Source organism: Nocardioidaceae bacterium SCSIO 66511 (assembly GCA_023100825.1).
Taxonomy (GTDB): Bacteria; Actinomycetota; Actinomycetes; order Propionibacteriales; family Nocardioidaceae; genus Solicola.
Genome location: CP095846.1, coordinates 4,257,702 through 4,315,372 on the forward strand (window position 1 = coordinate 4,257,702; position 57,671 = coordinate 4,315,372).

At 67.4% G+C, this 57,671-nt stretch carries 47 protein-coding genes, 1 pseudogene and 2 riboswitches (2 of these 50 cut by a window edge); of the genes and pseudogenes, 17 read left to right on the top strand and 31 right to left on the bottom strand.

The annotated features are described in order from the left end of the window. The 8 genes from MU582_20240 to MU582_20275 all read right to left on the bottom strand — a co-directional run. Positions 1 to 1,325, bottom strand: partial view of an HNH endonuclease gene (locus MU582_20240; GenBank protein UPK74737.1) — the 5' portion only. The gene continues 112 nt to the left of window position 1, outside the view; the window shows 1,325 of its 1,437 coding nt (coding positions 1–1,325); its start codon is at positions 1,323 to 1,325; its stop codon lies beyond the left edge, outside the window. Positions 1,326 to 1,556: 231 nt separating this feature from the next. Beyond that, the gene (locus MU582_20245; GenBank protein ID UPK74738.1) at positions 1,557 to 2,405 is read right to left on the bottom strand and encodes an ECF transporter S component; all 849 of its coding nucleotides are present in this window, start codon (positions 2,403 to 2,405) and stop codon (positions 1,557 to 1,559) included. Continuing rightward, positions 2,398 to 4,017, bottom strand: a complete 1,620-nt coding sequence (locus MU582_20250; protein ID UPK74739.1) for an ATP-binding cassette domain-containing protein — start codon at positions 4,015 to 4,017, stop codon at positions 2,398 to 2,400. The genes MU582_20245 and MU582_20250 overlap by 8 nt, the downstream gene beginning before the upstream one ends. Next, the gene (locus tag MU582_20255) at positions 4,014 to 5,144 is read right to left on the bottom strand and encodes an energy-coupling factor transporter transmembrane protein EcfT (GenBank protein UPK74740.1); all 1,131 of its coding nucleotides are present in this window, start codon (positions 5,142 to 5,144) and stop codon (positions 4,014 to 4,016) included. The genes MU582_20250 and MU582_20255 overlap by 4 nt, the downstream gene beginning before the upstream one ends. Before the next feature lies 1 nt (position 5,145). Continuing rightward, positions 5,146 to 6,045 (bottom strand): hypothetical protein, encoded by a 900-nt coding sequence (locus MU582_20260; GenBank protein ID UPK74741.1) that lies wholly within the window; start codon positions 6,043 to 6,045, stop codon positions 5,146 to 5,148. Then, complete coding sequence (locus MU582_20265) at positions 6,042 to 8,549, bottom strand: hypothetical protein (GenBank protein ID UPK74742.1); 2,508 nt, start codon at positions 8,547 to 8,549, stop codon at positions 6,042 to 6,044. The genes MU582_20260 and MU582_20265 overlap by 4 nt, the downstream gene beginning before the upstream one ends. A 29-nt stretch (positions 8,550 to 8,578) precedes the next feature. After that, the gene (locus tag MU582_20270) at positions 8,579 to 10,474 is read right to left on the bottom strand and encodes a terpene cyclase/mutase family protein (GenBank protein UPK74743.1); all 1,896 of its coding nucleotides are present in this window, start codon (positions 10,472 to 10,474) and stop codon (positions 8,579 to 8,581) included. A 100-nt stretch (positions 10,475 to 10,574) separates the two neighbouring features. Next, positions 10,575 to 10,637: riboswitch (cobalamin riboswitch) on the bottom strand. A 613-nt stretch (positions 10,638 to 11,250) separates the two neighbouring features. Continuing rightward, complete coding sequence (locus MU582_20275) at positions 11,251 to 12,306, bottom strand: lipoate--protein ligase family protein (protein ID UPK74744.1); 1,056 nt, start codon at positions 12,304 to 12,306, stop codon at positions 11,251 to 11,253. An 82-nt stretch (positions 12,307 to 12,388) separates the two neighbouring features. Between MU582_20275 and MU582_20280 the strand changes: the two genes are divergently transcribed. Next, a complete protein-coding gene (locus MU582_20280) occupies positions 12,389 to 12,955 on the top strand; it encodes a TetR family transcriptional regulator (GenBank protein UPK74745.1) in 567 nt (188 codons plus the stop codon). Here the strand turns inward: MU582_20280 and MU582_20285 are convergent. Continuing rightward, the gene (locus MU582_20285; protein ID UPK74746.1) at positions 12,941 to 13,774 is read right to left on the bottom strand and encodes an NAD-dependent protein deacetylase; all 834 of its coding nucleotides are present in this window, start codon (positions 13,772 to 13,774) and stop codon (positions 12,941 to 12,943) included. The genes MU582_20280 and MU582_20285 overlap by 15 nt on opposite strands. 37 nt (positions 13,775 to 13,811) lie before the next feature. After that, on the bottom strand, positions 13,812 to 15,119 hold the full coding sequence (locus MU582_20290) for an NAD(P)/FAD-dependent oxidoreductase (GenBank protein ID UPK74747.1): 1,308 nt from the start codon (positions 15,117 to 15,119) through the stop codon (positions 13,812 to 13,814). 208 nt (positions 15,120 to 15,327) lie between these two features. Between MU582_20290 and MU582_20295 the strand changes: the two genes are divergently transcribed. Further along, positions 15,328 to 15,951 carry a hypothetical protein gene (locus MU582_20295; GenBank protein UPK74748.1) on the top strand — a complete coding sequence of 208 codons (624 nt, stop codon included), beginning with the start codon at positions 15,328 to 15,330 and terminating at the stop codon, positions 15,949 to 15,951. A 16-nt stretch (positions 15,952 to 15,967) separates the two neighbouring features. On the opposite strand, the gene purU is transcribed toward MU582_20295, so the two are convergent. From purU to clpB, 3 genes are read right to left on the bottom strand one after another with little or no spacing between them, the layout of a single operon-like run. Beyond that, the gene (gene purU / locus MU582_20300) at positions 15,968 to 16,840 is read right to left on the bottom strand and encodes a formyltetrahydrofolate deformylase (protein UPK74749.1); all 873 of its coding nucleotides are present in this window, start codon (positions 16,838 to 16,840) and stop codon (positions 15,968 to 15,970) included. Further along, positions 16,837 to 17,952: a hypothetical protein gene (locus tag MU582_20305; protein UPK74750.1), complete on the bottom strand. Its 1,116-nt coding sequence runs from the start codon at positions 17,950 to 17,952 to the stop codon at positions 16,837 to 16,839. Before MU582_20305 ends, purU begins: the two co-directional genes overlap by 4 nt. 34 nt (positions 17,953 to 17,986) lie before the next feature. After that, positions 17,987 to 20,578: an ATP-dependent chaperone ClpB gene (clpB, locus tag MU582_20310; GenBank protein UPK74751.1), complete on the bottom strand. Its 2,592-nt coding sequence runs from the start codon at positions 20,576 to 20,578 to the stop codon at positions 17,987 to 17,989. A 217-nt stretch (positions 20,579 to 20,795) separates the two neighbouring features. Here clpB and MU582_20315 point away from each other — a divergent pair, with 217 nt between their 5' ends. Then, complete coding sequence (locus MU582_20315) at positions 20,796 to 22,139, top strand: FAD-dependent oxidoreductase (protein ID UPK74752.1); 1,344 nt, start codon at positions 20,796 to 20,798, stop codon at positions 22,137 to 22,139. Positions 22,140 to 22,221: 82 nt separating this feature from the next. Beyond that, positions 22,222 to 23,748: an AMP-binding protein gene (locus MU582_20320; GenBank protein UPK74753.1), complete on the top strand. Its 1,527-nt coding sequence runs from the start codon at positions 22,222 to 22,224 to the stop codon at positions 23,746 to 23,748. Positions 23,749 to 23,833: 85 nt separating this feature from the next. Here MU582_20320 and MU582_20325 read toward each other — a convergent pair whose 3' ends face one another. The 6 genes and pseudogenes from MU582_20325 to MU582_20350 all read right to left on the bottom strand — a co-directional run bounded on the left by MU582_20325 (position 23,834) and on the right by MU582_20350 (position 29,172). Beyond that, complete coding sequence (locus MU582_20325; GenBank protein UPK74754.1) at positions 23,834 to 24,268, bottom strand: hypothetical protein; 435 nt, start codon at positions 24,266 to 24,268, stop codon at positions 23,834 to 23,836. Between the two features lie 205 nt (positions 24,269 to 24,473). After that, positions 24,474 to 24,716, bottom strand: a pseudogene (locus MU582_20330) (MerR family transcriptional regulator). Between the two features lie 2 nt (positions 24,717 to 24,718). Continuing rightward, positions 24,719 to 25,864, bottom strand: coding sequence for a molecular chaperone DnaJ (gene dnaJ, locus MU582_20335; protein UPK74755.1), 1,146 nt, complete (start codon positions 25,862 to 25,864; stop codon positions 24,719 to 24,721). 203 nt (positions 25,865 to 26,067) lie between these two features. Continuing rightward, the gene (gene grpE / locus MU582_20340) at positions 26,068 to 26,649 is read right to left on the bottom strand and encodes a nucleotide exchange factor GrpE (GenBank protein ID UPK74756.1); all 582 of its coding nucleotides are present in this window, start codon (positions 26,647 to 26,649) and stop codon (positions 26,068 to 26,070) included. Further along, positions 26,646 to 28,511, bottom strand: a complete 1,866-nt coding sequence (dnaK, locus tag MU582_20345) for a molecular chaperone DnaK (protein ID UPK74757.1) — start codon at positions 28,509 to 28,511, stop codon at positions 26,646 to 26,648. The genes grpE and dnaK overlap by 4 nt, the downstream gene beginning before the upstream one ends. A 175-nt stretch (positions 28,512 to 28,686) precedes the next feature. Continuing rightward, entirely contained in the window at positions 28,687 to 29,172 is a 486-nt protein-coding gene (locus tag MU582_20350; GenBank protein UPK74758.1) for a carboxymuconolactone decarboxylase family protein, read from the bottom strand. Positions 29,173 to 29,338: 166 nt separating this feature from the next. Here MU582_20350 and MU582_20355 point away from each other — a divergent pair, with 166 nt between their 5' ends. From MU582_20355 to MU582_20365, 3 genes are read left to right on the top strand one after another with little or no spacing between them, the layout of a single operon-like run. Beyond that, entirely contained in the window at positions 29,339 to 30,244 is a 906-nt protein-coding gene (locus tag MU582_20355) for an RNA polymerase sigma-70 factor (protein UPK74759.1), read from the top strand. A gap of 43 nt (positions 30,245 to 30,287) precedes the next feature. Continuing rightward, a complete protein-coding gene (locus MU582_20360) occupies positions 30,288 to 30,764 on the top strand; it encodes a hypothetical protein (protein ID UPK74760.1) in 477 nt (158 codons plus the stop codon). Continuing rightward, positions 30,761 to 32,305: a multicopper oxidase family protein gene (locus tag MU582_20365; GenBank protein UPK74761.1), complete on the top strand. Its 1,545-nt coding sequence runs from the start codon at positions 30,761 to 30,763 to the stop codon at positions 32,303 to 32,305. Before MU582_20360 ends, MU582_20365 begins: the two co-directional genes overlap by 4 nt. A 19-nt stretch (positions 32,306 to 32,324) precedes the next feature. Here the strand turns inward: MU582_20365 and MU582_20370 are convergent, their stop codons facing one another. The 3 genes from MU582_20370 to MU582_20380 all read right to left on the bottom strand — a co-directional run bounded on the left by MU582_20370 (position 32,325) and on the right by MU582_20380 (position 35,111). After that, entirely contained in the window at positions 32,325 to 33,026 is a 702-nt protein-coding gene (locus tag MU582_20370; protein ID UPK74762.1) for an energy-coupling factor transporter transmembrane protein EcfT, read from the bottom strand. Then, the gene (locus MU582_20375) at positions 33,023 to 34,477 is read right to left on the bottom strand and encodes an ATP-binding cassette domain-containing protein (GenBank protein ID UPK74763.1); all 1,455 of its coding nucleotides are present in this window, start codon (positions 34,475 to 34,477) and stop codon (positions 33,023 to 33,025) included. Before MU582_20375 ends, MU582_20370 begins: the two co-directional genes overlap by 4 nt. Positions 34,478 to 34,484: 7 nt before the next feature. Continuing rightward, the gene (locus MU582_20380; protein UPK74764.1) at positions 34,485 to 35,111 is read right to left on the bottom strand and encodes an ECF transporter S component; all 627 of its coding nucleotides are present in this window, start codon (positions 35,109 to 35,111) and stop codon (positions 34,485 to 34,487) included. Continuing rightward, positions 35,103 to 35,210: riboswitch (TPP riboswitch) on the bottom strand. Its footprint overlaps the gene before it by 9 nt. A gap of 150 nt (positions 35,211 to 35,360) precedes the next feature. Between MU582_20380 and MU582_20385 the strand changes: the two genes are divergently transcribed. Then, on the top strand, positions 35,361 to 36,620 hold the full coding sequence (locus tag MU582_20385) for a hypothetical protein (GenBank protein UPK74765.1): 1,260 nt from the start codon (positions 35,361 to 35,363) through the stop codon (positions 36,618 to 36,620). Continuing rightward, the gene (locus MU582_20390; GenBank protein UPK74766.1) at positions 36,617 to 37,885 is read left to right on the top strand and encodes a hypothetical protein; all 1,269 of its coding nucleotides are present in this window, start codon (positions 36,617 to 36,619) and stop codon (positions 37,883 to 37,885) included. The genes MU582_20385 and MU582_20390 overlap by 4 nt, the downstream gene beginning before the upstream one ends. A 1-nt stretch (position 37,886) precedes the next feature. Here MU582_20390 and hutI read toward each other — a convergent pair whose 3' ends face one another. Genes hutI through MU582_20405 form a run of 3 tightly spaced genes read right to left on the bottom strand, consistent with a single transcriptional unit; the run spans position 37,887 to position 41,465 of the window. Next, positions 37,887 to 39,053, bottom strand: a complete 1,167-nt coding sequence (gene hutI / locus MU582_20395) for an imidazolonepropionase (protein UPK74767.1) — start codon at positions 39,051 to 39,053, stop codon at positions 37,887 to 37,889. Between the two features lie 16 nt (positions 39,054 to 39,069). Then, positions 39,070 to 40,254 carry a formimidoylglutamate deiminase gene (locus MU582_20400; protein UPK77210.1) on the bottom strand — a complete coding sequence of 395 codons (1,185 nt, stop codon included), beginning with the start codon at positions 40,252 to 40,254 and terminating at the stop codon, positions 39,070 to 39,072. Positions 40,255 to 40,259: 5 nt separating this feature from the next. Further along, a complete protein-coding gene (locus tag MU582_20405) occupies positions 40,260 to 41,465 on the bottom strand; it encodes an allantoate amidohydrolase (GenBank protein ID UPK74768.1) in 1,206 nt (401 codons plus the stop codon). An 87-nt stretch (positions 41,466 to 41,552) separates the two neighbouring features. Between MU582_20405 and MU582_20410 the strand changes: the two genes are divergently transcribed. After that, positions 41,553 to 42,158, top strand: a complete 606-nt coding sequence (locus MU582_20410) for a nitroreductase family protein (GenBank protein ID UPK74769.1) — start codon at positions 41,553 to 41,555, stop codon at positions 42,156 to 42,158. A gap of 36 nt (positions 42,159 to 42,194) precedes the next feature. Here the strand turns inward: MU582_20410 and MU582_20415 are convergent, their stop codons facing one another. Beyond that, complete coding sequence (locus MU582_20415) at positions 42,195 to 42,755, bottom strand: NUDIX hydrolase family protein (GenBank protein ID UPK74770.1); 561 nt, start codon at positions 42,753 to 42,755, stop codon at positions 42,195 to 42,197. Positions 42,756 to 43,028: 273 nt separating this feature from the next. Between MU582_20415 and MU582_20420 the strand changes: the two genes are divergently transcribed. Next, positions 43,029 to 43,232, top strand: coding sequence for a cold-shock protein (locus MU582_20420; GenBank protein UPK74771.1), 204 nt, complete (start codon positions 43,029 to 43,031; stop codon positions 43,230 to 43,232). 62 nt (positions 43,233 to 43,294) lie between these two features. On the opposite strand, the gene MU582_20425 is transcribed toward MU582_20420, so the two are convergent. Both MU582_20425 and hutH read right to left on the bottom strand, forming a co-directional pair. Then, positions 43,295 to 44,947 carry a urocanate hydratase gene (locus tag MU582_20425; protein UPK74772.1) on the bottom strand — a complete coding sequence of 551 codons (1,653 nt, stop codon included), beginning with the start codon at positions 44,945 to 44,947 and terminating at the stop codon, positions 43,295 to 43,297. After that, on the bottom strand, positions 44,944 to 46,485 hold the full coding sequence (gene hutH, locus MU582_20430; GenBank protein UPK74773.1) for a histidine ammonia-lyase: 1,542 nt from the start codon (positions 46,483 to 46,485) through the stop codon (positions 44,944 to 44,946). The genes MU582_20425 and hutH overlap by 4 nt, the downstream gene beginning before the upstream one ends. Positions 46,486 to 46,715: 230 nt before the next feature. Between hutH and MU582_20435 the strand changes: the two genes are divergently transcribed. The 5 genes from MU582_20435 to MU582_20455 all read left to right on the top strand — a co-directional run bounded on the left by MU582_20435 (position 46,716) and on the right by MU582_20455 (position 54,706). Continuing rightward, the gene (locus tag MU582_20435) at positions 46,716 to 47,072 is read left to right on the top strand and encodes a YciI family protein (GenBank protein UPK74774.1); all 357 of its coding nucleotides are present in this window, start codon (positions 46,716 to 46,718) and stop codon (positions 47,070 to 47,072) included. A gap of 54 nt (positions 47,073 to 47,126) precedes the next feature. Then, a complete protein-coding gene (locus tag MU582_20440; protein ID UPK74775.1) occupies positions 47,127 to 48,353 on the top strand; it encodes an RNA polymerase sigma factor in 1,227 nt (408 codons plus the stop codon). A gap of 132 nt (positions 48,354 to 48,485) precedes the next feature. Beyond that, positions 48,486 to 51,431, top strand: coding sequence for a M36 family metallopeptidase (locus tag MU582_20445; GenBank protein UPK74776.1), 2,946 nt, complete (start codon positions 48,486 to 48,488; stop codon positions 51,429 to 51,431). Between the two features lie 105 nt (positions 51,432 to 51,536). After that, the gene (locus MU582_20450) at positions 51,537 to 52,322 is read left to right on the top strand and encodes an IclR family transcriptional regulator (protein ID UPK74777.1); all 786 of its coding nucleotides are present in this window, start codon (positions 51,537 to 51,539) and stop codon (positions 52,320 to 52,322) included. Positions 52,323 to 52,528: 206 nt separating this feature from the next. After that, entirely contained in the window at positions 52,529 to 54,706 is a 2,178-nt protein-coding gene (locus tag MU582_20455; GenBank protein UPK74778.1) for a (Fe-S)-binding protein, read from the top strand. A gap of 98 nt (positions 54,707 to 54,804) precedes the next feature. Here the strand turns inward: MU582_20455 and MU582_20460 are convergent, their stop codons facing one another. Next, a complete protein-coding gene (locus MU582_20460; GenBank protein UPK74779.1) occupies positions 54,805 to 55,131 on the bottom strand; it encodes a hypothetical protein in 327 nt (108 codons plus the stop codon). 97 nt (positions 55,132 to 55,228) lie between these two features. On the opposite strand from MU582_20460, the gene MU582_20465 reads away from it, so the two are divergent. After that, complete coding sequence (locus MU582_20465; protein UPK74780.1) at positions 55,229 to 55,996, top strand: GntR family transcriptional regulator; 768 nt, start codon at positions 55,229 to 55,231, stop codon at positions 55,994 to 55,996. Positions 55,997 to 56,078: 82 nt separating this feature from the next. Here MU582_20465 and MU582_20470 read toward each other — a convergent pair whose 3' ends face one another. Both MU582_20470 and MU582_20475 read right to left on the bottom strand, forming a co-directional pair. Then, the gene (locus tag MU582_20470; GenBank protein UPK74781.1) at positions 56,079 to 56,894 is read right to left on the bottom strand and encodes an ABC transporter permease; all 816 of its coding nucleotides are present in this window, start codon (positions 56,892 to 56,894) and stop codon (positions 56,079 to 56,081) included. Continuing rightward, positions 56,891 to 57,671 carry the 3' portion of an ABC transporter ATP-binding protein gene (locus MU582_20475; protein ID UPK74782.1) on the bottom strand. Its footprint extends 134 nt past the window's final position, so the window shows 781 of its 915 coding nt (coding positions 135–915); the start codon falls outside the window, past its right edge — the gene reads right to left on this strand; the stop codon is at positions 56,891 to 56,893. The genes MU582_20470 and MU582_20475 overlap by 4 nt, the downstream gene beginning before the upstream one ends.

Genomic DNA, 57,671 nt, shown 5'->3' on the forward strand with positions numbered 1-57,671 from the left:
AACCAGATGCCGGGTGCCGGTGTGGTGACGGTCCAGGCGGTGAACGTCTTCGCCCGATGATGGAACCGACACAACCGGTGGCCATTTCTGGAATCCGTCGGGCCGCCGTCGGCATAGTTACGGATGTGGTCATTGTCGCCGAGCTTCGCCGGCCGGTTGCAGTACGGGAACGTGCACGTCAGCGCATTCATCAGCGCCGTCTGCTCCCGCAACCGTGGCGGTGCGACGTAGCCGGTGGTCGAGATCGTCGTCTCCAGATCGATGACCGGCTTCACCACGATCCGCGACGATTTGCCGAGGATCTGTTCGGCCTCGGTACGGGTGATCGCGCCGACGTCGTCGAGTGACCAGGTGCCCCAGCACCGGTCGTAGTGGAGGTAGAGCACGGTCTCGCGCAGCCCACGACGACGACGCCTACGAGAGGGCTTCGGCTCAGACTTGGCCTCGGATTCGGGCTCGGGCTCGGGCTGCGATTCTGGTTCGGCGGGTACATCCGCTTCGGTGTCGTCGGTGTCGCCGTCGGTTTTGTCGGCGACGAGGGTGTAGAGGTCGTCGAGGCTGTCGGGTTCGTGGACCATGCCCATCGCGACCGACCGGAGGATGTGGTCGGGGCGGGTGTCGCCGAGGAACCGCATCGACTCCACCAACTGATCCAACCGCTGGTCGAGTCGTTGGCCGTCGTCGACCGACAGGGTGCCTGAAATGTGGGCGACGCCGTCTTCGAACCAGATCGTCACACCCCGCCGCCTGCGTGCCTCACGTCGCTTCTTCTCGGCACCGTCGGGGTCGTCGACGAACCGGATCTGATCCAGCACCAGCTGCAGCCGCGGCATGGTGATCCGCCCAATCAGCGGGGTCCCGTCGACATTCGCCGCCGACAGCCGCCGGTCGGCATCGGAGGCTTGGGCGATGGTGAACTCCCGCGTCGCACGCGCGACTTTACGGATCCGCCACCCATCCACCCTTCCCTCGTGCAGACACGCGTACAGCCGCGGCAGCCGATACGCCAAATCCAGTGCATCCGCGATCAGCGAACGGGCGCCATTCGCAGACAGGCCGAGGACGGGGCCGACTTCAGCGACCGCATACTCCGACACCGACGGCGTCCCCGAGCCGCCGTAACGGGTCCACTCATTCACCCCACCCGCCCGTGCGAGCGGCTCGACGGCGATCTGCCGCAGATACGCCAACACCGCATCAAACTGCGCGGCCTCGGTGCGGGCGAGCTGAGCACGAGCGGCCGCCGCGATATCGAGACCGTCAGTGGTCTCGACATCGTCGATCAGGTTCGCCGTCCTCATAACCCACATCATGCCACCCGCCACTGACAGGAAGGGTCCTCAGAAGTCCTTATCCACAAGGGAAAACGAAGATTCTTGACGAAACTTTTCGGACGGTCACGTGAGTCAGACGGGCAACCGGGGAAACCGGCGGATCGGGTCAGCCGACAAACAACCCGGGCCCACTGCGGCGAGATCCTCGTCGCCGCCATACGGCCTGCACCAAAGCGCACGGGAATCGATGAAGGACACCAGCCGACGCAAGCCCGCAGCCAGTCACCGAGCGCGGACGGTGCCCCCGCCAGGCGGAGGCGAAAAGGTCACCTCAGCCGCAAATGACGCCCGCCTCGACGCCCGCCGCAGCACGGCGAGCACCGTGGGTCCGAGCACCAGGATCGCGACTGTGTTGGCGATTGCCCGGCCGGTGTCCCAGCCGAAGGTAGAGGTGAGCAGTGTGTAGGTGACGAAGCGGTGCAGGTTCTCGAGTACCGGATCACCGGGTACGTACGACACGCCACCGTCGGCGCCGGGCACATCGATGCCGATCGCGAACGGCCAGAACCACAGGTTCATCAGGAAGCCGAAGGCGTACGCGACCACGATCCCGTACGCCACCAGCATCGCGATCTCCCATTTGCCGGTGACGCGGCGCGGCAACAGACCGGCGCCCATGCCGATCCACGCGGAGCACATCATCTGGAACGGCAGCCAGGGTCCGACACCGCCGGTGAGCAGCGCCGAGGCGAACATCGAGGCGCAGCCGAGTACGAAACCGAAACCGGCGCCGTACACGCGTCCGGCCAGCACCAGCAGGAAGAAGACGGTTTCTATGCCGGCTACTCCGGCGCCGAGGGGACGGAGAGCGGCGTCGACCGCGGCCAGTACGCCGAGGATGGCTAGGGCCTTGGAGTCCATGCCACCCTCGGACAGCTCGACGAGCACAACGACGATCACGACCGGCAGAATCGCGATGAAGACGAATGGTGCGTCTACGCTGTGCTGCGCACTGTCCGGTCCGACGCGTAACAGCAGCGGCCAGAGGAACATCGTCAAGCCCGCGAGCGATGCCGCGGTCAGGGTGATCGCCGAACGCGGACCGATCCGAACGACCCGAGTGTCAGCCATCGCGATCTCCGACCGCCGCAGCAACGTCATCCACTGTCAACCACTGGGGTCCGAGCACCTTCGACACCTGCGGCGCGAACGCCGGTGAAGCCGCCAGCACGTCCACGGCCGGGCCGTCCGAAACGACCTCCCCCTCGGCCATCACGATCGCGCGATCGGCCACCGTTGCAACGAACTCGACGTCGTGCGTCGCCACGACAACGGAGCGGCCGTCGGCAGCGAGCGAGCGGATGACCGCAGCGAACGCGTCCTTGGCGGCGTAGTCGAGGCCGCGCGTCGGCTCGTCGAGGAGCAGTACGTCGGGGGCAGCCGTCAGCTGGATTGCGAGCACGAGCGCGAGGCGTTGACCCTCCGAAAGATCCCGCGGATGTGTCTCCGGCGCAATGCCCGGCGAGAGTCGATCGAGCAGCGCTCGGCAGGTGCCGGACGCGGCGCCGGACTCCCGGTCCCCCGTGGCACATTCCTCGGCGACGGACTCGAGATACAGCAGGTCGGTCGCGGTCTGCGGTACGAGCCCGACGAGCCTTCGCGCAGCCGCGCTCGACATGCGCGACGGGTCATGCGGACCGTCGTTCGTCTCGACCGCGACCGAGCCCCCGTCTCGCGGCCCCGAACCTTGCAGCGCCCAGAGCAAGGACGACTTGCCAGATCCATTCCGGCCCATCAGCGCGGTCACCTCACCCGCATGCAGGTCGAGGTCGGCTCCGCGGACGGCGATCTTCGAGCCGTATCGCACGACAACGTCCTTGCCACGTAGCCGTGCCTCGGTCGGCGTCGGGCGACTGACGTGTCCGGCGTGGTCACTCAGGTCGTCGCGCAGACTGCGCGCTGCCCGCCGCGCATCGCGTACCGACAACGGCAACGGACTCCAACCTGCAAGCCGCCCGAGGCGTACGACGGGCGGAGCGACCGGAATGTCCAGCAACAGCGCACGGGGATCGTCACACACGACCGTGCCGTCTCCAGCAACGTAAGCGAGCCGGTCGGCAAACGGCACCACCCGCTCCATGCGGTGTTCGGCCAGTACGACGGTCGTGCCCAGGTCGTGCACCAGACGCGCCAGTGTTGCGAGCACCTCCTCGGCCGCGGTCGGGTCGAGCGCGGACGTCGGCTCGTCGAGCACCAGCACCTTCGGATGCGGAGTCAGCACCGACCCGATAGCCACGCGCTGTTGCTGGCCGCCTGAAAGGGTACGAAGCGCACGCCGCCTCAAACCCGCGATCCCCAGCAGGTCAAGGGTTTCCTCGACTCGACGCCGCATCACCTGCGGCTCGACGCCGAGCTGCTCCATACCGTAGGCGAGCTCCTCCTCGACTGTGTCCGTCACGAAGCCCGCGAGCGGATCCTGACCGACGAAGCCGACCAGGTGCGCGAGCTCGCGCGGCGGCCGCTCCTGCGTCGTCTCACCCGCTACGGTCACTCGGCCAGCGAGCCGACCGCCGGTGAAGTGCGGGACGAGCCCGTTCAAGGTGCCCAGCAAGGTCGACTTGCCTGCACCGGTGCGCCCAACCACGAGTACCAGCTCGGCTTCGTCGATCCGCAAGTCGACATCTCGAAGCGATGGCTCGAGTGCACCGTCGTACGTGAACGTCACCTGGTCGAGAGTGATCACGCGGTCACCCGTTCGGTCGCTCGCAGCGTCGACGTCTCGTCGGCGTCGTCATACGGTGACTCAGGAGCCGGAGTGAGCCAGGCGGGCAGCATGCCGATCAACACCACGCACAGCGGCGCCCAGCTCAACGCCGGCCAACCACCGGTGACTACGCTCATGCCGACCGGGTCGTACGTCGCAGTGGCCCAGAACCCAACTACCACGGCGATTCCGGAACCAGCGGTCACGAGCTCAGCCGTACGCCAGCGGTCGGGTCGATAGCGCGTACGACGAGCCGTACGGCCGGCAAGCGCGATGCCGCCGAACGCGAGCAGGCACCCCGCCGCAAGCGCACCGAATGCGACGCCTCTGGTCATCGTGAGGTCCTGCGAGGCGTACGCACCTACGCAGATGCCGGAAAGGCCGCCGATCAAGAGACTCCCGCTCGCGAGACGCTGCCGGCGGCCGGCTGCTCCGGTACGCCCGTAGCCGCGCGCATCCATCGCGGCAGCCAGCCGAAGCGAGCGGTCGAGTGCGTCTTCGAGTACGGGCACGGCGACCGTGCGTACGAGATCGAGCCGTCGGGAGTCTCGGCCGCGAAGCTTGCGCGCCCGGCGTACCCGCAGGACGCTCTCGGCGAGCTGCGGAAACACCGATAACGCAACGACGACAGCGGTACCGACCTCGTACAACGCCGGAGGCATTGCCTTCAACAACCTCTTCGGGTTGGCGAGGGCGTTGGCCGCGCCGAGACAGATGATCATCGTCGCAAGACGGAGACCGTCGTACAGGGCGCCGAGAACTGACTCCAGCGAGACGTCTCCGAGCAGCTGGACTCCGGCGGCCCAGTCGGGCAATGGGATCTCGGGCAAGCCGAGCACGAGCGTATCGCCTCCGCCACCGCCGAACAGGATCCGAAAGACCACCCGGAGCACGACGACGAACAGGCCAAGATAGAGGTACATCCGAAAGGCAAGTGCCCAAGGCGCCTCCGATCTACGGGCGACCACCACGTACGACGCAACCGCGATGATCGTCAGCAGCAGCCAGGGGTTGATGGTTCGACTCGCCGCGACGGCAAGGCCGATCGCCCAGATCCACCAGGCGCCGGGATGCAGATCACGAGGTACGAAGTACGCGGCGGTCATCTCACCTCAACCGTTGCGATGCGCGCCGGCGTACCACCGTAACGGCAATGAGTACGCCGATCCCGGCGATCACACCGGCAGCTGCCCACGGTGCGGCCGATGAGGACTCGGGGTCGACGTCCGCACTAGCGGCTGACTCGGTGTCTTCGCCACCCGTCCACTTGACACCGTCTTGCGCCCCCTCCGTCGGAGCGGAACCGACGTCGCGCTTCTTCGGCATCGGCAGCCCGGCACCGGAATCGCCGGTGGAGTCGGTGGAGTCGTCGGATGCCCCGCCGTCGGTCTGCCCGTCATCGCTCTTCGAGCCCTGGTCCGATTCGTCGGTCGTCGCGCCCTCGGAGCTCTCAGCCCCGTCGGAGTCGCCAGTGTCGTCGTCGGGGCGCACCGGATCGATGCGTGGCGCCGACGGCGAGGAGCGCGTCTCGTTCAACGCGAACGACCAGCCCTCGAACCCGCCGACGATCGCCTCGCGGTTCTGCAGCCCGCGCTGGCTGTACGCCCAATCGCCGCCGTTCTCGGCGCCCCAGTAGCTCCAGTACGCCGACGAGGGCGGCATGTCGACACACGCCTCGCGGTATCCGTCGTCGCCGTCGACCGCGAGGGACTCGCCCGCGCCGGGGCGACCTTCGATGCGACACACGGCGCCGGCGCCGAACCGGCTCGTGCCGTCGACAAGGAATCCGGCATCGCGCAGTGCGTCCAGCCCATCGCGCTGCTGGGAGCCAGGAGCGCATCGGACGACCACGTCGCCGCCGATCGAGCCGAAGTCGACGACGACAGTGACACCGTCGCCGTCAGGGCAGAATCCGGGTGTCCCTTTGGAGTCGTCGATCGCCGACGCCGGCGCAGCACCGGCCACCACCGCTGCGACGGCGACGAGGAACATCGCCAGTCTTCTCATGAGCGATCTCCCCTGGGGCTTTGTACGATCCGCTGCGCGAGTACGACCGCCGCCAGCAACAAGACAACTGCGAGCAGCCCGGCAAGCGCGTACACCATCCAACCGGGAAGCAGCGGGTCATCGGCCGCGTCGGATGAAGGCGCGGCCTGCTCGGTGGAATCAACGCCGACGGGTACGCGCACTGCAGGTGTGAGGGCGGACCCCTTCGCGCTCAGCAGTGAGCGACCGGCGACCGCCGGAGCAGCGCCGATGCTTGCCTCGACCTCACTCGGAGCTCGATCGGCGGCCTTCGTACCCGACGGACCGGCAACTCCGCCGTCGTTGCGCAAGAGCTGCCCCATACGATCCGCGAGGTAGGTCGCGTCGAGCCCGAGAGCCTGCTTTCCGGCGGCGACGGCCGCGAGCGTCGACCACTGCTGGTTGCCGGTCGAAGCCGGTCGTACGTCGGGCACCGACCCGTAGTCGTACAGGTACGACGCGGCGCGTACGAGGGGATCAGAACCGTCGGGCGCGTGTGCCTCTGTCGCGCTGGCCGGCGCGTATGCCGCACTGGCGCTTTCGCGAGTCGCGTTGAGCGCCTGCACCGCCATCGCGGTCGACGCCACCTCGCCCGCTGCACAGTCGGTCTGGGTCAAGTCGGTTCCGAACGCACCGTCGTCGCATTGCACTTCCCGGATCGGCTCCAACGCCGCGTCGCTGTCTGCGTCGCGCCCGGCTGCACGAAGCGCAAGCGCCGACCACGATTGGCGTTCGGTCGACCTGCCCACATCGGCTTGCTCGCCGGTGTCGTCGAACCCGCCGTCGTCGTTCTGCAGCCGTGCCAACTCGTCGGCGTACGAGCTCGTCGCCCTCGTCGCTCGCTTGGTCGGCAGCCAGCCGGCGATCAGCGACAGCTTTGCGAGTGGTTCGGCATACGCGGCACCCTTGCTCTCATACGGTTTGCCGTATGCGTACGCGTCGACGGACTCGGTAGACAGCAGGAACTCGGACGCGCTCCGGGCAGCATCGGGTCGCTCTCCGAGGACGCGCAGGGCGAGCACCGCGTCGGCGGTCAGGTCGTAGTCGACGTACAGCTTCCCTCGGTCGCGTACCTCGATATGCGTACCGTCGACGAGTTGGTCGGCGATGAAGGACGCGAGTCGTGCCGTCGGGCGGGTTGGTTGCGTCGGCTTTTGCTGCTCACCGCCGGGCTCATCGGCGTCGTCCTCAGACTCACGGTCCGGCTCATCGGTCGGTTCGTCGTCGGGCGGATCCGTGGTCGAGTCGTCCTCCGGCGGGCCGGTCTGCTGGTCATCGTCGGGCGGCTCGGTCTCGTCGTTGCCGTCGTCATTGCCGTCGTCGGTCGGGCCAGACGCGTTCAGCACCCGCGGATCCCCCTTCGGCGGGGTGTCGCCGAGCGTCGCGAACGACACCGGAGAGAACGCGAAGACCGCTTGCACGGTGCTCCGGCGCCACTCGTCTCGCCCATTGTCGTCGATGCCCGACCTACGTGCCTTCGCGAGCGAGGCCGGGTCATACGCGATGGCGCCGACCTCCTTGCTCACTTGAGTTCTCGCCGCGCGTACGGGTGACACCTGGCGCTCGGCAACCCAGTCTCGCGCCCGTTCGTACGCACCCGTGGCGCCCGTCGCGTGCAGGCTCTGTGCAGCGAGCCCAGTGGAGTTGGCATTGGGCGGCTCGCTGGTGCCGACTCCCCCGAACGACCCGTCCGGGCGTTGCACCCGGCGTAGCCAGCCGCTCGCCCTCGCGATCGCGCCGTCGAGGCCGTCCGTGCCATTGGCGCGCGCGGTGAGCATCGCCTGAACAGCAATCGCCGTGCCGTCGATGTCCGGCACACCGCGTGCGGCATTGCACGATTTGCCGTCGTTGTAGGTCATCCGGAAGTACCCGGCTGCGCACTGTTGACTGCGAAGGAACGTCAACGCTGCTTCGTGATCACCACCCGACCGCGCCAGCCCGATGACGGCGAGCGACTGCCCGAACAGATTGGTGCTGTCTCGCCCGGTGCCACGGTCGCGGAGTCGACCCGGTTGCTTCGAGCCCGACGGCGCCACCAGGTCGAGCACTTCCTGGCGCATGTCGTACGTACCTCGGCCGGTATAGCGACCACGACCGAACGCGTGCGGGTCGCTCCCGGTGACGACGGCGACGTTGAGCAGAGCCGCCGCCGAACCCGCGATACGCGCCCGCTTGTCTCGATAGAGGTCCGGGCCGAGGAACTCACCGGCGTGTGCAGCCAGTGACCCGGTCATTCGCTTGGCTGCCGTCTCACCTACTCCGCTGGCGTACAGCGCGAACAAGGCGGACGCCGTGAGCCCCCAGTCATAGCGCGTCGCCGGGCCAGGTAGCGAACCGTCGACGGCCTCGCGAGCGATCCACGCACCGGTGGTCTCTGCGCGATTGAGCTCCGCCGGTGCCGTACGCGCAACTGAGGGCACCTGGCCGGGGACCAGCAGGGCCCCGACCAGACCCGCAATAGTCGCAGCGATCAACGGCCTTCGCATCGACGTACCTCGATCCTTGCTCTGGCGAATCAGCGGCGCGGCTTGACCCGCGGCTTGGGCAGATCGGCGCGTTTGGCATTCAACGCGAACGCCCATCCTTCGAACCCGCCGGGCGTCGCGTATCGACTCGCCGGGCCGGACTTCGCGAAGCGCCAGCCTCCGCGTTTGCCGGTCGCGTGCCAGGATGCCCAGAACGCGTTGCTCGGCGGTGTGGTGACGCACTTCTCGTGGTACTTCGGACTGCCCTTGACCGGCAGCTTCTCGGCTCGCGCGGGCCGCCCGTCGAGGCGACACACGAAGGCTTTGCCCTGCATCCGGGTGCCCTTGACCGAGATGCCCGCCTGCTTGAGCACCTGCAAGCCGGTGCGCTTCTTCACCTTGCCGGTCTTCGTGAACTTCGCGGGCGCACAACGAACGATGGTCTTGCCCTTGTGCTTGCGGAACTTCCCGAGCTTGCGGAAGTCGACAACCGCGGTGACCCCCTTGCGGCCCTTACGCGTCTTGCGCTTGCACTTGCCTGCGTAACCCTTACGGGCAGCGCCCGGCCGCACGCGCGACAGTCCGGTCGACGACGTACGCGGACGCACTCGGATGCGCGCCTTGCCGGATCGCGCGGCGACGGCCCCGCGTACTGCCACCACCCGCTTGCCCGGCCTCGTCGCCAGCGGCACTCGCACGCGAACGCTGACCTTGCCCTTCGCATTCGCCTTGCCGTACCTGCGCACCTTGCCCGCGACCGCGATGTCGTAACGCTCCCCCGGGACAAGCCCCGCGGCACGGACCAGCACCTTGGCACCCACGCGTACGCGATGTCGCGCTGGCCGCACGGCGAATCTCTTCGTCTGGAGCTCGGTCAGGCCGAGTGTCGCCTGGGCAGTGGCCCGACGCCATTGGTCACGCGACTTCTTGGTGATTCCTGTCTTCTTGCCCGACCGCAGCGCCGCATCGTCGAACGCGACCGCGCCGACGTCCTTCACCAGGCCCGTCGAACCGGCGCGGCGCTTGGTCGCCTGCCGGGACGCGATCCAGACCGCTGCTCGCCGGGCAGCCCGCGGATGCCCCGTACGTGCGAGGGCATGGGCTGCGAGCCCTGTGCTGTTCGTATTCGCCGTCGCCGGCTGACCGCTGCGGAATGCTCCGTTGCGCAGCTGCTTGGTACGTAGCCAACGCGTCGCCGAGGCAATTGGCTTCGCGAGTCCGCCGACGCCGTCGGCGCGTGCCGACTGCATCGCGGCAACGGTGATGGCGGTCGCGTCGAGGTCCGGCGTACGGTTCGCGGGCTTCGCCGTGCCGCAACGCAGCTTCGGGTTGGAGGCTGCGTCGTTGTACGCAATGCGGAAGAACCCGCGGGGACACTGCTGTTTGAGCAGGAACTTCTTGACTGACGGCCTCGGCGCCTTGGCTGCCGCGAACCCGCGAAGGGCGTACGCCTGCCCGATCAGGTTCGAGAAGTCACTGCTGCCGCTGTCCTTGAGCCGGCCCTTGTCCGGTCCGTCAGCGTCTACGAGGGAGGTCGCCCGCTTGACCAGATTGACTCCGCCGAAGGCCCGCGGCGTCGCATCGACCGTCGTCGCCGCGGTCAGGAGCTTCGCGACCGAGCCCGCGTACGTACCGCCGGACCCGTCACCGATGTAGGCCTCGACGTTGCGTCGCAGCGCGCGTACGACGGCCTTGCGCTTAGCGGGCTTGACGCGAGCCTCGTCCAGTGCGAGTAGCGAGTCGATCGTCAGACCGTAGTCATCGAACCCGAACTGGTCGTTGTGAATGACGCCGCGGGTCAGCTCACCGGCCTGCCAACGGGCGGCGTCCTTGGCCGGACGCGGGGCATCTCTTGCGACGGCCGACGGCGCGAGCGCCGTACCGGCCAGGCCGAACGCGGTTGCAACGGCGAGCGCACAGCCTCGCCGCCTGATGGATCGGTTCATGGGGTCCTCTCCGCCGCTCAGGGCGGAGGACTCGCCGTCGTACGACGAGGGCTCCACCCTGTTCGTCGCGACAGCGTGTCGAGCGGATTCGCACGGTCGAGGTATCCCGGCTCGCCTTTCGGCTCACGGTTGCGCGACAGCGCCGGATTTGCACCGGCTTCCCCTGCGGCGTGCGGCGTTCCTCTTGCGGAACCCATCGAATCTAACACGCGCCGCATCCGCCGGCGCCCGTTCGGTGGCCGCTCTCACACGGCGCTGACATCGCCGTCGGCGTCACTGTCGGCGTTTCGTACTTCTTCGGCGACTACTCGTCTGCCCGATGCTCGTTCGCTGTCGGCTTTCCCTGCTGCTTCGGCCGGGAAAAGACGCGGCGACGCGCGGCGGCGCCATTCCGGTTCGGTTGCTCGGCGGCTTTCCCGGGACCTTAATATGGGATCGGGGTAACGTTCGGTTTCGGTGTTACACCCGTACCGGTAGCCACGTACGTACCAACGCGCACGGCAACCTGTCACTTTGCACGGTGTCCCTGCCATGCAAAGCGGTACTTCACCATGCTTACTTGGTGAACCACCACCACGACCCCGCTAAAGCCGACCGAAACGGGAAAGCCGGCAAGCAATCCGAGCCACGTAGCTGGCGGCTCCCGCGTCGCCGCGTCTTTTGCCCGGCTGAAGCAGCAGGGAAAGCCGACAGGGAGCCGGAATCGGGCAGACGAGTAGTCGCGCGAACGAAGGCGGGTAGTCGCACCGGATCGAAGCAAGAACGCAGTGCCATCGCTACGGCACTCGGGCGGTCCACTCCTGGGTGCCGAACTTCTCGGCCACCAGTCGTTCGGCCTCGGCCCGCGTCGCATCGTCGACGCCGACCTCGTCGAGACCGTAGCTGGACCGAAAGTGGTCGACCATCGCGGCAATGATCGACTCCCGTGTCATACCGGTCTGCGAGCGCAGTGGATCGACCCGTTTGCGTGCGCTGGTCACGCCCTTGCCGGACAGCTTCTCCCGTCCGATACGCAGGACCTGCAGCATCTTGGTGGCGTCCATGTCGTATGACATCGTGACGTGGTGCAGCACCGCACCGTTGACGAACCGCTTCTGCGCGGCGCCCGCGATCTTGCCCTCGGGTGAGGCGATGTCGTTGATCGGTACGTACGTCGCCTTGATGCCCAGCTCTGCCAGCGCGCCGAGCACCCAGTCGTCGAGGAACGCGTACGAGTCGGAGTACGAGAGACCGTCGACGAGCGAGCCCGGTACGTACAGCGAATAGGTGATGGTGTTGCCCGGCTCGACGAACATCGCGCCCCCGCCGGAGACTCGGCGGACGACAGTCACATCGTGACGCGCGGCACCCTCGAGGTCGACCTCGTTCGAAAGCGACTGGAACGAACCGATGATGACCGCATTCGACGCCCACTCCCAGAATCGCAGTGACGGCTTTCGTACCCCGTCGCCGACCTGGCGGGCGATCACCTCGTCGAGTGCCATCTGCATCGGCGGGTGCTGGGGTCCGGAGTCGACGAGTTCGAAGTCGTGGTCATGCCAGGCGGTGGCGTGTCCGAGTGCGCGACGGACGGCAGTCGCGACCGACTTCGGCTCGAACCCGAGCAGCACTGCCTCGGGACCAACGGCCTCGGCGACGAGGCTCGTGAGGCCGTCGGCCGGGGTGGAGGTCGGCAAACCGATCAGGCTCTTGTCGATACGCTCCAGCGCTTCGTCCGGCTCCAGGAAGAAGTCGCCCGAGATGCGTACGTCGGCGAGTCGCCCGTCGGCAACCTCGACGTCGGCCACGACGAGCTTGCCGCCGGGCACCTTGTACTCACCATGCGCTGTCACTGCGGGCCCCTTCCTCAGGTCTACACCAAGATCAACACCGTGTCGCCGAATGTGTTCCCTCCTGCCGCGAGATGATCTGTGCATGAGTCCCGCTGCGTCGCGGCACCGGCCGCGTGTGCTCACCGCCGCCGTTACCGTGATCGCCGATCGCGGCGCCCGCGCATTGACCCACGGCGCGGTCGACCGCGGCGCTGGTGTGCCGCCGGGTACCACGTCGAACTACTTCCGAACCCGCGACGCGCTCCTCGGGGGCGTACTCGACCATCTCGTGGCAGAAGACGAGCGAAACCTCGCCCGCATAACCGCGGGCCGCATGCCAGAAGATCCCGCAGCGCTGACCGATCTGTTCATTGCTGTCGGCGAAGACCTGCTCGGCCCGGCCCGCACGACCACGATCGCGCGGTACGCGGTGTTCCTGGAAGCGGCGACCCGACCGGAACTCGCCTCTCGGGTCGCCGAGTCTCGGCGTCGGCTCAACCAGCTCGCTGCTGACCTGTTGCAGGGCCTAGGCGCGCAGCACGCCGAGGTCGACGCACAACGCATCATGTTCACACTCGACGGCTACATCCTGGCGAGCACCAGCCACGGCGCAGTCGACGCCACGCTCCGCGAGGTGCTCGAGCCTGTCGTCGCATCAGCGTTCGACTGATTCGGCCTCCAACGCGAGCAGCGTCTCCGACGTGCCGGCGTCGATCCTGACGTCCGCGAGATCGTCGCCGCGGGTCGTACCCCGGTTGACGATGACCACGGGTTTGCCCGCCTTGCTCGCCTGCCGTACGAACCGCAGCCCGGACATCACCTGCAGCGACGATCCGACGACGAGCAGGGACTCCGCGGCATCGACCAGCCGCGTGGCATCCGCAACGCGAGCTCGGGGGACGTTCTCGCCGAAGAACACGACATCGGGTTTCAGTACGCCGCCGCACACCTGGCAGGCGGCGACGACGAAGTCCTCGACGTCTTCGAGCACCGCATCACCGTCGGGGGCGATCTCGACATCGCGCTCGGCGTACCCCGGGTTGAGGTCGGCGAGACGCTGGTGCAGATCGGCACGGCTCGACCTCGTACCGCAATGCAGGCAGATGACGTCGGCGATACGCCCGTGCAAGGCGATCAGCTGCTGCTGCCCGGCGGCCTCGTGCAGTCCGTCGACGTTCTGGGTGATGACGCCGGTGAGCCGTCCCGCTCGCTCCATCCGCCGCAGCGCATGGTGTGCCGCGTTCGGCGACGCTGCCGACATGTGACCCCAGCCGACGTGCGCCCGCGCCCAATAGCGTCGCTGGGCGGCCGGCCCCGAGACGAAGTCCTGGTACGTCATCGGCTTGCGCGGCGGAGAGTCCGGGCCGCGGTAGTCGGGGATGCCCGAGTCGGTGCTGATACCCGCACCCGTCAGGACGGCGACGTGCGCACCGCCGAGGAAGTCATGAGCACGACCCAACGCCTCGGCGGACGCGAGATGTTCGAGCACTCGGCCAGCGTACGTCGACGCGACCAACCGGCAGAGGTCAGTCGAGTGGGCGTTCCTTCGCACCGAACCGGGTCGGCGTTCGCATGATGGTCGGCGGCGTCTCCCCGACGATCGCGTTGTGGTTGCGATGCCAGAACAGGTACCTAGCGCTCAGGTTGATGATCGTCGCTAGCCGGTTGCGGTTGCCCAGCAGGTAGAAGACGTGCAGCACGATCCACGAGACCCAGGCGATGAACCCCTTCAACCGCGGCCCGTGGTTGATCTCCACGACCGCCGAACTACGACCGATCGTGGCCATGGTGCCCTTGTCGCGGTAGACGAAAGCCTTCGCCTGCTTGCCCGCTTCGAGGCGCCGGATGGTCTTCGCCGCATGCTTGCCCCCTTGCAGCGCGGGTTGCGCAAGCTGTGGCAGCGGCGTAGGCGAGAGGGCGATGTCGCCGACTGCGAACACCCGATCGCTTCCGCGCATGCGCTGGTCGTACCCCGTCTCGATGCGCCCGCCGCGGCCCTGAGGTACGTCCCAGTCCTTGACGACCTCGTGCACTGTGATGCCGCTCGCCCACACGACGATGCCGGCGGGAAGGAACTCGCCGTCGTCGAGTACGACGCCGTCCTTGTGCACTTCCTTGACAGAGGTGCCGACGCGCAGGTCGACGCCACGCTTCTCCAGGGACTTACGGGCGTACTTCTGCAGGCTCGGATGGAACGGGCCCAAGACGTGCGGCAACATCTCGACCAGCGTGATGTGCACGCGATCGGTGTCGAGCTCCGGGTAGGTCACGGGCATGTCGTTGTTGCGCAGCTCGGCGAGCGAACCGGCCGTCTCCACGCCGGTCGCACCACCACCGACGACCACGATGCGCAGGTCTTCCTGCTGGCCGTTGATCGCTGAGTCCTCGAGGTTCGCGAACATCCGGTCGCGAACCGCCAGCGCCTGGCTGCGGCGGTAGAGCGGCAACGCGAACTCCTCTGCGCCGGGGACGCCGAAGAAGTTCGTCGTCACTCCGCTCGCGATGATCAGGTAGTCGTACGCGACCGACTGACCGCCGTCCAGCTCGATGGTCTGTGCCTCGTGGTCCATCCGCAGGACGGTGCCCTTGATGAAGTGCACGTTGTCCTGCCGCGACCGGACCGAGCGCAGGAACCACGTGATGTCGCCGGGGTTCAGCGTCGCGGTGGCGACTTGGTACAGCAGCGGCTGAAAGGTGTTGTACGTATGCCGATCGATCAGCGTGACGTCGACGTCTGCACGGCGCAGCTTTCGTACGGCGGCGAGCCCGCCGAAGCCACCCCCCACGACGACGACGTGCGGACGATCGGTGCGTACTGCCTCGTTCTCGTCCATATCACGAACCTACTGCGATCGGAGCCGATATGTCGCCGCCAAATGGCCCGTTGTCTGCGGGATCACGTGTCTGGTCGGTCACCCTCGAGTCGATGTGTCTCATACGACCCAGCCTGCTCGCGAACGCGCGTCGATCCTTCCCCCGCGCGAAGTGGGCCGGCCCCTCGCGGGTGGCAGCACTCACTGCCTACCACTAAGGTCCTTGCTCATGGTCGCGCTTCGGGTTCCGCGTCGGCAGCTGCTCTGGGTAGGTATCGGAGCGCTCATTGTGTTGCTGATCGCCGTGGTCGTGCTGATGCGGCTGTCCAGCCCGTCCTCCGGAAAGGTCGTCGACGGCGATACCGCCCAGTCGATCAGAGTCGAACACAGCTGGCAGGAGAAGCTGCGTTACGCCGATCTGTGCCTGGACGTCGATCTCGCCGGCGATATCTCCGGCAACGCGCGACCGACCTGGGGCTTCACCGGGCCGATCACGGTCTGGGAGAACCTCCGCCTGCACAACGTGGACTTCTCGGTGACCGCGCGAACACTCGACGAGACCGGTGAGTGCGGAAGTCATGCCCGGGTCAGCAAGATCGGCGCCGGATTGGTGCGCAAGAACGACGACGGCTGGGTTGCCGTACGCGGCAGTCGACACACGGCACGCGACGTCTACGAGGCGGGCAGTGTCGGCGCGTTCGGCGGACGCCTCGACGGCGGCGCGTACGACCGAGGCGAAAGCTACGACGCAGAGATCGGCGTTTGGATCGAGCCGCATTGGCGCACCGGCGGCGGCACGGCCAGCGACGCCCTGCAGGTCACGCACGCCTTCGAGGTGCCCGTACCCGACTAGGGTGTGTCTCCAAACCCTAGTCGAACACGACCGTACGGCTGCCGTTGAGCAGTACGCGGTTCTCGGTGTGCCAGCGCACGGCCCGCTGCAGCGCGAGGCGCTCGACGTCGTGGCCGACATCGACGAGCTGAGTCGGGCTCATCGAATGGTCGACGCGGGCGACCTCCTGCTCGATGATCGGGCCCTCATCGAGGTTCGACGTGACGTAATGCGCCGTCGCACCGACCAGCTTCACGCCGCGGGCGTGCGCCTGGTGATACGGCCGAGCGCCCTTGAAGCTCGGCAGCATCGAGTGATGGATGTTGATCGCGCGGCCGGCGAGCTCATCGCACAGCTGCGGGCTGAGGATCTGCATGTAGCGCGCGAGCACCACCAGGTCAATGCGCTTGTCGGCGATGATCTCGCGGAGGCGATCCTCGGCCTCGAACTTCGTGTCGGCCGTGACGGGGATGTGATGGAAGGGTAAGCCGTAGTTGGCGGCGAGTGGCCCGAAGTCGGTGTGGTTCGACACGATCGCCGGGATGTCGATGTTGAGCTGGCCGATGCTGGTACGAAACAGCAGGTCGTTGAGGCAATGGCCGAACTTGCTCACCAGCAGGAGTACGCGGGACCGGTAGCCGGCGTCGCGCAGCAGCCAGGTCATGTCGAACCGCTCACCGACCGCGGCGAAGGCGGCGCGTACCTCGTCGACGGAACGGTCGCGTCCGTGTGCGTCGTGCACATGGACGCGCATGAAGAACCGATCGGCGGACTGGTCGAGGAACTGCTGGCTGGCGAAGATGTTGAAGCCTTCGTCCATGAAGTGTTTCGAGACCGCGTACACGATGCCGGGGACGTCTGGGCTCGAGAGCGTGAGCACGTAGCCCTTTCGCTCAGGTGCGTCACTCATGCTGTGGGGACCGCCTTCTGCTGGGACCGGAAGTACGCGTTCGCGGAGGGCCGGAACACGAGGATGATCACCGTCACCGCGGCCGCGATCGTGGGCAGGCCCGCGATGGTCGCGACGGCCGAGACCAGGATGGTGATGCCCGACAGGACGACGAGCACGATCCGGGCGGCATTCGACCGGCGCAGCATCCACAGCGCAGCCCCGATCGCGGCGAGTGAGAGCACCAGCATCGCGGCCATCGTGTAGACGACCGCCCGTCCGAGCGTGTCCGCCGACCAGCCGAGCTCTTGGATGTGCGCATTGTCCTCGATGGCACGCTGGGTGAGCAGCTCGTTGCCGAGGTCGGCGGGCGCCGACGCGTACCCGACCACGACGATCATCGCCGCCATCGCGATCAGGCCCGACGTGATCGTCGCGGTGAGGATCGCGGCAAGGACAGAGCCCGGGAGTCGCGACGACTGGGGCGCTGCGTACTGAGGCGGGAGCGCATAGCGGGTCGGTGCCGCGGGTGGATTCGTCGGGTGCTGCGCGGGGGGCGCACCGAAGGGCGCATCGGCCGGCCGGGCGCGTTGCGGCGGCACCTCGGCGAGCGGGCGCGCGGAAGCGTGCGCCTCGACTGCCGGTGGCGTGTCGCGCGTCGCGGTCGCGGCGGCCCGTTCCTCGCGACGGGCTGCCTTCTCCGGGTTGAACCAGTCGTTCGCCTCACGCGACCACAGCAGAATCACGCAGCCGACGGCCATCGCCGCGGGCAGCAGGCCGGTGAGTCCCGACGGTACGAACGCCAGACTGCTCGCGGCAGATACGGCGGTCAGGCCGATGCGGGCTCCGCGGTGACGCCTGGCGGTGTAGATGGCCAGGATGATGGCCGCCACCGCGATCGCGGCGCCGGCCATCAGGACGAGGCGCAGCCACTCCAGCACCTGGTTCGTCTGCAGGTCGTACGTCGACAGCGGCGGCTCGTCGATGACCTGCTCGACCTGGGTACGCAGCTCTCGCGGAACCCAGTCGGCAAGCATCACGGTGAAGCTGATGAACACGACGAGCGAGCCGATACCGGCCAGCAGGCAGGCCATCGTGACCTTCTGCGGGCGGGGCGCCGACTCGCTCATCATGCGACTATCCCACCATGCCCGGTGAGCGCCTCGGTCAGGCGCGTACGCCCACCGCCAGCTCGTCGGACTGCTCGTCGAGGTCGACCCTGACCGTGTCGCCGTCGCGCACCTCGCCCGACAGCAGCTCGCGGGCGAGCGGGTCGCCGATTGCCTGCTGGACGAGTCGACGCAGCGGGCGGGCGCCGTACGCCGGGTCGTACCCGGTCAGCGCGAGCCACTCGCGCGCGGCGGTGGTCACGTCCAGGCCGATGCGCCGCGCTTCGAGCCGCCTGCCGAGTGCGTCGACCTGCAGGTCGACGATGCGGGAGAGCTCCGCGGTGCCGAGCGGGTCGAAGGTGACGATCTCGTCGAGCCGGTTCAAGAACTCGGGCTTGAACGCCGCGCGTACGGACTCCATCACGGCGGCGCGCTTGGCCTTGTCGTCCAATGCCGGATCCGCGAGGTACGTAGAGCCGAGGTTCGATGTCAGGATCAGGATCACGTTGCGGAAGTCGACCGTACGTCCCTGCCCATCGGTCAGTCGGCCGTCGTCGAGTACCTGCAGCAGGATGTCGAACACTTCCGGATGCGCCTTCTCCACCTCGTCCAGCAGGACGACAGAGTACGGCCGGCGGCGTACTGCCTCGGTCAGCTGACCGCCCTCCTCGTGACCGACGTACCCGGGCGGCGCGCCGACGAGACGAGCGACCGAATGCTTCTCGGAGTACTCGCTCATGTCGACGCGTACGATCGCCCGCTCATCGTCGAACAGGAACTCCGCAAGAGCCTTCGCGAGCTCGGTCTTGCCGACACCGGTCGGGCCGAGGAACAGGAACGAACCGGTCGGCCGATCGGGATCGGCGATACCCGCCCGCGAACGGCGGACAGCGTCGGAGACGGCTTCGACGGCAGACTTCTGACCGATGAGTCGCTTGCCGAGCTCGTCTTCCATCCGCAGCAACTTGCCGGTCTCGCCTTCGAGCAGACGGCCCGTCGGGATGCCGGTCCACGACGCGATCACCTCGGCGATCTCGTCGGCCCCGACCTCCTCGTGCACCATCAGGTCGGCCTTGTCAGCGGACTCGGCCTCCTGCGCATCCGCGAGTGCCTTCTCCATCTGGGGGATCTCGCTGTAGAGCAGTCGACTTGCGGTCTCGAAGTCGCCTTCGCGCTGCGCACGTTCGGCGGTGCCGCGTACCTCGTCGATGCGCTCCTTGATCTCGCCGACCTGGTTGAGACTCTGCTGCTCGCGCTCCCAGCGCGTCTCGAGCGCACGCAGGCGCTCCTCCTGATCGGCCTTCTCCGCACGCAGCTTCTCCAGCCGCTCGCGGCTGGCGTCATCTTCTTCGCGGCTGAGGTGCATCTCCTCCATCGTCAACCGGTCGACCGAGCGGCGTAGCTCGTCGACCTCGACGGGACTGGAGTCGATCTCCATCCGCAGACGGCTGCTCGCCTCGTCGATCAGGTCGATGGCCTTGTCGGGGAGCTGGCGGCCCGGGATGTAGCGGTGCGACAGTGTCGCCGCCGCGACCAACGCGGTGTCGGCGATCTCGACCTTGTGGTGCGCCTCGTACTTCTCCTTGAGACCGCGCAGGATCGCGATCGTGTCCTCGACGCTCGGCTCACCGACGTACACCTGCTGGAAGCGGCGCTCGAGTGCCGCATCGGCTTCGACGTTCTCGCGGTATTCGTCGAGCGTCGTGGCGCCGATCAGCCGCAACTCACCGCGGGCGAGCAACGGCTTGAGCATATTGCTGGCGTCCATCGAGCTGTCGCCGGAGGCCCCGGCGCCGACAACGGTGTGCAACTCGTCGATGAACGTGATGACCTGTCCGTCGGACTCCTTGATCTCGGCGAGCACGGCCTTCAGCCGCTCCTCGAACTCGCCGCGGTACTTCGCACCGGCCACCATCGCGGCCAGGTCGAGCGAGATCAGCCGACGACCGCGCAGCGACTCGGGCACGTCGCCCGCGACGATGCGCTGGGCGAGTCCTTCGACGACGGCGGTCTTGCCGACTCCGGGTTCGCCGATCAACACTGGGTTGTTCTTCGTACGCCGGCTGAGCACCTGCACGACGCGGCGGATCTCGGAGTCGCGGCCGATCACCGGGTCGAGTTTGCCCTCGCGGGCCTCCTCGGTGAGGTCGACGCCGTACTTCTCCAGCGACTGGTAGGTGTCTTCGGCGTCCTGGCTGGTGACTCGACGAGACCCACGTACGCTCGCGAACGCCGCCTGCAGTGCTTCGGCACTTGCACCGGCTCCGTCGAGAACCGACTTGGCCCCGGAGTCGACCGTCGCCAGCCCGACCATGACGTGCTCGGTCGAGACGAAGTCGTCGCCCAGCTCGGCGGCGAGGTCCTGGGCTCGCTGCAGCGACTCGAGAGTCGTCCGCGCATAGCCCGGCGCCTGTACGCTCGACCCGCTCGCCGCGGGGAGCTTGGCTAGTTCGGTCTTCGTACCGGATGCGACGACGGATGGATCAGCACCGGCGGCCTGCAACAGCGGCACAGCGGTGCCGCCCTCCTGGCCGAGCAGTGCGGCGAGCAGATGCAACGGGTCGACGGCTGGGTTGCCGGCAGCACCGGCCGCCTGGATGGCGTCGGCGAGGGCCTGCTGGGTTCGGGTGGTGAGCTTCGATGCGTCCATGTGTACGCGTCCCTCCAAGGTGCGAGCGGTAGTCACTTGGTTCAACGTCAACTAACTTGAGTCCATTCCGCTCAACTTCAAAACTACCGGATCGCGGCGCGAGCGTGGACGTGATGTGACCCACGCGGTCCACGGTATGAGACCTCTTGGGATACCGCCGGTCGCACAGTTAGCCTTACCTAAGACGTGTGAACCCGTTCACGAAAGGAGGCGGCATATGCCGAACGCACTGCGCGTCGCCGTCATCGGCTCCGGTCCGGCCGGCATCTACGCTGCCGACGCACTGGTGAAGTCCGATGTCGACGTCGCGGTGGACATCCTCGAGCGTGACCCCGCGCCGTACGGCCTGATCCGATACGGCGTCGCTCCGGACCACCCGCGGATCAAGGAGATCGTCAAGGCGTTGCGCAAGACGATGGCGCATCCGGCGATCCGGTTCCTCGGCAACGTCGCGTACGGCACCGACCTCAAACTCGACGACCTGCGCCAGTTCTACGACGCGGTCGTCTTCGCAACCGGCGCCCGCGATGACAAGCCCCTCGACATTCCGGGCGTCGATCTGCCCGGCAGCCACGGTGCCGCCGGCTTCGTATCCTGGTACGACGGACACCCCGACGTACCGCGCGAGTGGCCGCTGACCGCCGAGTCGGTCGCGGTCCTCGGCGCCGGCAACGTCGCACTCGACGTTGCCCGCGTTCTTGCCAAGACCGCCGACGAGCTGAGCACGACCGAGATCCCCGACAACGTGTACGCGGGTCTCGCCGCCAACCGAGCCCAGGACGTGCACATCTTCGCCCGGCGGGGCCCTGCGCAGGTGAAGTTCACGCCGATGGAGCTGAAGGAGCTCGGACAGTCGCCGAACGTCGACGTGATCGTCCATCCGGAGGGTTTCGAACTCGATGAGGGCAGCATGGAGGCGATCCGGGCGACCAAGTCGGTCAAGCTCGTCGTCGACCGGCTGCAGAACTACATCGCGTGCGAGCCGTCCGGCAAGGCGCACCGCCTCCACATCCACTTCTGCGAGGCGCCGGCGGCGGTTCTCGGTGACGACCACGTAACCGGCCTGCGTACGGAGCGCACTGAGCTCACCGGCGACGGCAACGTGCGCGGCACCGGCGAGTACACCGACTGGGACGTGCAAGCCGTGTACCGCGCGATCGGCTACCTCAGTACGCCGCTCGCGGACGTGCCGTTCGACCACCGTACGGGCGTGGTGCCGAACGACGGCGGGCGCGTACTCGACCTCGACGGTGACGCCCTGACCGGCACGTACGTCACGGGCTGGATCAAGCGCGGTCCGATCGGACTGATCGGACACACCAAGAGCGACGCCTCGGAGACGGTGTCGAAGCTCCTCGAGGACGCCGACTCACTGCAGGGCGCTGAGCACCCCGAGCCGGACGCGGTGACCGCGCATCTCGCCGACCGCGGAGTTGCGTACACCACCTGGGAGGGCTGGGAGAAGCTCGACGCCCATGAACTCGCCCTCGGCGAGGCCGAAGGACGCGAACGCAAGAAGGTCGTGCCGCGCGAGGACATGGTCCGCGTCTGCACCGACTGACCGCGACGTACGCACCCGGGTAGCGCGCGACCGGCGCGACGGCAGATGATACGAACACGGATCACTCGCTGCTGGAGGCACCATGTTCTATCCGCTGACCGTGCGCGACTTCCTCGACCGTGCCGAGACCGTGTACCCCGCACGGGTCGCTGTCGTCGATGAGCCGACGCAGCCTGCAGAGTCGTGGGGCGAAGTCACGTACGCCGAGCTCGCCCGCCGAGCCCGCGCACAGGCCGCGAACCTCGACCGGCTCGGTGTGCCTGTCGGTGGGCGGGTCGCGATCGTGTCGCACAACTCCGCACGGCTGCTGACCTCCTTCTTCGGAGTCTCCGGGTGGGGGCGGATCCTGGTCCCGGTCAACTTCCGCCTCGCGCCGGCAGAGGTCGAGTACATCGTCGAGCACTCCGGTGCCGATGTGCTGATCGTCGACCCGGAGCTGCGCTCGCTGCTCGACACCGTCAAGGCGAACCACACCTTCGTACTCGGCGAGGACGACGAGCAGATCTGGGGCGGCGACGCCGAACCCGAGCCATGGGACGGCGACGAGGGAGCCACCGCCACCATCAACTACACGTCGGGGACGACGGCTCGACCGAAAGGCGTGCAGCTCACCCATCGCAACCTCTGGGTCAACGCGACGACCTTCGGCTGGCATGCCACCGTCACCGACAACGACGTCTACCTCCACACCTTGCCGATGTTCCACGCCAACGGCTGGGGCATGCCGTACGCCGTCACCGGTATGGGAGGCAAGCACATCGTGCTCCGCAAGGTCGACGGCACCGAGATCCTCAACCGGATCGAGGAGCACGGCGTCACCATGATGTGCGCGGCGCCGGCAGTGGTCACGGCGGCGCTCGACGGCGCAAAGACCTGGGAGGGCGAGGTGCCCGGCCGCGACCGGGTACGGCTCATCGTGGCCGGAGCGCCGCCGCCGACCCGCACGATCGAGCGGGTACGCGAGGAGCTCGGGTGGGAGTTCATCCAGATCTACGGACTCACGGAGACGTCACCGCTGCTCACGATGAACCGCATGCGGTACGAGTGGGACGATCTCGACCCGAACGAACAGGCCAGGCTGCTCGGACGTGCGGGTGCGCCGGCGATCGGCGTACGCATCTCCACCGACGAGGACGGCGAGGTGCTGGCGCAGACGAACGTCAACCTGCACGCGTACTGGCAGAACCCCGAGGAGACCGAACGAGTCCAGCAGGGCAACTGGTTCCACACGGGCGACGGCGGCGTGTTCGAGGACGGCTACCTCACGATCGCCGACCGCAAGAAGGACGTCATCATCTCCGGCGGCGAGAACGTCACGTCGATCGAGGTCGAGGACGCCATCAGCTCGCATCCGGCAGTGCGTGAGGTCGCAGTGATCGGCGTACCCGATGAGAAGTGGGGCGAGATGGTGACCGCGCTCGTCGTCATCGAGGAGGACTCGGTGACCGAACAGGAGATCATCACCCACTGCCGCCAGTACCTCGCGGGCTACAAGTGCCCCAAGAAGGTGGAGTTCCGCGAGGTGCTCCCCCGCACGGCGACCGGGAAGCTGCAGAAGTTCAAGCTGCGCGAACCGTTCTGGAAGGACCAAAGCCGCCAGGTCAACTGACCAACGCTGACACGTGAGAAGTTTCCGGCCCACACGTGGGTTTCGCCGAGTAGAACTCACGTGTCGAGGCTGAACTTCTCACGTGTCAGCGTTTGAGGATTGCGACCTGGACCGAACAGGCAGCGCCGGCAGCAGAGGTCGCCGGCAGCTTGTTCGCTTTGAAGTCGGTCGTCTCACCGCTCGGTACGTCGGTCACAGTGATCTCACGCGCCTTACTGCGCGAGGTGTTCGGCGCGGCAATGACGATGGTGACGCGGAAGTCGGCCGGTCCGGACTCGGTGTTGGTGAGAGTTCCGCTCGCCGACCAGACGTCGCCGTCGGGCGCACAGTCGAAGTCGGTGAGGCTGCCGGGTGCAGCGACGCCGCCCTCAACGCGCACGGGGCCGGATGCCCCTTCGGACTTGGGCGTATCGCTCGGCTTCGACGCCGGCTCGTCGGGCTCCTCGCTCGCCGAGCTGGCACAACCGGCCAGGGTCGCCGTCAGCAACACCGCAGCCGCGAGGCCTCGCCCGATCGCCATGTGCCCATCTCATCACGGACGCGCCGCCGCAGAGCGCCGACAGGCCGTGGAGTCAGCGCCGTCGCCGGCGCCAGAGCACGACCTGCTGGCCCGGAGGCGGCGCCGGCACCGGGAGGTTGGGCGTCGACGCCATCGCCTCATGGGCGGCCGCGAGCTCGGACTCCAGCGCAGCCACGCGATCGCGCAGTGTGCGCACGGTGTGCTGTAGCTCGAGTACGCGCTTGACGCCCTCGAGCCCGAGACCCTCGGCGGTGAGCCGAGCGACGTCACGGAGCAACTCGATGTCGCTGAGCGAGTAGCGCCTGCCGCCACCGCCCGTACGACCCGGGCTCACGATGCCGAGCCGGTCATACGTACGAAGCGTCTGCGGATGCAGCCCCGAGAGCTCCGCGGCGACACTGATCACGAAGACCTTCGCCTCGGGCCCAGGCGGCGTGAAGTCGGCCATCGTCATGCACCTGCTCCGAACAGATCGGCTCGTGGGTCTTCGCCCTTGCGCGCATCGCGGTAGGCCTGGACAGCGGCCTGCTCGTCGGCGGCGAGCTTGGAGGGTACGACCACCTCGACCGTCACCAGGAGATCGGCGAGGGAACCGTCCTTGCGCGGAGCACCCTTGCCCTTCGCCCGGAACGTACGGCCGTTCGGAGTGCCCGGCGGGAGCTTGAGCGACACCGGCGCTCCGTGCAGCGTCGGCACCTTGATGGTCGTGCCGAGCGCCGCCTCGTCGAAGGTGACCGGCACGGTGATCGTCAGGTTGTCGCCACGTCGGCCGAACAGCTTGTGCCCAGCGACGTGCACTGTCACGTAGAGGTCGCCGGCTGGCCCGCCGCGCTCGCCGGCCGCACCCTTGCCGCGGAGCCGGATGCGCTGAGCATCCTTCACCCCGGCCGGGATGCGTACCTGCATGGTGCGACTCGACGTACCCCGACCCGATCCGTGACACGTCGGACACGGATCATCGACAACCATGCCGCGCCCGCGGCAGACCGTGCACGGCTCGGTCATCGAGAACACACCGCCGGACGCACTCGTCTGCATCCCGCTGCCATCGCAGTTGGGGCACACATGCGGCACCGTACCCGCGCGAGCGCCCGTGCCGTGACACGAAGGGCACGGCTCGTCGCTGGTCATCCGCAACGGGACAGTGACCCCTTCGACGGCCTGCTCGAAGCTGATGGTCGCCTCGGTCTCGACGTCGGCTCCGCGGCGAGGTGGCGCGGACGTACGCGTACGCGTCGTACCGCCGCCACCGCCGAAGATGCCGCCGAACAGGTCGGAGATGTCGAAACCTCCGCCGGAGCCTCCGCCACCGGGGAAGCCGAATCCGCCGCCGCCACCTTGCCGTTGCCCGCCGAAGCCGGCGAACATCGAGCGCTGCTCGTCGTACTCCTTACGCTTCTCCGGTGAGGAGAGTACGGAGTACGCCTCGGAGACGGCCTTGAACTTCTCCTCGGCCTTCTTGTTATCCGGGTTGGAGTCGGGGTGGTTCTCACGCGCGAGCTTGCGGTATGCCTTTTTGATGTCGTCGGCCGACGCGTCCTTCTCGACGCCGAGGATCTTGTAGAAGTCCTTCTCGACCCACTCACCGTTGCTCACGATCCACCTCCTTTAGAGGTCCCGCCAACAGAGGCCGCGGGCTCGCGGCTCCCCGCATCCCGTCTGGCGGCGTTCTCCTCACTCGCAGAACGATTCATAGTGCACCTTCGTTCGTCGGCCTTGCCAGATCGGGCGCGGATGACCCGCGCCCTGATCCACGCCCCCTATTGGCGCGACCTCTGCTCAGTATCAAGCGTCGTTGGCTATTCCTGTGGCGCCACGACGAGTACGCGCGCCGGCCGCAGCACACCATCGCCGATGCGGTAGCCCAACTGCACCACCTTGCTGATGCTCGGCTCGCTGACGTCGTCGGAGTGGTCCATGTGCAGCGCCTCGTGCAGCATCGGGTCGAACGCCTCGCCCTCCGCGCCGAACGGCTCGAGGCCGAACGAACGCGTCACCTGCACGATCGATTCGGCGACGGACTTGAACCCGCCGTCGAGCTCATCGTGCTCGCGGGCACGGTCGATGTCGTCGAGGATCGGCAGCAGCTGGGTGATCACCCGGGCTATTGCACGCTCGTGATCGGCCTTGCGGTCACGGTCGACTCGCCGCTTGTAGTTGACGTACTCGGCCTGCAACCGCTGCAGGTCGGCCGTACGCTCAGCGAGTTGCTGCTCCGGCGATGCCGGCTCTGCCGGTTCCTCGCTCGTCACCTGATCCGAAGTGGGCTCCGGGCTCTCCGCCGACGGCGCCTCATCGGAGACACCGTCGGGACCGGACCCGGCCGGCGCCTCCGCGCCGACCGGATCCTCCGGCGTCTGCTCGGGTCCTGGCTGGGTCACTTCTGCTCACCCTCGCCGGCGTCGTCATCGACGATCTCGGCGTCGACGACATCCTCGTCCTCGGTGCTCTCGTCCGACGCACCGGTCGCGTCGCCCGCGCCTGCGGCGTCACCGGCCGCGGCCTGGTCGGCGTACATCGCAGCGCCCATCTTCTGGCTGGACTCGCCGAGCTTGGTCACGGCGGACTTCACGGCCTCGATGTCTTCACCGCCGAGCGCCTCCTTCAGCGCGTCTACGTCGGCCTTGACCTCGGTCTTCACCTCGTCGCTGATCTTGTCGTCGTTCTCGGCGACGAACTTCTCCGTCGAGTGAACGAGGGTGTCGGCCTGATTGCGGACCTCGACGGCCTCCTTGGCCTGGCGGTCCTCCTCGGCGTACTGCTCGGCGTCCTTGACCATCCGGTCGATGTCGTCCTTGCTGAGCGCAGAGCCGCCGGTGATCGTCATCGACTGCTCCTTGCCGGTGCCGCGATCCTTCGCGGACACGTGCACGATGCCGTTGGCGTCGATGTCGAAGGTGACCTCGATCTGCGGCACGCCACGCGGCGCCGGCGGCAGACCGGTCAGCTCGAATGTGCCGAGCTGCTGGTTGTGCGAGGCCATCTCACGCTCGCCCTGATAGACCTGGATCGCGACGGACGGCTGGTTGTCGTCGGCCGTGGTGAAGGTCTCCGAGCGCTTCGTCGGAATGGTGGTGTTGCGCTCGATGAGCTTGGTCATGACGCCGCCCTTGGTCTCGATACCGAGCGACAGGGGCGTGACGTCGAGGAGCAGGACGTCCTTGACCTCGCCCTTGAGCACACCTGCCTGCAGGCTGGCGCCCACGGCCACGACCTCATCGGGGTTGACGCCCTTGTTGGGCTCCTGGCCACCGGTGAGCTCGCGGACGAGATCGGTCACGGCGGGCATCCGGGTGGAGCCGCCGACCAGGACAACGTGCTTGATGTCGCCGAGCTTGATGCCGGCGTCCTTGATCACGTTGTGGAACGGTGCCTTCGTACGCTCCAGCAGGTCGCTGGTGATGCGCTCGAACTCCGAACGGGTCAGCGTCTCGTCGAGGAACATCGGGTTCTTCTCGGCGTCGACGGTGATGTACGGCAGGTTGATCGAGGTCGACTGGCTGCTGGACAGCTCGATCTTGGCGCGCTCCGCGGCCTCACGGACACGTGGCATCGCCATCTTGTCCTTGGTGAGGTCGATGCCGCTGCTCGCCTTGAACTTCTCGACGATCCAGTCGGTGACCTTCTGGTCCCAGTCATCGCCGCCGAGGTGGTTGTCGCCGCTGGTCGCCTTGACCTCCACAACGCCCTCGCCGATCTCGAGCAGGGAGACGTCGAACGTACCGCCGCCGAGGTCGAAGACCAGGATGGTCTGCTCGGTCTCGCCCTTGTCGAGCCCGTACGCCAGCGCGGCCGCGGTCGGCTCGTTGATGATACGGCTGACGTTCATGCCGGCGATCTCGCCGGCCTCCTTGGTGGCCTGGCGCTGCGCGTCGTTGAAGTACGCAGGCACGGTGATGACGGCGTCGGTCACGGGTTCGCCGAGGTACGCCTCGGCGTCGCGCTTGAGCTTCTGCAGCACGAACGCCGAGATCTGCTGAGCGGTGAACTCCTTGTCGTCGATGTCGACCTTCCAGTCGGTGCCCATGTGGCGCTTGACCGACCGGATCGTGCGATCGACGTTGGTGACGCCTTGGCGCTTGGCGACCTCACCGGTGAGCACCTCACCGGTCTTGGTGAATGCGACGACCGAAGGGGTCGTACGCGCTCCCTCGGCGTTGGCAATGACGGTGGGCTCCCCACCTTCGAGCACGGCGACGACCGAGTTGGTCGTACCGAGGTCGATTCCGACCGCACGGGCCATGAGATCTCCTCCTGGAACTGGGCGCTGAACACCAGCGCCGAACTTCGTACTTGCGTCTGGGTGACTCAATGCTGTCGCGGCTGCGCGGTCGCCGGCAGATCACTTGAGTCTGTACGTATCAACTTAGCGGATGGCGCAAGTATTCCCAGGTCCGGGGTGGGTCGAGGAGTCCAGATCAGGCGGGTGCCGGCGCCAACGAGCCCGCTTCGTACGCACCGCCCTTCGTGCGGGTGCTGACCAGGAGACGGTTCGAGGCGTTGACCATCGCGATCAGGTACAGCAAGGCGGCCAGCTGATCGTCGTCATAGTGCTCGCGGGCGTGGCTCCAAGCCTCCTCTGATACCCCGGCATCGGCGTCGGCGAAGCGCGTGACCTCCTCGGCCAAGGCGAGCGCGGCTCGTTCGGGTTCGGTGAAGACGGTCGACTCGCGCCAAGTGGCGACCAGGTTCAGCCGCAGTGAGGTCTCGCCCGCGGCCGCGGCCTCCTTGGTGTGCATATCGGCGCAGAAGCCGCAGCCGTTGATCTGGCTCGTACGCAAGGAGACGAGCTCCGTGGTCAAGAACGGCAGAGACGACTCCAGGATCAGCTGACTGGCCGCTGCGAATCGCTTGCCGAGTCTTGCGCCGAGTCCGTTGGCGTTCAAGTCGAAACGGGGTTCCATGTCGTGGTCCTCCTGGTCAGCGATCGTTGGGATGCACACGAGACGCCGCCCGGGCGATCTGCGTGACACGACGCGACCGTGACGGACCCCACTCGAGGCCTGATGTCACAGGTGGGCGTCGGGCGGTGTCTTGTGAGCGAAACCATCGAAGGCAGAGGATCAACACATGGCCGCAGTGCCCGACAGCCCGACCGGAGACCGCGCAACCGATGCGTTCGTCGCCCACCGCAACCTGCTCTTCACGATCGCGTACGAGATGCTCGGCTCGGCGGCGGACGCCGAGGACGTACTCCAGGAGACCTGGCTGCGTTGGCACGGCGTCGCCCTCGACGAAGTACGCGACCACCGCGCGTACCTGGCCCGGATGACCACTCGACAAGCGTTGACCCGACTGCGTACGCTCCGCCGCCGCAAGGAGTCGTACGTAGGGCCGTGGCTGCCCGAGCCGCTGCTCACGTCTCCCGATGTCGCCGAGGACGTCGAGCTCGCGGACAACGTCTCGATGGCGATGCTGCTGGTACTGGACACACTCGGCCCGACCGAACGCGCAGTCTTCGTACTCCGCGAGGTGTTCGAGTTCGAGTACGACGAGATCGCGGAGGCCGTCGGCAAGCGCCCCGATGCGGTTCGCCAGATCGCGCACAGGGCCCGGGGCCACATCGCCGCCCGCCGACCACGCGGGATCGCCGCACCGACCGATGCGGAGGCCGCCTTGCGTGCATTTCGGCTGGCGGTCGAAACGGGCGAGATACAGGGCCTGCTCAACATCCTCGCTCCGGATGTCGTGTTCCTCGGCGACGGCGGCGGCGTGGTGCCGGCAGCCAAGGCGCCGGTCGTCGGAGCAGAGGTCGTCGCACAGCAACTGGCCTTGGCGATCCCCAGGATCGCAGCGCGACACACGCTCGAATCGGCTCAGGTCAACGGGTATCCGGCATTGGTCCTGCGGCTCGACGGCCGGATCGAGGGTGTCGTGACCGTGCGAACCGACGACGGCCTGGTGACCGGTTTGTACGTCGTCGCCAACCCGCAGAAGCTGTCCTGGATTGAGCACGAGAGTTCGCTGAGCCGCTGAAGACCCTAGATATGTAGCTCGGCTACATGTACGCTCATCTACTGTGAGTGACGCGCCCCAGCAGCCAGCGGCACCGGAGTACGGCCCACAGCCGTACCGGCCGCAGTCGCCCCGCCTGCGTAAAGCGCGCGGACAGGCGACGTTCCGTTGGATCCTGGTGGTGGTCCTCGGCCTGCATGCCGGGCTCGCGTTCGCCCAGTCGATCCTCGCAGGCATGTACCTGTCCGGCAGCCTCGACGCCATGGAGCTGCATGGCGCCATCGGCAGCTCCCTCACGGTCGTCGTGATGCTGCAAGGGCTGGTGAGCCTACTGTTCTTCTTCCCCGGTGGCGGGCCGATCTGGCCCTTCCTCGCGGCAGTCGTGTTGTTCTTCGTCGACGGCCTGCAGGTCGGCATGGGGTACGCACGAACGCTCGGTCTGCACGTCCCACTGGGTGTCGCGATCATCCTCACGACGGTGCTGATGTTCATCTGGTCACTGCGCTGGAAGCCGAAGCAGCCGGAGGCAGCACCGCAATGACGATCGACCGCCGCCGCTTCATCGGCCTCTCCAGCGGACTCATCGTCGCCAGTGCACTACCGGGCTGTGCGCTCACCAAGGAGTATCAGACCGGCGCAGAGCTGAGCAGCACCGCCGAGTTGCCGAAGCCGTTCAGCGTTCCGCTACCCATACCGCGGGTCGCGCAGTCGCAGTCGCGAGGCGGCGCGGACCATGTCGAGATCACTCAACGCACCGCCGAGGTAGAGATCCTGCCCGGTAAGAAGACCCCGATCCTCGGCTACGACGGTGAGTTCCCCGGGCCGACGATCGTGTCCAGGTCGGGCACGCCCACTGTCGTACGCCATACGAACAAGCTCGACATCCCGGTCGTCGTCCACCTGCACGGCGGGCACACACCGTCGGAGAGCGACGGGTTCCCGATCGACTTCATCATGCCCGAGGGCAGCCATCAGATGCCGCACGGTCACGCGGCGAACGGTCAGGTCAAGCACGGTCACTTCGCCTACGAGTACCCGATGAAGCAGCGCGCGGCCACGCTTTGGTACCACGACCACCGAATGGACTTCACCGGACCGACGGTCTACCACGGCCTCGCCGGCTTCCACCTCATCCATGACGACGAAGAGGACGCGCTGCCGCTACCGAAAGGCGATCGCGACGTCCCGCTGATGATCACCGACCGTGCGTTCGACGGCGACGGCACTTTCCTGTACCCCGCACTCGATCCGACGATGCACGAGGAGCCGGGCGTCGAGGACGCTTACATGGCGGGCGTACTCGGCGATGTCGTGTTGGTCAACGGCGCGCCGTGGCCGGAGCTCGAGGTCGAGGCGGCGCGCTACCGCTTTCGCATCCTGAACGCCTCGAACGCCCGGCGCTACCGGCTCCAGCTCGACCCGGGCCCCGCGGACGGCGATCCGTTCATCCAGATCGGGTCCGACGGGGGTCTCCTGGCAAAGCCGCACGAACTCGAGGAGATCGTCATCGCGCCCGCCGAACGGTTCGACGTGATCATCGACTTCGCGAGGTACGACGTCGGCGACACAGTGACGATGCGCAACGGACTCGGCGACGGCTCGACCGCGGACGTCATGCGGTTCCGAGTGGTACGAAAGGCCAACGATGACTCAGCCATCCCCGACCGGCTGAGCGAGATCGAGGAGCTCGACGCAGACGCCGCCACCGTGACCCGCGAGTTCGAGTTCACCCAAGCAGCGATCACCTCCGACCACGACGACATGTGGCTGATCAACGGCAAGCCGTACGACCCCGAGCGGGTGGATGCGAAGCCGACACTCGGCGAGGTGGAGATCTGGCGGTTCATCACCGATGTGCATCACCCCGTTCATGTACACCTCGACCCGTTCCAGGTCCTACGCCGCGGCGGTACGGGTCCGGGCCCGTACGACGAAGGGTGGAAGGACACCGTTGACATCCGTCCGGGCGAAGCCGTCGAGGTCGCGATCCGCTTCGAGGACTACGCGGGCATGTACGTCATGCACTGCCACAACCTGGAGCACGAGGACATGATGATGATGTCCAACTTCGAGACCCGCTGACGACCTGAGCGAGACGCGGTCACCAGCCGGCGAAGTACATGACCACCGGCAGGGCAGCGAGCGCCACACCGAGCGCAAGCAGCGCCGAGTCGAGTGGCGTCCATCGCGCGGGCTCGGCCCAGGTACGCGAGCGGGCACCGGAGAAGCCGCGCGCCTCCATCGCCACCGAGAGATTGGTGGCGTCGCGCATCGTAGAGACGAGCAGTCCGAAGGTGAGGCCCGCGGCATGACGCGCTCGGGAGACCGGTCCGCGCGTCGGCCCGAACCCGCGAGCGCGCCGGGCGCGATCGAGCTGAGACCATGCCTCACCGAGCTGCTCGAACCGTCCGAACGCCGCCGACATCGCCACTACAGGCCTGGCCGGCAGACGTAGCTGCTGACCGAGGTGGTCGGCCAGTCGGGTCGGATCGACGTACGCCGCGAGCACCGCACCGGGAAGCGCGAGCACCAGGATCCGCGCGCCCGCGACGACGGCGACCTCGACATCGTGGGAGCCCAACAGCCAGGTCGAGTACACGACGGAGAGTGCAGCGAACACGACGACGCCGATGCGCAGCCTGATCCCCTCCCACCGAGGTACAAGCACAGCCCCTGCGGCCACGTAAGCAACGAGCGCACCTGCCGCAACCGGGAGCGATCGCACCGCGTACGACGCGGGCAGTGCCAGCAACCCGATCGCGATGAGTACGAGCGGATTCGTCCGGCTCAGCACGGTTTTCACTCGACCACACCGTCCCGCAGACGTACCTGCGAGTCGGACAACGCGACCAGATCGGTGTCATGCGTCGCAACCGCCGCTGTCACGCCCGCCTTGCGCGCCGACACGACCCAGCCGGCGACCGCCGACCACGTGTTGCGGTCCTGGCCGACGGTCGGCTCGTCGAGCAGCACCGCAGCCGGCCGATGGGTGAGCGCTGCCACGAGCGCGAGACGCCGCTGCTCACCACCCGAGAGCTGGTACGGGTTCGCACCGGCGAGGGGCGAGAGACCGAACAGCTCGAGCAACTCATCGGCGTCGGCATCGACGGCCAGGTGCTGGGCCGTACGCGTCACCTCGTCACGCACCCTCGACGTGAGGAATCCGTGCTCAGGGGTCTGTGGCACCCATCCGATCCGCCGGGCAAGGTACGCCGACGGCCACCGATGGGGTGGCCTCGGCTCACCGGCGTCGATCCGACCGCTTGTTGGAGCTACCAAACCCGCACACGCCGCGATCAGCGTCGACTTGCCCGACCCGGACGGTCCGGTCAGCGCCGTCAGTCGCGCGGGAGCGAGCGCTGCGTCGACGCCGCGTAACGCCTTCGCTCGCACCGCCCCACGGATCGTGCGGGTACGAAGGTCGACGTGCAGCCTCTCGGCGGCGATCGGACGCGGCTGCTCGGCCGGCTCGACCAGCCGTGCACTCACCGACATCGGGCTCGGCGCGGGCAGACCCGGCATCCACACCCCGGCCGCGCCCAACCGACGACCGTGGTCGCGGACGAACTCCGCGGGCGCACAGTCGGCGATCAGATTGCCGCCGTCATCGAGTACGACGACTCGGTCCATCGCGTCGAGCCACGGCTCGACGCGATGCTCGACGACGACCAAGGTCGCCCCGCTGTCTCGGGCCACCGTAAGCACCGCCTCCCGTACCGATGCGGCGGTCACGTCATCGAGCATGGACGTCGGCTCGTCGAGCAGCAGCATCCCGGGACGCATGGCGAGCACGCCGGCGAGCGCAAGCCTCTGTCGCTCGCCTCCGGAAAGCGCACGGGTCGGATGCTGGACCGGGTACGCGAGTCGTACGTCTGCGAGCACCTCGTCGACACGCGACCAGATGTCGGCCCGAGCGACGCCGGCGTTCTCCATGCCGAAAGCGACATCCCGACCGATCCGATCGGCGACCGTCGAGTCGAGCGGGTTCTGTTGCAGCAGACCGACCCGACCGTCGACGTCGACCCGGCCCGACAGGTCCCCAGCGGACGTCGTACCCAGCACCCCGGCGAGTGCGCGCAGCACGGTCGACTTACCCGAACCGCTCGGACCTGCCAGCAGTACCCGCTCGCCGGGGTCGACGCGCAGGTCGAGGCCACTGATCACCTGGCGCCGACGCGACACCGGACGCCAGCCGAACCCCGAGAGCGTCGCTCCTACGGGCGTCACACCTTGCGGGGCGTACGCGCGCCTCATCTGGGTCTCAGCCGACGTTGCGTTCGTGGTGCTCGCGGCCGACCGGGAACGCATCGAGCACACCGGTGGCCGCCAGTGCACGTACGAGCGCCCATCCGCCGACGCCGGCGATGACGACACCGGAGACGACGAACATCCCGAGGTAGGCGATCCGATACCCGAGATCCCAGTCCGGGAAGTACGAATACCATTCGTACACGGATTCCACGGCCGCAGCGAGAGCACCGCCGAGTGCCGCAACGACGACACCGAACCGCTTGTAGACGAAGATCGCGAGCACGATCTCGACGCCAAGACCCTGCAGCAGCCCGGAGACCATCACGCTGGCACCCCATTGGTTGCCGAGCAGGTACGAGACGTTCGCGGCAATGAGCTCGCATACGATCGCGGCTCCCGGCTTGCGAATGACCAGCCCGCCGACGACGCCTCCGAGCAGCCACGGACCGGCGAGCAGGCCGCCGCTCGGCGGGAACGCTGTGGTGGCCGCGCTGATCACCGCGTACAGCTGGTTCCAGCCCCAGAACGCGACGCCGACGGCGACCCCCAGCATGGCGACCGTGACGATGTCGACGGTGCGGTACGCGAACAGCGCGCCATAGCCGTACGTACGTCCGGACGTGGTTGCAGAACTCATCCAAAGACTCCCTTCGCCGGTGCTAACCGGTGCAGGTTCAAGGGTCTGCGGCTGATCCGCACTCTCAGCGCCTCACTTGGCGCTCCCCTGTCGGTTTCAGCCCACTCTAACAGCGCGAGTCCGGTTCGCGACCAACGCGAGTCGGCTTCGAGACCGGGAGGTGAAGCCCGGCCGTCGGTGCGGACGACCGACCGTCAGGCTGGTAGATTCCCGGGGGTCGTGTGTAGGCCTCGATCCCGGAGGAGTGGAATGCCGCCCGCGGTACATCTGCACATCGGTGCCATGAAGACCGGCACGACCCATTTGCAAGAACTGATGACGGTCAATGCACCCAAGCTCGCGGCGGCCGGATGCCTGTTCCCGGTGGACAACGGCCGCTATACACAGACCCTGGCCGCACGCGACGTCATGAACATGACCGCCGACCAGGTGACGCTTCGCCGAGCGAAGGGCGAGTGGGACCGCGTCGTCGCCGAGATGCTCGCGTACGAAGGTGATTCGGCGATCTTCTCGATGGAGTTCCTCAGCTTTGCGCGGCGTCGGTTGGCCGGGACGATCGCCGGCTCGTTCGGTGATGCCCCCGTACACGGCATCCTGACCGTGCGCGATGCCGCAACGGCGATCCCTGCGCAGTGGCAGCAGGCGATGCAGAGCAAACGCACCACCCCGTGGCACGAGTTCGTCAACCAGATCATCGCCAACCCCCCGGACTACTCGGCGGCCGGCGCGCGTACGTTCCGACGGACCCAAGACATTCCGCGGATGCTGAGCGCGTGGCTGCCGCATATTCCGCCGGAGCGCTTCACCGTCGTGACCTTGCCCCGGCCGGGAAGTCCGCGACACCTCCTCTGGGAGCGCTTCGCCACGGCGATCGGCGTCGACCCCGCGGTCGCGTCCAAGGAGGCGCCGCGCAACAACGAGTCGATCGGCGCCGCGTCGGCAGAGCTGATCCGTCGCATCAACGAGCGGCTCGACGATGTCGACATCTCGGACTACCGCGGGACAATGCGGCACACTCTCGCGGTCAAGATCCTGAGCGACCGCGCCGCCACCGAGGGCAAGGCTCCGGTCAACACGGCCTTTCTCGAGTTCGCCGCGGCAGCCAACGCGCGCGCCCGCGCGGCGATCGAGGAGAGCGGCGTACGAGTCATCGGCGACCTCGACGATCTCCCAGTCGAGGCGCCGGCACCGTCGCTCGACGACGTCGAGCTCAGCTCCCCGGCGGACGACGACGTCGTGGCTGCGGCGGCTTACGCGATGCCGCGGATGCGCAAGGCTGTCGCCCAGCGGGTGAAGACGCTGCGCAAGTCCGGAGTCAAGGCCTCGTCCCGCAAGACGCTCGCCGCGCTTCCCGACGCTCGCGACGAATCCACTCTGCTCGTCCGCTGGAAGGAGTCCGGCGATCCGGCCGAAGCAGCAGTGAGCGATCTGACGGCGATGTGCCGCGAAGCCATCGAGCTCGGCATCAAACTCCGGGCCACGGGCAGCTCGAAGGGAGCAAACGCGTGAGCAGCCCGGCGGTGTTCCTGCACATCGGCGCGATGAAGACCGGCACCAAGTACCTGCAGAACCTGATGGAGGCCAATGCCGAGTCGCTCGGCCGGGCCGGATACCTGTTCCCGGTCGAGGGCGGCTGGGGTGAGCAGGTGCTCGCGACGCGCGATGTCCTCCACATGGTCGGCGACCCCCGGGTGCGCCAGCGCTCCGCAGGTAGGTGGCAGCGCCTGGCCGACCGCATGCTCGCGTACGACGGTGGCGCCTCGATCGTCTCGATGGAGTTCCTGAGCTTTGCGCGCAAGCCGGGTATCAAACGCATCCTTTCCTCGCTCGAAGGCGCGGACACACATGTCGTACTCACGGTCCGTGACGCCGCCCGGGTGATCCCGGCCCAGTGGCAGACCTCCGTGCGCAACGGCCACACCGAGGCTTGGCGCGACTTCGCCGAGCACGTGATGGCCGGCCCAGAGGTCGAGTCGGACGGCTACAAGGTGTTTCGTCGGGCACAGGACGTCGAGACGATCTTGCAACGCTGGCTGGCTTTCCTGCCCGCCGACCACATCCACGTTGTCACCGTCCCGCCGCCCACAGCCTCTCGTACGCTGCTTTGGGAGCGCTTCGCGTCGGTGGTCGGCGTCGACCCCGCGGTGTGCTCGAACCCGCCGCCGACGAACAACGAGTCGATCGGGCAGGCGTCGGCAGGCTTGGTGCGATTGGTCAACCTCGCACTGGGCGACATCACGGTGTCCGAACGCTCGACCGTCAAAACCGAGCTGGCAAACCGGATTCTCGCAATGCGTGTATCCGTCGAGCCGCGGGCAGCCACCAACTTCGCGCTGCGCAAGTTCGCCGCGTCCGCGAACCAGCACAGTCGCGATGCGATCGAAGCGGCCGGCGTCGACGTCGTCGGTGACCTCGACGACCTCTCGGTCGACCCGGGGTCACCGCCCGACGACGAGCTCGACGAGATCCACATGCCGACGACCGAGGAGTTCCTCGAGGCCGCCGCATTCGCCATCCCGCACATGCATGCCGTTGTCGACAAACGCGCGCGCAGGCTCCGCAAGAGCGATGTCGCGGTCGACGACCTGCTCGAGGGCCTCCCAGCGCCGGTCGAGACCTCACCGGCCCAATGGGGCGACGCCGCCGACCCGCTCGACGCTGCGGTCGACGAGCTGACCACGGTCGTACGCGTCGCGATCGACCTGCAGCAACGCATCTACGCCTTGGACGACAAGAAAAAGAAGAAGCCGAAGGCATCCGCGTCGGCTGAGTAGATTAATGCACCCGGCGGCCGCGACGCCAAGTGCTGTGTACGAGGGGCACCCCCGGTCGGTACGCCAGGTGGATGTACGACGGAGCATCGAGTACGGCGAAGTCGGCGTTCGCACCGGGTGCGAGTCGGCCGATGTCATTGCGCCGCAACGCGGCCGCACCGCCCGCCGTCGCGGACCACAGCGCCTCCGCGGGCGACATGCCCATCTCACGTACTGCAAGCGCAACACAGAGCGGCATGGAAGACGTGAAGCAGCTGCCTGGGTTGCAGTCTGACGCCAACGCGACAGTCGCACCCGCATCCTGCAGCCTGCGCGCATCGGGGTACGGCGACCGAGTGGAGAACTCGACTCCCGGCAGTAGGGTCGCGACGACACCCGCCTGAGCCATTCCGTCGATGTCGGCGTCGGTCAGGTACGTACAGTGGTCTGCTGCGGCGGCGCCGACCTCGCAGGCGACCGACACGCCTGGCCCGTGACCGAGCTGATTGGCATGAATGCGCGGCGCAAGTCCCGCTGCCTGACCCGCCCGCAGCACTGTTCTCGCCTGGTCGGCGTCGAACGCGCCCTGCTCGCAGAACACATCGATCCACTTCGCGTAACCGGCGCAAGCGTCGAGCATATCGCCGGTGACGAGCGCAACGTACGCGTCCGGGTCGTCGGCGTACTCGGGAGCAACGATATGCGCGCCGAGGAAGGTCGTCTCTTCGCTGAACTTGCGAGCGACCGCGAGCGCACGCGATTCGTCGCCGATGTTCAGTCCGTACCCACTCTTGATCTCAACCGTGGTGGTGCCCTGTCGTGCCATCTCGGTGATGAACCGCGCCACCTGGCCACCGAGCTGCTCGTCGGTCGCAGCGCGGGTCGCGGCGACGGTCGTACGAATACCGCCGGCGGAGTACGGCTGGCCGGTCATCCGGGCGGCGAACTCCTCGGAGCGGTCGCCCGCGAACACGATATGGCTGTGCGAGTCGACGAACCCGGGTATGACCGTGCGTCCGGCCACGTCGACGGTCTCGTCCGCAGCCGGCGCGGCGGTCTTCGAACCGACCCAGGCCACGCTCCCACCGTCGACGACCATCGCGCCGTCGGTCACGACGCCGAGCCCCTCGCCGTGCGCCGGGTCGTTCGTGACGATCTCGGTCGCTCCGGTCACCAGGATGCTGCTCATAGCTCCGCCCTCGCGTTCATACCCGCTCCCAGCATGCCTTGATCGCTCGATCGAGATCGCCCGCCACGTCGGCGATCGTCGTATGCCGACCGCTGCGGACGATCGCAGTGCCCTCGACTACGACCTCTCGTACGTCGTCCGGCGCGGCCGCGAACACCAGCGGATCCGGGCCGAGTTCACTTCCCGCGAGTCGCACCGAGCCAAAGTCGACCGCGACCCGGTCGGTCGAGTCGCCGAATCCCAACGAGCGTTGGCCGTCGTACGTCGCCGCTGTGAGCAGCTCCGACGCCTGCCACGTGCCTCGGCGGCCGGAGACGAGTCGCTCGTCGAGCTCGACTGCCCGCATCTCCTCGAACGGGTCGATGACCGCATTGCTGTCGGATCCGAGGGTGAGCGTCACGCCCGCTTCGGCGAGCTCACGAGAGGGGCCGACCCCGTCGGCGAGGTCCCGCTCGGTCGTGGGACAGAAGCACGCGTAGGCTCCGGCCGCGCCGAGGATGGAGATGTCGTCGGCCGTGAGGTGGGTCGCGTGCACCGCGGTCGCGTTCGCATTCCAGACCCCATGCTCGGCGAGCAGCGCGGTCGGCGTGACACCGTGAACGGCAAGGCATTCCTCGTTCTCGGCCGGCTGCTCCGACAGATGCACGTGCAGGGGTCGACCGCGGGTCGCGGCCCACTCCGAGACGACGTCGACCTGATCGACCGGGACCGCGCGTACCGAATGCACAGCAGCGCCTACGACGACTCCAGGATCCCCTGCGTACTTGCTGTCTAAGGCGTCCACGCGTTCGGCCCATCGGGTCGCGTCACCGTCGGTGTAGCGCTCCTGAACGCCCTCGACCTCGCGACCGAAGCCAGCGGACAAGTAACAGGTGTCGAGCAAGGCGATCCGAATGCCGACGGCCTTGGCGGCCTCGACGACGGCCTCACCCATCGCATTCGGGTCGTCGTACGTACGCCCATCGGGCTGATGATGCACGTAGTGGAACTCCCCCACCGACGTGATGCCCGCCAGCGCCATTTCGGCGTACGTGGCACGCGCGAGGTCGTACAACAGGTCGGGGTCGAGCACACCCGCGAGCGCGTACATCTGGTCGCGCCAGGTCCAGAACGTACCGCCACCCCCGTGCGTACGCCCGCGCAGCGCACGGTGAAAGACGTGACTGTGGCAGTTCGCGAAACCCGAGACCTCGTAAGTCATGCCGCTCACTCGCCGACCAGATCTGCGACGACCGCAGACAGGGCCTCGACACCGGCGATGCAGTCGTCCCACTCGGCGTACTCGGCCGGCGAATGCGAGTTGCCCGTCGGGTTACGTACGAAGAGCATCGCGGTCGGAACTCCGTAGGTGGAGAGGACCCCCGCGTCGTGACCGGCACCGGTCGGAAGTACAGGTGCCCCGCCGAGCAGCTTCGCGACCCTGTCGCGCAGTTCGCGGTCGAATCCGACGATCGCGCTCGTCGACTCGGGGGTCATCGCCACCGACGTGCTGTCGCGTTCGGCGCGGTGGCGTGCCTGAGCAGACACCCGTTCGATCAGGTCGTCGAGCGTCTCTTCGTCGGAAGCGCGAGCATCCATCCAGCCGGTCACCTGCGATGCGATCGCGTTGGTGCCGTTCGGATGCACCTCGACCCGCCCGAAGGTCGCGCGCGATCCAGTCAGCCGCGCCTGCTTGTTGGCGGCGAGGACCGTCATCGCGTAGGTCAGCATCGGATCTCGCCGATCCTCCATCCTGGTCGTACCGGCGTGGTTCGCCTCTCCGGCGAAGTCGAACCGATACCGCCCATGCGGCCAGATCGCGGAGGCGACCCCCACCGCGTCACCTGAGTCGACCAGCGCACGACCCTGCTCGACATGCAGTTCGACGAACGTACCGATCCGGCCGAGTAACTCGGCGTCAGCACCCAGCGACTCTGGATCGCGGCCACGGTCGCGGAGCACCTCGTCCAACGAGCGCCCGTCGCGGTCGCGCAGAGCCCGCGCGGTCTCCGGCGCGAGCGTGCCGGTGAGCAGCCTCGAACCCGCACAGGCGATCCCGAACCGAGCGCCCTCTTCGTCGGCGAAGTTCGCCACCACTACGGGCCGGGCGGGCCTGATGCCGCGCTGACGCAGGTCATCGACCGCCGCGAAGGACGAGACGACCCCCAGCGGCCCGTCGTACGCGCCCCCATCGGGAACCGAGTCGAGATGGGAGCCGATCAGTACGGCGTCTCCAGCGGTCGCGTCTCCCCACCAGGCGAACTGGTTGCCGTTGCCGTCCTCGGTCAGGTCGAGCCCGCGCTCGGCGGCCTGTGACGCGAACCAGCTGCGCAACTCCAGATCGGCGTCGTTCCAGGCGAACCGGTGGTAGCCGCCGGTACGCGGGTCACGGCCGATGTCGCGCAGCTCGTCCCACATCTGCTCCAGGCTCATGGCACCATCCTCGCGTACGTACCGGGCAAGGCCCGAGTCCGTAACGCTCGCCACTGCCTCGGATGCGAGACAGCGCAGAATCAGGGGATGGACTTCCAGGACGTGGTGGCACAGCGACGGATGGTACGGAACTTCACCGAACGGCCGGTCGCACCCGGATCCGTCGACCGGATGCTGCGCAACGCTGTACGCGCACCGAACGCAGGCTTCAGCCAGGGCTGGGCGTTCGTCGTTCTCGACGAGCCGGCGGAGATCGCGAGATTCTGGGAAGTCACGTCACCCGACCCGGACGCGAACAACGGTTGGGTGACCGGCATGCGCCGCGCACCGGTGATCATCGTCGCGCTCTCGAACAAATCCGCCTACCTCGACCGGTACGCACAACCCGACAAGGGCTGGACCGACCGCGACGAGGCACGCTGGCCGGCACCGTACTGGGACATCGACACCGGCATGGCCGCCCTGCTCATCCTGCAGACCGCCGTCGACGAGGGCCTCGGCGCATGCTTCTTCGGCATTCCGCCGACTCACATCGACGCTTTCCGCACCGCGTACGACGTGCCGCGGGTGTACTCCCCGATCGGCGCGATCGCCGTCGGGCACCCCGCCGACGGCGGGGCCGCCGGGTCACCGACCCGACGCACCCGCAAGCCCCTCACCGAGGTCGTACACCGCGGCCGGTTCCGCCCGTAGGTGCGGGGTCGCCGTGGTCGTATCGGCGACGAGCAGTCAGCCGAGCAGACCGACGGACGCGAGTGCCTGCCGGACGAGCGCGCCGCGGCCGCCCTCCATCTCGGAGAGCACTTCCTCGCGGGCGATGTCGCGCGGTCGCATCCAGTCGAGGGCGAGGGCGTCTTGGGCGGGCGTGCAGTCACCGCTGACCGGAACGACGTACGCGAGTGCCACGGCATGCTGACGCTCATCGGAGTAGACCGACTCACCCGGCCAGGGGAAGTACTCGGCCACACCGAACGGCACGGTGCTGGCGGGGATCTGCGGCAGTGCAGCGGGTCCGATGTCCTTCTCGAGGTGGCGACGCAACGCGTCGCGAATGGTTTCGCCGTGCAAGACACGACCGGATACGAGCGTGCGCGTCATCTCGCCGGACATCGATGCGCGCAGCAGCGTACCCACCTCGCTGACGGCGCCGTCGGCGTCGACTCGTACGGGTACGGCCTCGACGTACAGGATCGGTACCCGTGACCGAGTTTCGGCGAGCTCGCCCTCTGTCAGCCAGCCGCCTGCGGGCTCGGGTGGGTTGTTCGGATCGGGCGTACGCACGGAACTCATGCCCCGATTGTCCAATATCCGGCCGGCGATGCCGACCCGCATGTACGCGCAGGGTCCTGACGGCCCGTCTCATGTTAAGTTGGGCTCGGTTGTGATGAGCAGTTCGTCGTACGTTTCTCAAAACGCCCGCGGGTTCGTCCGCGGGCGCTGCTGTGATGTGCCGTCCAGGTCCTTGACCTGTGGCCTTTGCGAGATGCGTCATGAGGTGCGGCTGGTCCGCCACCAGGCCGGCACTGTTGCTGGCCGAAGATCGCATTTGAGAAGGAAAGATTAATGGCACAAGGCACAGTCAAGTGGTTCAACGGCGAGAAGGGCTTCGGCTTCATCTCGCAGGCCGACGGCGGCGCTGACGTATTCGTCCACTACACGGCGATCGTCGCTGACGGGTACCGCACGCTCGACGAGAACCAGAAGGTCGAGTTCGACGTCACGCAGGGCCAGAAGGGCCTGCAGGCGGAGAACGTACGCCCGCTCTGATTCAGTTATGCAGCGACGCCCCGACCGGTTTCCGGTCGGGGCGTCGTCGCGTTAGACCTCGGTCAGCCTTCGGCCATCGGCACGCGTACGCCCCGGTCTGCGGCGATCTCGTCCGCACGCTCGTAGCCCGCATCGACGTGGCGGATGACTCCCATGCCGGGGTCATTGCTGAGTACGCGGCGCGCCTTCTCCGCCGCGAGGTCCGTGCCGTCGACCACGACGACCTGACCGGCGTGGATCGACCGGCCGATGCCGACGCCTCCGCCGTGGTGAATCGACACCCACGACGCCCCGGATGCGACGTTGACCATCGCGTTCAGCAGCGGCCAGTCGGCGATCGCATCGGACCCGTCGAGCATGCCCTCGGTTTCGCGGTACGGAGACGCGACCGAGCCACAGTCGAGATGGTCGCGTCCGATTGCGAGCGGCGCCTCGACGATGCCGCGTTCGACGAGCTCGTTGAATCGCTCTCCGGCCAGTTCGCGCTCGCCGTACCCGAGCCAGCAGATCCGGGCGGGTAGGCCCTGGAACTGCACGCGGTCCTGTGCCTTCCGGATCCACCGTGCGAGATGGTCGTTATCGGGGAACAGATCGAGTACCGCTTGGTCCGTTGCGGCGATGTCGGCCGGATTGCCCGACAAGGCGGCCCAGCGGAACGGTCCTTTGCCCTCACAGAACAACGGCCTGATGTACGCAGGCACGAAGCCCGGATACTCGAAGGCACGCTCGAACCCACCCTCTCGCGCCTCGGCACGCAGCGAGTTGCCGTAGTCGAACACCTCGGCACCGGCGTCCTGGAACCCGACCATTGCCTGGCAGTGCCGCGCCATCGACTCACGGGCGTGTTCGGTGAAGTCCATCGGTGACTTCTCCCGCTGCGCATGCCAGTCCTCGAAGTCGACTCCGCTGGGCAGGTACGCGAGTGGGTCGTGTGCGCTGGTCTGGTCGGTGACGATGTCGATGTCGACGCCGCGCGCGAGCAGCTCTGGAAACACGTCGGCGGCGTTGCCGAGCACACCGATCGACAGCGCCGTACGCGAACGCTTCGCGTCATCCGCCCGGCGGATCGCGTCATCGAGCGAATCCGCCTGCACATCGAGGTAGCGGTGCTCGATGCGCCGGTCGATACGCGACTGATCGACCTCGACGCAGATGCACACGCCGCCGTTCATCGTGACCGCGAGCGGCTGCGCGCCGCCCATCCCGCCGAGTCCGGCCGTGAGCGTCACCGTGCCGGCCAGCGAGCCACCGCGCTTGGCGGCAACTGCGCCGAACGTCTCATACGTGCCCTGCAGGATGCCTTGCGTACCGATGTAGATCCAGGAGCCGGCCGTCATCTGCCCGTACATGGTGAGGCCGGCGGCTTCGAGTCTGCGGAACTCCGGCCAGGTCGCCCAGTCGCCAACCAGGTTCGAGTTCGCGATCAGCACCCGAGGCGCCCACTCGTGGGTCTGCATCACGCCGACCGGCCGACCGGACTGCACGAGCAGCGTCTCGTCGGCCTTCATGCCCTGCAGCGTTCGTACGATCGCGTGGTACGAAGGCCAATCACGCGCCGCCTTGCCCGAGCCGCCGTAGACGACGAGCTCGTCAGGATGCTCGGCGACCTCGGGGTCGAGGTTGTTCATCAGCATCCGCATCGGGGCCTCGGTCTGCCAGTTCTGGGCAGACAGAGTGGTGCCTCTCGGCGCGCGGACGGTCGGCGGATTGGTCATGACAGGGCTCCCGTTTCGGATTGCGCCGCTGCGACGATGGCGCCGCTGCGTACGAGTTCGGTGGTGGCTTCGAGGTCGGGGGCGAGGAAACGGTCGGGGCCGGGGCCCTCGACCTGCTCGCGTAGTACGCGAAGGACAGCCCCGGTGGCGGCCGCGGGCTCGAGCGGCGAACGTAGGTCGATGCCCCGTGCGGCCGTGACGATCTCGATCGCCAACACCCGGCCCAGGAGATCGACCGCTCTGCGCAGCTTGCGCGCGGCCGACCAGCCCATCGACACGTGGTCCTCCTGCATCGCACTGCTCGGGATGGAGTCGACGCTCGCGGGCACGGCGATGCGCTTCAGCTCGGAAACGATCGCGGCCTGCGTGTACTGCGCGATCATGTGACCGGAGTCGACTCCCGGGTCGTCGGCGAGGAACGGCGGCAGCTCGTGGCTGCGAGAGGCATCCAAGAACCGGTCGGTGCGCCGCTCGGACATGCTGGCGACGTCTGCGACCGGTATCGCGAGGAAGTCGAGCACGTACCCCACGGGCGCGCCGTGGAAGTTGCCGTTCGACTCGACCCGGCCGTCGGCGAGTACGACCGGGTTGTCGATGGCGGCGGCCAGCTCGCGTTCTGCGACGGTGACCGCATGGGCGGCGGTGTCACGGGCGGCACCGTGTACCTGCGGCGCGCACCGCAACGAATACGCGTCTTGTACGCGCGGGTCCTCCGGTCCGCGATGGCTCGCAACGATCGGCGATCCGGCGAGCACCGCCCGCATGTTCGCCGCGGCGAGCGCCTGGCCAGGATGCGGACGCAACGCCTGCAGATCGGCGGCGAGTACGCGGTCAGTACCGAGTAGGCCTTCGATGCTCATCGCCGCGGCGATATCTGCGGTACGAAGCAGCACCTCGAGATCGCTCAGGGCGAGCGTCAACATGCCGAGCATGCCGTCGGTGCCGTTGATCAGCGCGAGACCCTCCTTCTCAGCGAGCACGACCGGCTCGATGGCGTGCTCACGCATGGCCTCGGCGGCCGGGCGTACTGCGCCGCTCGAGTCGGTGACCTCACCTTCGCCCATCAGGGCCAGCGCACAGTGCGCGAGCGGCGCGAGGTCGCCGGAGCAGCCGAGGCTTCCGTACTCGTGCACGACCGGGGTGAGGTCGGCGTTCAGCAGCGCGACGAGCGCACGCACCGTCTCCAGTCGTACGCCGGTGTGCCCGGTCGCCAGCGTCGACAGGCGCAACAGCATCAGCGCGCGTACGACCTCGCGTTCCACCGCGGGTCCGGCGCCCGCCGCGTGCGAGCGGATCAGGCTCTTCTGCAGCGCGGTCCTCTTGGCGGGTTCGATATGGCGCGTGGCGAGCGCGCCGAACCCGGTCGACACCCCGTACGCGGGCGTGGCCGACGCGGCCAGCTTGTCGATCACGCTCCGGGCGGACTCGATTGCTGCGACGGCCGCATCGTCCAACGCAACGGCGGCTCCACCTCTGGAGACTGCTACGACATCGGCGCGGTTCAGCGGGCCGGTACCGACCTGGACGGTTTCGCTCATGCCTCCATTGCACCGCGCGCGAAGCAGAGCTGCCAGCCGTTGCGGCCAGGTCGGTTCTCGGATCCGAGACGGGTCGGAGAGAGTTTGCGGACCTTTCGTTGTCGCCGGCGGCGCACGACGACAAAAAGTCCGCGAACTTTCTTCGCGGGAGGTGTCGATTCCGCCTCAACCCGATCGACGCACGGGTGAGACGCTGGGAAACGCCCGGCGCCGTGACCGAAGGAGACATCATGCCCCGCTTCCTCACCATCGTTCACCACGACGAGCAGAACCTCGCGACCGGCGAACCGAGCCCCGAGCTGCAGCAGCAGATGGGCGAGCTGTTCGAGGAGATCAGCAAGGCCGGCGTACTGCTCGACATGGCCGAGCTGACGATGACGTCCGAGAGCACCCGAATCGCCGGCGACGACGGCAAGCTCACCTACACCGACGGACCGTTCTCCGAGAGCAAAGAGGTCGTCGGCGGCTACACCGTCGTACAAACCAAGGACAAGGCCGAGGCACTCGAATGGGCGCGGCGCTTCATCGAGATCCAGTCTCAGGTCAGCCCCTGCACGGCGGAGGTACGCGAGATCAACGAGAACTGATCGCCGTTTGCCGCGGCAGCGCATGGCTGCTGAGATGAAGCCGTGCCGGATGCGATGACGACCCGAACCGTCGAAGCGGTTTTCCGCATCGAGTCGAGCAGAGTGATCGCCGCGGCAACGCGCATCGTGCGCGACATCGGCATCGCCGAAGAGCTCGCGCAGGATGCACTCGTCGCGGCGCTCGAGCAGTGGCCCGAGTCGGGCGTACCGGACAATCCGGGCGCCTGGCTCGTGACCACCGCCAAACGCCGCGCGATCGACCTCGTCCGCCGCAAGGAGACGTACGCCCGGAAGCTCGCCGAGGTCGGCAGATCGCTGGAGGACATCCCGCCACCAGACGTCACCGAACCCGACGACATCGACGACGACCTGCTTCGGCTGGTCTTCACCGCCTGCCATCCGGTGCTGCCGAGCCAGTCGCGGATCGCGCTCACCCTGCGACTACTCGGCGGCCTGACCACCGATGAGATCGCCCGCGCGTACCTCAGCTCGGAACCGACAGTCGCCCAGCGGATCGTCCGGGCGAAGCGCAAGCTCGCGGAGTCGCGCGCCGAGTTCGAGGTGCCGCACGGCGCCGACCGGGTGGCACGGCTGTCGTCGGTGCTCGAGGTCATCTACCTGATCTTCAACGAGGGCTACGCCGCGACCTCCGGCGACGACCTCGTACGCCCCGCTCTGTGCGAAGACGCCCTCCGGCTTGCTCGCGTACTGCAGAGCCTGATGCCGGACGAGCCCGAGGTGCACGGGCTCGCTGCCCTGCTGGAGTTCCAGGCGGCGCGGATACCTGCCCGCGCCGGCCCCGACGGCGCGCCGGTTCTACTCGCCGATCAGGACCGCACCCGCTGGAGCCGCGTACTCATCCTGCGCGGCTTCGACGCCGTCCAGCAGGCAGGCGACGGTCCGTACGCTCTCCAGGCTGCGATCGCCGGTTGCCACGCGAACGCTCCGACGTACGCCGACACCGACTGGCCGACGATTGCCAGGCTCTACGCCCGCCTCGGCGCCCTGATGCCGTCGCCGATCGTCGAGCTCAACCGTGCGGTCGCGGTCGCCGAAGTCGACGGACCGGAGGCGGCCCTGCAGATCGTCGACTCCCTCGCAAGCGACCCAACGCTCGCGTCGTATCACCTGCTGCCCAGCGTCCGTGGAGACCTGCTCGCGCGCCTCGGCAGGGGCGTCGAGGCACGAGCCGAACTAGACCGGGCGGCCTCGCTGGCGCGCAATGCCCGCGAGCAGGAACTACTGCGCACGAAGTCCGAGCGAGTCGCCGGCACCGTGTGACACCACCGCTCGGCCGATGTTTCACCAGTGACCTAACGGGAATGATTGCGGGCCGGGACTATCCCTGCCGCGCGGACGGTCTATCGTCGGCGCGGCACACAACACCGAAGGCCGACTCGACGAGGAGCTGTCGTGGGCAAGAAGAGTGGAATGCTGGTCGTGTCGATCGCGACCATGACCGGACTTGCGGTCCTGAACCCGGCGTCGGCGACATCGGCCTCCGACGCCGCCCCCGGCGGTGACTCGCCCGCCGCTTCGTCAACTGCCCGCGAACGGATGAGTTTCTACGACTCGCGCGAGGGCACGCCGGCGCACCAGGTCGCCACCGCGCACGAGACCGCGACCGCAAAACAGAGCGCGAACGTACGTGCCCTCCGCCGCTCGGTCGGCACCGACGCCGAGGTCTCGATCGACCCGGTCACCGGCACTCCTCGAAACCTCGCGAGCCGCGACGGGTACCTCACGTCGCCGAGCTCCGCACCCGCGCGCAGGGTGGCGATGTCGTACGTGCGCCAGCACATCAACGCCCTTGGCCTGACCCGCGACGATCTCTCCTCCTTCCATCTGCGCAAGTCGTACACCGACTCCGTCGGCACCACTCACCTCGCCTGGCAGCAGCTCGTCGACGGCATCCCGGTGTTCGGCAACGGACTCGAGGCGCATGTGACGAGCTCAGGCGAGCTCATCTCGCTGCAGGGTTCACCCGTCTCCGGCATCGCGGACCTCTCCGCCGATGAGTCTTCGACACCAGCGATCTCCGCCGGCGATGCCCGCAGCGATGCCGCCGACGACGTCGGTGGCGAGGCCGACGCCTCGGCCGCGAAGCGCTCGACTCGCTCGACGAGCACCGTCTGGAACAACGGCGACCGCGCCGGCCTCGTCTGGTTCGCCGACGGCGACGACGTACGCCTCGGCTGGAGTACGTACACCCAAGCCGGCGACACGCTCGCGTACTCGCATGTTCTCGACGCCACTGACGGCGACGTGCTGTACCGCCGCGACCTCGTCGATTTCGAGAAGGGCGACGCGTGGACGTACCCGAACTACCCGGGTGCCAAGCGCGGCGGCGATGCGACGAAGGTCAACGTCTTCAAGAAGAGCTGGCTCAAGCGCGGCGCGAAGTGGCTGAACGGCAAGTTCGCCATTGCGTGGAGCGATGTCGATGACAACAACCAGGTCACCAAGGCCGAGAAGACACCCGTACCCGGCACCAAGAAGCACCCACAGTTCAAGCTGAAGCCGATCAAGGCCGGCAACAAGCTGTGCAAGAGCTTCGTCTGCACCTGGGACCCCGAGACTCCCAACTCGTGGAAGAAGAACCGCAAGGCAGATGTCACGAATGCGTTCGTGACCGCGAGCAAGTTCCACGACTATCTGGCGAAGGCGCCCTTCGGATTCACTGGTGCCGCAGGCAACTTCGAGGCGAACGACCGCGACCCCGTGCTGCTGAACGCACTCGACGGTGCCGACACCGCCGACGGTCTGCCCGACGGCAACCACATCGACAACGCCAACATGGCAACCCCACCCGATGGCACACCGCCGACGATGCAGATGTACCTGTGGCACCAGCCGGGTACGAGCAACGAGGAAGACCCGTTCCTTCCGACGAGCGGCGCATTCGACACCTCCGTGCTGCTGCACGAATACACCCACGGTCTGTCCAACCGCCTGGTCACCGACGCGGCCGGCAACTCGACCCTGAACAGCCTGCAGGCGGGTTCGATGGGTGAGGCATGGAGCGACTACTACGCCATGGACTACCTGGTCACCAAGGGGTTCGAGAAGGACACCCCGAACAAGGACGGCCAGGTACTCGAGGGCAAGTACGTCGCCGCCGGGCAGGTCTTCCGTACGCAGGCGATCGACTGCCCGGTGGACGCCACTTCCAAGAAGTGCCGCGGCATCGACGGTTCCAAGGGCGGATACACCTACGGCGACGTGCCGACGATCGGCGGCTCCCCAGAGGTCCATTCCTCCGGAGAGGTGTGGTCGCAGACGCTGTGGGACGTACGTACCGCGCTCGGCCACCGTACGGCCGGCATGCTCGCCACTCGCGCAATGGAGCTGTCACCCGACGATCCGAGCATGCTCGACATGCGCAACGCGATCCTGCAGGCCGATAAGGTCGCCTACGACGGCGCACACAAGAAGCAGCTGTGGAAGATCTTCGCCGAACGCGGCATGGGCTGGTTCGCCGGTTCGGTCGACGGCGGCGACACGCGGCCGGCCGAGAACTTCAAGACGCCGCCGGCGCCGCAGAAGCCGATGGGCACCCTGCAGGGCAAGGTGACCGACGCCATCAGCGGCGACCCGGTCAAGGGTGCGATGGTGCACATCACCGGCCACGACTCGGGCTACATCGGCAGCTTCGCCGACACGACCGACGCATCCGGTACGTACACGATCCCGAACGTCCCGGTCGGCAAGTACGCGAAGGTCGTCGTGTCGACACCCGGCTACGAGGTCATCTCCAAGGCCGTGCGCGTGAAGTCGCCGGGCACGGCGAAGGCCTGGTCCATCCGCAAGGACTTCGCCGCGAGCAGCGCCGGCGGCAGCGTGACCTCGTTCGACGGACCCGACTACACCCCGTACGCCTGCGGTCCCGACGGCGCGATCGACCTGAGCCAAGGCACCGGCTGGGGCAGCACGACCGGCGACGATGAGGGCACGCCGACCGATACACCCGAGCCGAAGGCGATCACCGTCAAGCTGGCCGAGCCGATCGACATCACCGCCGACGAGGAGACGACGGCGTTCGCGGTCGACCCGACGGCGACCTGCGGCGACTCCGGCAGCAGTTCGACGGGCGAGTACAAGATCGAGGTCTCTACCGACGGTGACAGCTGGGAGACCGCCGTCGACGGCACCGGCGACAACGCGTTCGGCGAGGAGAACCGGTTCGTGTACACGAACGTTCCGTCGTCGATCGACGCGGCGGGTGTCGAGTACGTGCGATTCACGATGCTCAGCCCGCAGGTGCCCGATATCGGCACGAACTGCCCCGACGGTGCGTACGGCGGCTGTGCGTACATGGACATGACCGAGCTGGAGGTCTTCGGTACGCCGGCCGAGTAGCCCAACACCCCCGGTGAGCCGCCCGTTTCTGCCCCAGAATCGATCAGAATGGGGCAGAAACGTGCGGCTCACGGTGGTTGGGCCGGCCGCTGCCGGAGGTGATCCATGAGTAGACCTGTCCCCGCGGCGACGGCCGCGCTGCGGGTGCTGCGGTTTCTGTCGGCGCAGGCGGCGCCGGTACCTGCCGCCCGGCTGGCCGACGAGGCAGGACTTCCGCGGTCGTCCGCGTACCACCTGCTCACTGCGATGGAGCGGGAAGGCTTCGTGACGCACTACGCCGACGACCGGCTCTGGGGCATCGGCCTCGCGGCGTACGAGGTCGGCGTCGGCTACTCCCGACAGGAGCCGCTTGCCCGGCTGTCTCGAATGCCGATCGCCCAACTCGTCGATACCGTAGGACAGTCGGCGCATCTGGCGATCCTGCACGGCCGCGAAGTCGTGTACGTACTCGAGGAGCGAGCGCCCGGCAAGCCGCCGCTGGTCACCGACGTCGGTGTACGGCTACCTGCGGCACTGACCGCATCGGGACGGGCGATCCTCTCGACCCAGTCGGCGGCACAGGTACGCGCGCTCTTCCCCGACCGCCAGTCGTTTGTCGACCGGCACGGACGTGGCCCAGCCAGCCCGACCGCACTGCGGCACCTGCTCAGCGACACGCGTACGCGCGGCTTCGCAACCGAGGACGGCGAGGTGACGCCCGGATTCGTCTCGGTCGCGGTGGCGATCGACAGCCCGCCGGGAGCAGCCACTCTTGCCAGCGTCGCCGTTACCTACGACAGCCGCCGCGACTCCCCTGCGACCGACGAACTCGCCGCAGCCGTACGAGCTGCTGCCCAAGCGATCTCTGCCAGGCTGCGCGGCGCCTCCGCACGTACGCTCGGGCAGCACTGATTTCGCGTATGTCGTTTGCATTCGCGAACCCGTCGTTTTGTATCTATCGCACATAGCTCCAATAGGTTTGTACCTGTGCGTGATAGATCCCGAATCAGCACCGCAAGTTACCGGCGGGTAGGCTGAGTACGCAGACCTGCCCGAAGTCCACGGACCGAACACAGTAGCGTGCTGTCGGTGGATCCCCGGCCCTGAGGAGTGCCGACATGCAGATTGTCGCCATCGTCTTGTCATTGGCGATCACCGTGGTCACGATCCCGGTGATCGTCATGGCGATCATGCGGATGCTCGGTGTCATCCGTATGGGCCAACCGGCCATCGGCCGCAGCGACAACCCGGGCGCGCGTACGTTGACGATGCTCAAGGAGACCGTCCTCCACACGCGCATGCTGCAGTGGACCTGGGTCGGCGTGATGCATTGGTTCGCGTTCGCCGCGTTCATCTTCTTGAGCACCGCCGTCGGTGCTGCGTACTTCCAACTCTTCGACGTCGACTTCCAGTGGCCGATCGTCGGTCACTGGTACCCGTTCGAGTGGTTCAGCGAGTTCATCGGCCTGCTCGGTGCGATCGGCATCATCGTCTTGATCGTCTACCGCCAGGTGAAGCACCCGCGCAGGCTCGAGCGAGGCAGCCGCTTCTACGGCTCGACGTTCTGGCAGGCGTACTTCGTCGAGATCTTCGTGTTGGTCGAGAGCAGCGCGATCCTGTTCATCCGCGGAGCCGAGTACAACCTCGGTGTCGCCGCAGGCCACGACAACGCCACCCGCGCACATTTCCCGCTTTCGTCGTACATCGGCGACCTCTACCCGTCGTCGGTGACCGCCAACGAGAACCTCGTCTACGCGATCGCCGCCATCAAGGTCATCCTCGCGATGGTCTGGCTGCTGGTGATCGCACGCAACCTGACGATGGGCGTCGCCTGGCACCGTTTCACCGCGTGGTTCAACATCTGGTTCAAGCGCGAGTCCGACGGCGGCACGGCACTCGGCGGCCTCCGCCCGATCATGGTCGACGGCAAGCCGCTGGACTTCGAGAACATCGAGGAACTCGACGAAGACGCCGCACTCGGCGTCGGCAAGGTCGACGACTTCACCTGGAAGGGCATCCTCGACTTCACGACCTGTACGGAGTGTGGTCGCTGCCAGGATCAGTGCCCCGCATGGAACACCGAGAAGCCGCTGTCTCCCAAGCTCCTGATGATGGGACTGCGCGAACAGGCGTACGCGAAGGCAGGCGGCGACGAGTCCGCCGCCGAGCGCAGCCTGATCGGCAAGGGCGACGAGGACAGCTGGTTCTACAACCCCGACGGCGGTGACTTCGTCATCGACGAGGACGTGCTGTGGAGTTGTACGAGCTGCGGCGCGTGCGTGCAGCAGTGCCCGGTCGACATCGAGCATGTCGACCACATCGTCGACATGCGCCGCTACCAGGTGCTGGTCGAGTCGAACTTCCCGACCGAGCTGAACCAGCTGTTCAAAGGCCTTGAGAACAAGGGCAACCCCTGGAACATGTCGCCAAATGCGCGGATGGACTGGGCCAAGGATCTCGACTTCGAGGTCAAGCAGGTCGGCTCTGATGTCGAAGACCTGTCCGAGGTCGAGTGGCTGTTCTGGGTCGGCTGCGCCGGTGCCTACGAAGACCGCGCCAAGAAGACGACCCAGGCGGTAGCCGAGCTGCTGCACCTCGCCGACGTCGACTTCGCGGTCCTCGGCGACGGCGAGACCTGCACCGGCGATCCGGCGCGTCGTTCCGGCAACGAGTTCGTGTACTCGATGCTCGCGATGCAGAACGCCGAGGTGTTCAAGGAGACCAAGGCGAAGAAGGTCGTCGCCACCTGCGCGCACTGCTTCAACACCTTGAAGAACGAGTACGCCGAGTTCGGTGTCGAGCTCGAGGTCGTGCACCACACGCAGTTGCTCAACCGGCTCGTACGCGAGGGCAAGCTCACGCCGGTCGCGCCTTCGGGCAGCGGCTCAGTCGGCGCGAAGACGATCACGTACCACGATCCGTGCTACCTCGGTCGCCACAACCAGGTGTACGAGCCGCCGCGCGAGTTGCTGGACGTCATCCCGAACACCACGTTCAACGAGATGCCCCGCAACTCCGAGCGGTCGTTCTGCTGTGGTGCCGGCGGCGCGCGGATGTGGATGGAAGAGAACATCGGTCAGCGGATCAACGTCAACCGCACGGAGGAGGCGATCGCGACCGGCGCCGACCAGATCGCCGTCGGCTGCCCGTTCTGCCGGGTGATGCTCTCCGATGGCCTGACGCTGAAGCAGTCCGAGGGTGAGGCTCGCGAGGAGGTCGAGGTCCTCGACGTGGCGCAGATGCTGCTGGCATCGGTCAAGCGTGGCGAGGAGCCGGAGCCGAGTACCGCCGAGTAGACCCCGAAGACGTGAAGCGGCCCCGATCGAACTCCGATCGGGGCCGTCGCGCGTACGACCGCCGGGGGTCGCGGTCGTACGCGCGAGTTTTTGGTTGGCTACAGCGCGAGCGCGACCCTGGTGTCCCAGTCGGGTCGTAGCCGGTACTTCGGGCAGATCGTGCCGTTCTCGTGGTGGCCCTCGATCCCGCAGAACGGGCAGGCTCCCGAGCGGATGTGCGGGTCGAGGCTCATGCAGGAGCCGATCTGCTCACCACGCACCTTGTAGTTGAACACCACCTTGGCGGGCGATCCACAGGTGCAAACCTCACCCGGCTCTGCCGGACGTCGTCCAAGCTGTCGCTTCTTCCCGAACATGGCGGTCACTCCCTTCCCAGCCATCCGGGGTACGAACGCCGTCGCCGTGTCGCCGAAATCCGCCGACACGGAACAGCTTCGCTACCCTGCTGCCTCACTAGTGAGGCAGGTAACTAGGCTAGCACCATCCTCGCCACTTCACTAGTGAAGCAGTTAGGCTCAGCCCATGACGATCGATCACACCGATCCGCGCTCCCCCTCGCAACAGATCGCCGACGACCTTCGCGAGCAGATCAATGACGGTCAGTTCGCCGCCGGCGACCCGCTCCCGTCGGAGAGGACCCTCGTCGAGCTGTACGGCACCGCCCCGCAGACGACCCGCCAGGCGATCGCGATCCTCAAGTCCGAGGGTCTCGTCGTGGGCAAGCCGGGCCGCGGCATCTTCATCCGCGAGCGGCTGCCGATCGTCCGGGTCGGCTCCGATCACCGCGCCCAATGGCGCAAGCGCACCGGCCAGTCGCCGATGCAGGCCGAGGCGGAAGCCAACGGGTTGTCCTGGTACCAGGAGGTGCTCGCACTGGAAACCGTCCCCGCTCCCGACTGGGTCGCGGACCGGTTCGAGATCGAGCGCGGCCAAGAGGTCTTCGTACGCCGCCGCCGAACCTGGATCGAGAACGTACCGACCCAGCTGGCCGACAGCTACTACCAGCTCGCCGACGTCGAGGGCACCCGGATCATGTCCGAGGACACCGGACCCGGCGGTAGCTACGCTCAGCTCGAGGAGCGCGGGCTCGTCCTCGCGAAGTTTCGCGAAGAGATAGGCATCCGGATGCCCACGCCGGACGAGACCCGCCGCCTGCGGCTCGGGCCCGGCATCCCGGTCGCCGAGATGTGGCGAGTCGCGTTCACCGCGGAGCGTCCGATCGAGGTGTTCCGGTCTGTACTGGCCGGCAACAGCCACGTGTTCGTCTACGAATTCGATGCGCCCGTGTGACCGGCCGCGCGTGCACGTACGAAGGCCGCTCACTCCCCTGTGGTGAGCGGCCTTCGTACGAGGCGTCCTGGCGAATCCGCACTCAGGCGTCGCGGCGGGTGAACCGAATCGCTGCCAGCGCGACAACTGCCGCGAGCTCGAGGCAGAACACTCCGAAGCCGGTCCACGGCGCGAGCGCATTGGGGTCGAAGTTGACGACGAACGTGATGCTGCTGCCCGCGTTGCCCGGCATCAGCTTCGTGATCCACTCGCCGGTCTCACCCGGGATGAGCATCACCAGGTTGCCGACAACGAAGATCATGGCCAGCGCGATGGAGATCGCCGCCGCGGTGTGCCGAACGAGGAACGCGAGCGCAGCCGCAAAGAGTGCCAGGCCGGCGAGGTAGAGGCCGCAGCCGAACATCGCGCGGATGACGCCCTCGTCGCCGAGCGGCACGCCGACGTCCTTGGCGTCCAAGAACGGGTTGCCGGCGAAGTACCCGGCGAACGCCGTCACGGTGCCGCCGACGAACAGCACCCCGGCCAGTACCGCGTACTTCGCGAACATCACCCGAGTCCGCCTGGGCGTCGCAGCCAACGTCGTACGAATCATTCCGCTCGAGTACTCGCTCGAAACGGCGAGTGCTCCGAGCACCACAGCGGTGACCTGCGCGATCATCATGCCCCAGGTGACGAATGACCCGGGGTCCTCACCGGCCTCACCGCTGGCGATCCCGTCGGCCGTTGTGGCGCAGATCAGCACGGTGAGCCCGGCGCCGAAGGCGAACAGCGCGACCATGGTCCAGACGCTGGACCGTACGCTCCACAGCTTGATCCACTCGGCCCGCAGTGCGTGCGAGATACTCAGCTCAGGTGCTCGGGTACGTACGGGCGTCTCGGTGGCTTCGATCGCGGTCATGATGGTGCTCCTACGCTCGCGTGGTACTCGACGCTGTCTGCGGTCAAGGTCATGAAGGCGTCCTCGAGGGAGGACCGCACCAGGGTCAGCTCGTGCAGATGGACGCCGGCAGCGCCGGCCAGGTCACCGATCTGTGGTGCCGAGATGCCCTGTACATGCAGCTCATCACCGTCCGCGGAGATCTCGCAGTTCTCTGCCCGCAGCAGATCTGCGAGCCGTCCACGGTGCGGCGACCGCACGCGTACGTACGAAGCCGCATGCTCAGAGATGAAGTCGTTCATGCTGCAGTCGGCCAGGATCTGTCCTCGGCCGATGACCAGCAGATGCTCGGCGGTCAGCGCCATCTCGGACATCAGGTGGCTCGAGACGAACACCGTTCTGCCCTCGTCGGCCAATCGCCGCATCAGGCCGCGTACCCAGCGGATGCCCTCAGGGTCGAGCCCGTTGACCGGCTCGTCGAGTACGACGACCGGCGGATCACCCAGCATGGCCGCGGCGATACCGAGCCGCTGGCCCATGCCGAGCGAGTACCGGCCGGCCCGGTTGTCGGCAACGGACTCCAACCCGACCAGCCCGAGCACCTCGTCGATGCGCTTGGCCGGTATGCCGTTGCTGGCAGCCATCCAGCGCAAGTGGTCGCGCGCCGTACGCCCCGGGTGGATCGCATGGGCATCCAGCAGTGCGCCGACCTCGCGCAAGGGCGCCGGTAGATCGCCATAGCGACGACCCGCGACCGAGACGGTTCCGCTGGTCGGTCGGTCGAGGCCGAGGATCATC

Bases quoted from the DNA above. Each gene is read 5' to 3' on its own strand.
- MU582_20305 (UPK74750.1), bottom strand. From the start codon at position 17,952: ATGATGAGCGAGTCGGCGCCCCGCCCGCAGAAGGTCACGATGGCCTGC.
- MU582_20450 (UPK74777.1), top strand. From the start codon at position 51,537: ATGAGTAGACCTGTCCCCGCGGCGACGGCCGCGCTGCGGGTGCTGCGG.
- MU582_20320 (UPK74753.1), top strand. From the start codon at position 22,222: ATGTTCTATCCGCTGACCGTGCGCGACTTCCTCGACCGTGCCGAGACC.
- dnaK (UPK74757.1), bottom strand. From the start codon at position 28,511: ATGGCCCGTGCGGTCGGAATCGACCTCGGTACGACCAACTCGGTCGTC.
- MU582_20280 (UPK74745.1), top strand. From the start codon at position 12,389: ATGAGTCCCGCTGCGTCGCGGCACCGGCCGCGTGTGCTCACCGCCGCC.
- MU582_20260 (UPK74741.1), bottom strand. From the start codon at position 6,045: ATGAGAAGACTGGCGATGTTCCTCGTCGCCGTCGCAGCGGTGGTGGCC.
- MU582_20415 (UPK74770.1), bottom strand. From the start codon at position 42,755: ATGAGTTCCGTGCGTACGCCCGATCCGAACAACCCACCCGAGCCCGCA.
- MU582_20290 (UPK74747.1), bottom strand. From the start codon at position 15,119: ATGGACGAGAACGAGGCAGTACGCACCGATCGTCCGCACGTCGTCGTC.
- hutH (UPK74773.1), bottom strand. From the start codon at position 46,485: ATGAGCGAAACCGTCCAGGTCGGTACCGGCCCGCTGAACCGCGCCGAT.
- MU582_20270 (UPK74743.1), bottom strand. From the start codon at position 10,474: ATGAACCGATCCATCAGGCGGCGAGGCTGTGCGCTCGCCGTTGCAACC.
- MU582_20440 (UPK74775.1), top strand. From the start codon at position 47,127: ATGACGACCCGAACCGTCGAAGCGGTTTTCCGCATCGAGTCGAGCAGA.
- MU582_20385 (UPK74765.1), top strand. From the start codon at position 35,361: ATGCCGCCCGCGGTACATCTGCACATCGGTGCCATGAAGACCGGCACG.
- MU582_20245 (UPK74738.1), bottom strand. From the start codon at position 2,405: ATGGCTGACACTCGGGTCGTTCGGATCGGTCCGCGTTCGGCGATCACC.
- MU582_20255 (UPK74740.1), bottom strand. From the start codon at position 5,144: ATGACCGCCGCGTACTTCGTACCTCGTGATCTGCATCCCGGCGCCTGG.
- MU582_20350 (UPK74758.1), bottom strand. From the start codon at position 29,172: ATGGAACCCCGTTTCGACTTGAACGCCAACGGACTCGGCGCAAGACTC.
- MU582_20375 (UPK74763.1), bottom strand. From the start codon at position 34,477: ATGAGGCGCGCGTACGCCCCGCAAGGTGTGACGCCCGTAGGAGCGACG.
- MU582_20315 (UPK74752.1), top strand. From the start codon at position 20,796: ATGCCGAACGCACTGCGCGTCGCCGTCATCGGCTCCGGTCCGGCCGGC.
- MU582_20295 (UPK74748.1), top strand. From the start codon at position 15,328: ATGGTCGCGCTTCGGGTTCCGCGTCGGCAGCTGCTCTGGGTAGGTATC.
- MU582_20410 (UPK74769.1), top strand. From the start codon at position 41,553: ATGGACTTCCAGGACGTGGTGGCACAGCGACGGATGGTACGGAACTTC.
- MU582_20365 (UPK74761.1), top strand. From the start codon at position 30,761: ATGACGATCGACCGCCGCCGCTTCATCGGCCTCTCCAGCGGACTCATC.
- MU582_20420 (UPK74771.1), top strand. From the start codon at position 43,029: ATGGCACAAGGCACAGTCAAGTGGTTCAACGGCGAGAAGGGCTTCGGC.
- hutI (UPK74767.1), bottom strand. From the start codon at position 39,053: ATGAGCAGCATCCTGGTGACCGGAGCGACCGAGATCGTCACGAACGAC.
- MU582_20265 (UPK74742.1), bottom strand. From the start codon at position 8,549: ATGCGAAGGCCGTTGATCGCTGCGACTATTGCGGGTCTGGTCGGGGCC.
- MU582_20470 (UPK74781.1), bottom strand. From the start codon at position 56,894: ATGACCGCGATCGAAGCCACCGAGACGCCCGTACGTACCCGAGCACCT.
- MU582_20355 (UPK74759.1), top strand. From the start codon at position 29,339: ATGGCCGCAGTGCCCGACAGCCCGACCGGAGACCGCGCAACCGATGCG.
- MU582_20380 (UPK74764.1), bottom strand. From the start codon at position 35,111: ATGAGTTCTGCAACCACGTCCGGACGTACGTACGGCTATGGCGCGCTG.
- MU582_20435 (UPK74774.1), top strand. From the start codon at position 46,716: ATGCCCCGCTTCCTCACCATCGTTCACCACGACGAGCAGAACCTCGCG.
- MU582_20405 (UPK74768.1), bottom strand. From the start codon at position 41,465: ATGAGCCTGGAGCAGATGTGGGACGAGCTGCGCGACATCGGCCGTGAC.
- MU582_20425 (UPK74772.1), bottom strand. From the start codon at position 44,947: ATGACCAATCCGCCGACCGTCCGCGCGCCGAGAGGCACCACTCTGTCT.
- clpB (UPK74751.1), bottom strand. From the start codon at position 20,578: ATGGACGCATCGAAGCTCACCACCCGAACCCAGCAGGCCCTCGCCGAC.
- MU582_20400 (UPK77210.1), bottom strand. From the start codon at position 40,254: ATGACTTACGAGGTCTCGGGTTTCGCGAACTGCCACAGTCACGTCTTT.
- purU (UPK74749.1), bottom strand. From the start codon at position 16,840: ATGAGTGACGCACCTGAGCGAAAGGGCTACGTGCTCACGCTCTCGAGC.
- MU582_20325 (UPK74754.1), bottom strand. From the start codon at position 24,268: ATGGCGATCGGGCGAGGCCTCGCGGCTGCGGTGTTGCTGACGGCGACC.
- MU582_20455 (UPK74778.1), top strand. From the start codon at position 52,529: ATGCAGATTGTCGCCATCGTCTTGTCATTGGCGATCACCGTGGTCACG.
- MU582_20465 (UPK74780.1), top strand. From the start codon at position 55,229: ATGACGATCGATCACACCGATCCGCGCTCCCCCTCGCAACAGATCGCC.